The sequence below is a fragment of the Bacillus sp. FSL R5-0712 genome (assembly GCF_038593285.1).
Lineage (GTDB): Bacteria > Bacillota > Bacilli > Bacillales > Bacillaceae > Bacillus > Bacillus safensis.
Window position 1 is genome coordinate 228171 of the sequence record NZ_CP151981.1, and the last position, 57671, is coordinate 285841.

53 protein-coding genes and 1 pseudogene (1 of these 54 only partly in view) are annotated in these 57671 nt (G+C 42.3%); 27 read left to right on the forward strand and 27 right to left on the reverse strand.

Annotated elements, in window-relative coordinates; genetic code table 11:
- The first annotated feature begins 137 nt into the window (after nucleotides 1–137).
- The 4 genes from NSU11_RS01305 (at nucleotide 138) to NSU11_RS01320 (ending at nucleotide 5626) form a co-directional block, all read left to right on the forward strand.
- Nucleotides 138–974: a PRD domain-containing protein gene (locus tag NSU11_RS01305; RefSeq protein WP_024424409.1), complete on the forward strand. Its 837-nt coding sequence runs from the start codon at nucleotides 138–140 to the stop codon at nucleotides 972–974.
- Between the two features lie 235 nt (nucleotides 975–1209).
- Nucleotides 1210–3069, forward strand: a complete 1860-nt coding sequence (locus NSU11_RS01310) for a beta-glucoside-specific PTS transporter subunit IIABC (RefSeq protein ID WP_024424408.1) — start codon at nucleotides 1210–1212, stop codon at nucleotides 3067–3069.
- A 19-nt stretch (nucleotides 3070–3088) separates the two neighbouring features.
- Nucleotides 3089–4510: a glycoside hydrolase family 1 protein gene (locus NSU11_RS01315; RefSeq protein ID WP_073203606.1), complete on the forward strand. Its 1422-nt coding sequence runs from the start codon at nucleotides 3089–3091 to the stop codon at nucleotides 4508–4510.
- 378 nt (nucleotides 4511–4888) lie between these two features.
- Nucleotides 4889–5626 (forward strand): hypothetical protein, encoded by a 738-nt coding sequence (locus tag NSU11_RS01320; protein ID WP_342493754.1) that lies wholly within the window; start codon nucleotides 4889–4891, stop codon nucleotides 5624–5626.
- 15 nt (nucleotides 5627–5641) lie between these two features.
- On the opposite strand, the gene NSU11_RS01325 is transcribed toward NSU11_RS01320, so the two are convergent.
- The gene (locus NSU11_RS01325) at nucleotides 5642–5977 is read right to left on the reverse strand and encodes a hypothetical protein (RefSeq protein WP_024424405.1); all 336 of its coding nucleotides are present in this window, start codon (nucleotides 5975–5977) and stop codon (nucleotides 5642–5644) included.
- Nucleotides 5978–6002: 25 nt separating this feature from the next.
- A pseudogene (locus NSU11_RS01330) lies at nucleotides 6003–6111 on the reverse strand (replication protein); the annotation flags it as partial.
- A 272-nt stretch (nucleotides 6112–6383) separates the two neighbouring features.
- Between NSU11_RS01330 and arr the strand changes: the two are divergent.
- Entirely contained in the window at nucleotides 6384–6800 is a 417-nt protein-coding gene (gene arr, locus NSU11_RS01335) for an NAD(+)--rifampin ADP-ribosyltransferase (protein ID WP_341319866.1), read from the forward strand.
- Between the two features lie 57 nt (nucleotides 6801–6857).
- On the opposite strand, the gene NSU11_RS01340 is transcribed toward arr, so the two are convergent.
- Genes NSU11_RS01340 through NSU11_RS01365 form a run of 6 tightly spaced genes read right to left on the reverse strand, consistent with a single transcriptional unit; the run spans nucleotide 6858 to nucleotide 14345 of the window.
- Nucleotides 6858–8777: a PTS sugar transporter subunit IIA gene (locus tag NSU11_RS01340; RefSeq protein WP_056764932.1), complete on the reverse strand. Its 1920-nt coding sequence runs from the start codon at nucleotides 8775–8777 to the stop codon at nucleotides 6858–6860.
- Complete coding sequence (locus NSU11_RS01345) at nucleotides 8774–9658, reverse strand: ROK family protein (RefSeq protein ID WP_024424403.1); 885 nt, start codon at nucleotides 9656–9658, stop codon at nucleotides 8774–8776. The genes NSU11_RS01340 and NSU11_RS01345 overlap by 4 nt, the downstream gene beginning before the upstream one ends.
- A gap of 56 nt (nucleotides 9659–9714) precedes the next feature.
- A complete protein-coding gene (gene mngB / locus NSU11_RS01350; RefSeq protein ID WP_149126043.1) occupies nucleotides 9715–12378 on the reverse strand; it encodes a mannosylglycerate hydrolase in 2664 nt (887 codons plus the stop codon).
- 28 nt (nucleotides 12379–12406) lie between these two features.
- Nucleotides 12407–13525, reverse strand: a complete 1119-nt coding sequence (locus NSU11_RS01355; RefSeq protein ID WP_024424401.1) for a PTS fructose transporter subunit IIC — start codon at nucleotides 13523–13525, stop codon at nucleotides 12407–12409.
- Between the two features lie 35 nt (nucleotides 13526–13560).
- A complete protein-coding gene (locus NSU11_RS01360; RefSeq protein ID WP_024424400.1) occupies nucleotides 13561–13890 on the reverse strand; it encodes a fructose PTS transporter subunit IIB in 330 nt (109 codons plus the stop codon).
- Nucleotides 13887–14345, reverse strand: coding sequence for a PTS sugar transporter subunit IIA (locus tag NSU11_RS01365; RefSeq protein ID WP_025092516.1), 459 nt, complete (start codon nucleotides 14343–14345; stop codon nucleotides 13887–13889). The genes NSU11_RS01360 and NSU11_RS01365 overlap by 4 nt, the downstream gene beginning before the upstream one ends.
- A gap of 242 nt (nucleotides 14346–14587) precedes the next feature.
- Between NSU11_RS01365 and NSU11_RS01370 the strand changes: the two genes are divergently transcribed.
- Together NSU11_RS01370 and NSU11_RS01375 are read left to right on the forward strand one after the other, a co-directional pair.
- Complete coding sequence (locus NSU11_RS01370) at nucleotides 14588–17254, forward strand: S8 family peptidase (protein WP_171463902.1); 2667 nt, start codon at nucleotides 14588–14590, stop codon at nucleotides 17252–17254.
- Between the two features lie 108 nt (nucleotides 17255–17362).
- Entirely contained in the window at nucleotides 17363–17845 is a 483-nt protein-coding gene (locus NSU11_RS01375; protein WP_171463903.1) for an Ig-like domain-containing protein, read from the forward strand.
- Nucleotides 17846–18314: 469 nt separating this feature from the next.
- Here the strand turns inward: NSU11_RS01375 and NSU11_RS01380 are convergent, their stop codons facing one another.
- The 3 genes from NSU11_RS01380 to mmuM form a co-directional block, all read right to left on the reverse strand.
- Entirely contained in the window at nucleotides 18315–18935 is a 621-nt protein-coding gene (locus tag NSU11_RS01380) for a hypothetical protein (protein WP_171463904.1), read from the reverse strand.
- A gap of 112 nt (nucleotides 18936–19047) precedes the next feature.
- Nucleotides 19048–20451: an S-methylmethionine permease gene (gene mmuP, locus NSU11_RS01385; protein ID WP_024424395.1), complete on the reverse strand. Its 1404-nt coding sequence runs from the start codon at nucleotides 20449–20451 to the stop codon at nucleotides 19048–19050.
- 46 nt (nucleotides 20452–20497) lie between these two features.
- Nucleotides 20498–21436, reverse strand: a complete 939-nt coding sequence (gene mmuM / locus NSU11_RS01390) for a homocysteine S-methyltransferase (RefSeq protein ID WP_342493755.1) — start codon at nucleotides 21434–21436, stop codon at nucleotides 20498–20500.
- Nucleotides 21437–21773: 337 nt separating this feature from the next.
- Here mmuM and NSU11_RS01395 point away from each other — a divergent pair, with 337 nt between their 5' ends.
- The 4 genes from NSU11_RS01395 (at nucleotide 21774) to NSU11_RS01410 (ending at nucleotide 23785) form a co-directional block, all read left to right on the forward strand.
- A complete protein-coding gene (locus NSU11_RS01395) occupies nucleotides 21774–22604 on the forward strand; it encodes a YitT family protein (protein ID WP_024424393.1) in 831 nt (276 codons plus the stop codon).
- 116 nt (nucleotides 22605–22720) lie between these two features.
- Complete coding sequence (locus tag NSU11_RS01400) at nucleotides 22721–23038, forward strand: PadR family transcriptional regulator (RefSeq protein WP_024424392.1); 318 nt, start codon at nucleotides 22721–22723, stop codon at nucleotides 23036–23038.
- Complete coding sequence (locus NSU11_RS01405; RefSeq protein ID WP_024427430.1) at nucleotides 23031–23618, forward strand: DUF1700 domain-containing protein; 588 nt, start codon at nucleotides 23031–23033, stop codon at nucleotides 23616–23618. Before NSU11_RS01400 ends, NSU11_RS01405 begins: the two co-directional genes overlap by 8 nt.
- Nucleotides 23615–23785, forward strand: coding sequence for a hypothetical protein (locus NSU11_RS01410; RefSeq protein ID WP_167364606.1), 171 nt, complete (start codon nucleotides 23615–23617; stop codon nucleotides 23783–23785). The genes NSU11_RS01405 and NSU11_RS01410 overlap by 4 nt, the downstream gene beginning before the upstream one ends.
- Before the next feature lie 574 nt (nucleotides 23786–24359).
- On the opposite strand, the gene NSU11_RS01415 is transcribed toward NSU11_RS01410, so the two are convergent.
- The 3 genes from NSU11_RS01415 to NSU11_RS01425 all read right to left on the reverse strand — a co-directional run bounded on the left by NSU11_RS01415 (nucleotide 24360) and on the right by NSU11_RS01425 (nucleotide 27094).
- Nucleotides 24360–24563, reverse strand: a complete 204-nt coding sequence (locus NSU11_RS01415) for a hypothetical protein (RefSeq protein WP_034283153.1) — start codon at nucleotides 24561–24563, stop codon at nucleotides 24360–24362.
- A 16-nt stretch (nucleotides 24564–24579) separates the two neighbouring features.
- Nucleotides 24580–25272, reverse strand: a complete 693-nt coding sequence (locus NSU11_RS01420; RefSeq protein ID WP_213404971.1) for a hypothetical protein — start codon at nucleotides 25270–25272, stop codon at nucleotides 24580–24582.
- Nucleotides 25273–25876: 604 nt separating this feature from the next.
- A complete protein-coding gene (locus tag NSU11_RS01425; protein ID WP_149126040.1) occupies nucleotides 25877–27094 on the reverse strand; it encodes a multidrug effflux MFS transporter in 1218 nt (405 codons plus the stop codon).
- 213 nt (nucleotides 27095–27307) lie between these two features.
- Between NSU11_RS01425 and NSU11_RS01430 the strand changes: the two genes are divergently transcribed.
- Nucleotides 27308–27844 carry a GNAT family N-acetyltransferase gene (locus NSU11_RS01430; protein ID WP_149126039.1) on the forward strand — a complete coding sequence of 179 codons (537 nt, stop codon included), beginning with the start codon at nucleotides 27308–27310 and terminating at the stop codon, nucleotides 27842–27844.
- Nucleotides 27845–27901: 57 nt separating this feature from the next.
- On the opposite strand, the gene NSU11_RS01435 is transcribed toward NSU11_RS01430, so the two are convergent.
- A complete protein-coding gene (locus tag NSU11_RS01435; protein ID WP_311164998.1) occupies nucleotides 27902–28105 on the reverse strand; it encodes a hypothetical protein in 204 nt (67 codons plus the stop codon).
- Nucleotides 28106–28216: 111 nt separating this feature from the next.
- On the opposite strand from NSU11_RS01435, the gene NSU11_RS01440 reads away from it, so the two are divergent.
- The gene (locus tag NSU11_RS01440) at nucleotides 28217–28756 is read left to right on the forward strand and encodes a DUF402 domain-containing protein (protein ID WP_311164999.1); all 540 of its coding nucleotides are present in this window, start codon (nucleotides 28217–28219) and stop codon (nucleotides 28754–28756) included.
- Nucleotides 28757–28795: 39 nt separating this feature from the next.
- On the opposite strand, the gene NSU11_RS01445 is transcribed toward NSU11_RS01440, so the two are convergent.
- The gene (locus NSU11_RS01445; RefSeq protein ID WP_056764956.1) at nucleotides 28796–30409 is read right to left on the reverse strand and encodes a S8 family peptidase; all 1614 of its coding nucleotides are present in this window, start codon (nucleotides 30407–30409) and stop codon (nucleotides 28796–28798) included.
- A 187-nt stretch (nucleotides 30410–30596) separates the two neighbouring features.
- On the opposite strand from NSU11_RS01445, the gene NSU11_RS01450 reads away from it, so the two are divergent.
- From NSU11_RS01450 to NSU11_RS01465, 4 genes are all read left to right on the forward strand, one after another.
- Nucleotides 30597–32078: an amidase gene (locus NSU11_RS01450; protein ID WP_024427425.1), complete on the forward strand. Its 1482-nt coding sequence runs from the start codon at nucleotides 30597–30599 to the stop codon at nucleotides 32076–32078.
- 37 nt (nucleotides 32079–32115) lie between these two features.
- Entirely contained in the window at nucleotides 32116–32688 is a 573-nt protein-coding gene (locus tag NSU11_RS01455; protein ID WP_024424384.1) for a TetR/AcrR family transcriptional regulator, read from the forward strand.
- Nucleotides 32689–32768: 80 nt separating this feature from the next.
- Nucleotides 32769–33791 (forward strand): quercetin 2,3-dioxygenase, encoded by a 1023-nt coding sequence (locus NSU11_RS01460; RefSeq protein WP_342493756.1) that lies wholly within the window; start codon nucleotides 32769–32771, stop codon nucleotides 33789–33791.
- A gap of 158 nt (nucleotides 33792–33949) precedes the next feature.
- The gene (locus tag NSU11_RS01465) at nucleotides 33950–35083 is read left to right on the forward strand and encodes a zinc-dependent alcohol dehydrogenase (protein WP_024424382.1); all 1134 of its coding nucleotides are present in this window, start codon (nucleotides 33950–33952) and stop codon (nucleotides 35081–35083) included.
- 209 nt (nucleotides 35084–35292) lie between these two features.
- Here the strand turns inward: NSU11_RS01465 and NSU11_RS01470 are convergent, their stop codons facing one another.
- Nucleotides 35293–35730 carry a MarR family transcriptional regulator gene (locus NSU11_RS01470; RefSeq protein WP_012008812.1) on the reverse strand — a complete coding sequence of 146 codons (438 nt, stop codon included), beginning with the start codon at nucleotides 35728–35730 and terminating at the stop codon, nucleotides 35293–35295.
- Between the two features lie 262 nt (nucleotides 35731–35992).
- On the opposite strand from NSU11_RS01470, the gene NSU11_RS01475 reads away from it, so the two are divergent.
- The 4 genes from NSU11_RS01475 to NSU11_RS01490 all read left to right on the forward strand — a co-directional run bounded on the left by NSU11_RS01475 (nucleotide 35993) and on the right by NSU11_RS01490 (nucleotide 40586).
- Complete coding sequence (locus NSU11_RS01475) at nucleotides 35993–37501, forward strand: AMP-binding protein (RefSeq protein WP_024424381.1); 1509 nt, start codon at nucleotides 35993–35995, stop codon at nucleotides 37499–37501.
- 66 nt (nucleotides 37502–37567) lie between these two features.
- A complete protein-coding gene (locus NSU11_RS01480) occupies nucleotides 37568–38950 on the forward strand; it encodes an amino acid permease (RefSeq protein WP_024424380.1) in 1383 nt (460 codons plus the stop codon).
- A gap of 100 nt (nucleotides 38951–39050) precedes the next feature.
- Nucleotides 39051–39416: a VOC family protein gene (locus NSU11_RS01485; protein ID WP_025092526.1), complete on the forward strand. Its 366-nt coding sequence runs from the start codon at nucleotides 39051–39053 to the stop codon at nucleotides 39414–39416.
- 309 nt (nucleotides 39417–39725) lie between these two features.
- Nucleotides 39726–40586 (forward strand): alpha/beta hydrolase, encoded by an 861-nt coding sequence (locus NSU11_RS01490; RefSeq protein ID WP_024427419.1) that lies wholly within the window; start codon nucleotides 39726–39728, stop codon nucleotides 40584–40586.
- Between the two features lie 39 nt (nucleotides 40587–40625).
- On the opposite strand, the gene NSU11_RS01495 is transcribed toward NSU11_RS01490, so the two are convergent.
- Both NSU11_RS01495 and NSU11_RS01500 read right to left on the reverse strand, forming a co-directional pair.
- Nucleotides 40626–42053: an alanine/glycine:cation symporter family protein gene (locus NSU11_RS01495; protein WP_024427211.1), complete on the reverse strand. Its 1428-nt coding sequence runs from the start codon at nucleotides 42051–42053 to the stop codon at nucleotides 40626–40628.
- Between the two features lie 33 nt (nucleotides 42054–42086).
- Entirely contained in the window at nucleotides 42087–43067 is a 981-nt protein-coding gene (locus tag NSU11_RS01500; RefSeq protein ID WP_024427212.1) for a glutaminase, read from the reverse strand.
- Between the two features lie 517 nt (nucleotides 43068–43584).
- On the opposite strand from NSU11_RS01500, the gene NSU11_RS01505 reads away from it, so the two are divergent.
- The 3 genes from NSU11_RS01505 (at nucleotide 43585) to NSU11_RS01515 (ending at nucleotide 47091) form a co-directional block, all read left to right on the forward strand.
- Entirely contained in the window at nucleotides 43585–44871 is a 1287-nt protein-coding gene (locus NSU11_RS01505; protein ID WP_024424375.1) for a sensor histidine kinase, read from the forward strand.
- A 4-nt stretch (nucleotides 44872–44875) separates the two neighbouring features.
- Nucleotides 44876–45814 (forward strand): response regulator, encoded by a 939-nt coding sequence (locus NSU11_RS01510; RefSeq protein ID WP_025092765.1) that lies wholly within the window; start codon nucleotides 44876–44878, stop codon nucleotides 45812–45814.
- Between the two features lie 191 nt (nucleotides 45815–46005).
- The gene (locus tag NSU11_RS01515) at nucleotides 46006–47091 is read left to right on the forward strand and encodes an SEC-C metal-binding domain-containing protein (protein WP_122631535.1); all 1086 of its coding nucleotides are present in this window, start codon (nucleotides 46006–46008) and stop codon (nucleotides 47089–47091) included.
- Between the two features lie 46 nt (nucleotides 47092–47137).
- Here NSU11_RS01515 and NSU11_RS01520 read toward each other — a convergent pair whose 3' ends face one another.
- The 4 genes from NSU11_RS01520 to NSU11_RS01535 form a co-directional block, all read right to left on the reverse strand.
- Nucleotides 47138–48178, reverse strand: a complete 1041-nt coding sequence (locus NSU11_RS01520) for a DUF4352 domain-containing protein (protein ID WP_024424372.1) — start codon at nucleotides 48176–48178, stop codon at nucleotides 47138–47140.
- A 313-nt stretch (nucleotides 48179–48491) separates the two neighbouring features.
- Nucleotides 48492–49148 carry a response regulator transcription factor gene (locus NSU11_RS01525; protein WP_024424371.1) on the reverse strand — a complete coding sequence of 219 codons (657 nt, stop codon included), beginning with the start codon at nucleotides 49146–49148 and terminating at the stop codon, nucleotides 48492–48494.
- Nucleotides 49145–50359 (reverse strand): sensor histidine kinase, encoded by a 1215-nt coding sequence (locus tag NSU11_RS01530; RefSeq protein WP_311165005.1) that lies wholly within the window; start codon nucleotides 50357–50359, stop codon nucleotides 49145–49147. Before NSU11_RS01530 ends, NSU11_RS01525 begins: the two co-directional genes overlap by 4 nt.
- 18 nt (nucleotides 50360–50377) lie before the next feature.
- Complete coding sequence (locus NSU11_RS01535; RefSeq protein WP_224427073.1) at nucleotides 50378–50842, reverse strand: DUF1453 domain-containing protein; 465 nt, start codon at nucleotides 50840–50842, stop codon at nucleotides 50378–50380.
- 158 nt (nucleotides 50843–51000) lie between these two features.
- Here NSU11_RS01535 and NSU11_RS01540 point away from each other — a divergent pair, with 158 nt between their 5' ends.
- Nucleotides 51001–51930 (forward strand): aldo/keto reductase, encoded by a 930-nt coding sequence (locus NSU11_RS01540; protein ID WP_024424368.1) that lies wholly within the window; start codon nucleotides 51001–51003, stop codon nucleotides 51928–51930.
- Between the two features lie 34 nt (nucleotides 51931–51964).
- Here the strand turns inward: NSU11_RS01540 and NSU11_RS01545 are convergent, their stop codons facing one another.
- The gene (locus NSU11_RS01545; RefSeq protein ID WP_024424367.1) at nucleotides 51965–52930 is read right to left on the reverse strand and encodes a GHKL domain-containing protein; all 966 of its coding nucleotides are present in this window, start codon (nucleotides 52928–52930) and stop codon (nucleotides 51965–51967) included.
- 11 nt (nucleotides 52931–52941) lie between these two features.
- Complete coding sequence (locus tag NSU11_RS01550; RefSeq protein WP_024424366.1) at nucleotides 52942–53643, reverse strand: LytTR family DNA-binding domain-containing protein; 702 nt, start codon at nucleotides 53641–53643, stop codon at nucleotides 52942–52944.
- A gap of 161 nt (nucleotides 53644–53804) precedes the next feature.
- On the opposite strand from NSU11_RS01550, the gene NSU11_RS01555 reads away from it, so the two are divergent.
- A complete protein-coding gene (locus NSU11_RS01555; protein ID WP_024424365.1) occupies nucleotides 53805–54545 on the forward strand; it encodes an ATP-binding cassette domain-containing protein in 741 nt (246 codons plus the stop codon).
- Nucleotides 54545–55720, forward strand: a complete 1176-nt coding sequence (locus NSU11_RS01560; RefSeq protein ID WP_024424364.1) for an ABC transporter permease — start codon at nucleotides 54545–54547, stop codon at nucleotides 55718–55720. Before NSU11_RS01555 ends, NSU11_RS01560 begins: the two co-directional genes overlap by 1 nt.
- A gap of 56 nt (nucleotides 55721–55776) precedes the next feature.
- Here NSU11_RS01560 and NSU11_RS01565 read toward each other — a convergent pair whose 3' ends face one another.
- Together NSU11_RS01565 and NSU11_RS01570 are read right to left on the reverse strand one after the other, a co-directional pair.
- A complete protein-coding gene (locus NSU11_RS01565) occupies nucleotides 55777–56328 on the reverse strand; it encodes a hypothetical protein (RefSeq protein WP_311165006.1) in 552 nt (183 codons plus the stop codon).
- A 535-nt stretch (nucleotides 56329–56863) separates the two neighbouring features.
- A protein-coding gene (locus NSU11_RS01570) for a DUF4352 domain-containing protein (protein WP_024424362.1) crosses the window boundary here: on the reverse strand, nucleotides 56864–57671 show its 3' portion. Its footprint extends 254 nt past the window's final position; 808 of the gene's 1062 nt are visible here — the last part of the coding sequence; the start codon falls outside the window, past its right edge; its stop codon occupies nucleotides 56864–56866.

The following is a 57671-nucleotide window of genomic DNA, read 5'->3' on the forward strand; positions in this document are numbered from 1 at the left end:
GACCAGCAATGAAGAGGTTGACTATTGATGAGAACTATTGCTAAAGTCAGATAAAAATATCAAGTGATTTGACAATTGTGTTAAGATGAGAGCATATTTTGAGTAAAGTTGTTGGTCATAGACGGAGGTGTTTGGAAATGCAGATTCAAAAGGTTCTAAACAATAATGTCATTAGTGTCATAGATGAACATGGAAAAGAAATCGTTGTCATGGGCAGAGGCATCGCTTTCCAGCGACGTCCCGGGGACCCGGTGGACGAATCGTTGATTGATAAAGTCTTCCGCCTGGAGGATCATTCCGTTCACGAGCGGATGAAAATGCTGCTTCAAGAGGTTCCGTATGATGTGGTCAAAGTGACCGAAGAAATGATCCAATATGCACATACAAAGCTGAACCGAAGATTAAATGAAAGTCTGCATGTATCGCTGGCAGACCATATTCATTACGCCATCGAACGGCTGAAGAAAAATCATCTGATTGAGAATTCGCTTATTTGGGAGATTAAACGCTTATACAAAGATGAATTTCTGGTGGCAAAGGACTGTCTTGAGATGATTGAAGAGCGTCTTCATATTGAACTGCCTGAGGATGAAGCGGGCTTTATTGCCATGCATATCATTAACGCAGAGCTCAATGAGGATATGAATACGACGGTCAATATCACAAAGGAAGTCAATGCCATTCTCACCATTGTGAAATATCATCTCAACATGGAATTTGATGAAGACTCGCTTAACTTTTACCGTTTTCTCACGCATTTGCGCTTTTTCGTCCAGCGTCTGATTAACGAAACACTGCTTGTCAGCGAAGATCAGGACTTATATCAGCTGATCAAAGTGAAATATCCGAAAGCATATGATTGCGCAAAGAAAATCGCAGAATATGTCTATCAAACCTATCATCGGGATCTCACATCGGAGGAGATGCTGTATCTATCAATTCATTTGAATCGACTGATCAAACGAGAAAAATAAAGATAGATTTTAAAAGAAAGCGTTGACATGAGAAAAGGTGAGTGGTACTATTTGCTCATAAACATAAAAGAATACGGTTTCACAATGATCGTCTTAGAGGATTGTGACTGTTCGGCAGGCAAAACCTAAACGTTCACTGAAAAAGCGCAACAGCAAGCTGCGACTATTTTTGGTGCCCGTTTAGGTTTTTATTTTGCCCAAAAACGTATTTTTTTGAAAAAAAGGGGGTTTTTGCATGAGTTATCGTCAATTAGCAGAAGACATTATTAAACACATTGGTACAGAGAAAAACGTCCATTCATTGGTGCATTGTGCCACAAGGCTTCGCTTCACACTAAATGACAGATCAAAAGCGGATAAAGCGGCCATTGAAAAATTAAATGGCGTCGTTACCGTTATGGAAAGCGGCGGCCAATTTCAAGTGGTCATTGGCAATACCGTACCAGAGGTATATCGAGAAATTGGAGAGTTTACGAATCTATTAGAGGATTCCACTGCTTCATCTGCAAAATCAGGTGAAGAGAGCACAAGCCTTTTCGGGAAATTCGTCGACATTGTATCGGGGATTTTCACACCACTTCTCGGTGTCATGGCGGGTGCAGGTATTTTAAAAGGTCTATTAGGCATCTGTATCAACGCGAAATGGTTATCTCCTGAAGATACATCGTATCAAATTTTATTTGCAGCATCTGACAGCTTGTTCTACTTCCTGCCATTATTGCTCGCATTCACTTCTGCTAGGAAGTTTAAAGCGAATCCGTTTGTCGCTGTGACGATAGCAGGTGCACTGATTTACCCAACCATTCAAGAATTGTCAAAAGGCGGCGGAGATGTGACATTCTTCGGGATTCCAGTCGTCTTAATGTCTTATACATCTACGGTCATCCCAATCATTTTGGCAGTGTTTGTCATGGGATATATCGAACGTTTCTTTAACAAAGTTATTCATGAAAGTGTCAAAAACTTTATTACTCCACTGATTTTGCTTGTCACGGTTGTTCCGCTGACACTCATCGTATTCGGACCATTTGGTGTGTATGCAGGGAATGGCATTGCAGCTGTTTTGCTGAAAGTATTCTCCTTTAGTCCTACACTTGCAGGTGCTTTAATTGCGATGGCTTGGCAGATTCTTGTCATCTTCGGTATCCATTGGGGACTTGTGCCAGTCATTTTAAATAATATCGCAGTCCATGGGAAAGATCATATCAAGCCGGCCACTGCGCCAGCTGTATTTTCACAAGCCGGTGCTTCAATCGGTGTTATGCTGAAAACAAAGAATAAAAAACTGAAATCACTGGCTGGATCAACAGCAGTTTCTGCTGTGTTTGGGATCACAGAGCCAGCTGTATACGGGGTCACACTTCGTTTGAAAAAACCATTTATTGCAGCCGTTATCTCTGCTGGGGTCGGCGGTGCGATTATCGGTTATTCACAAAGTATTGCAATTGCGTCAGGCCTTCCAAGTTTACTGACACTGCCGATTTTCTACGGTCAAGGATTTACAGGGTTCATCATCGGTATCTCGGTCTCGTTCGTCCTTTCGATCATCCTAACCTATTTGATTGGATTTAAAGATCCAGTAGATGAAGATGAAACGCCGGCAGCCGCTTCTGCACCGGTAATTGAAAACGAACATGGGGTCAAAGCAGCTCATGTGAAAAGTCCTTTAAAGGGCGAGGTCATCAAGCTGGAGGAAGTGCAGGATAAAGCATTCTCATCTGGTGCATTAGGAAAGGGCGCAGCCATCATTCCATCAGAAGGAAAGCTGTTTGCACCAGTATCAGGAGTTGTGACAACGGTGTTCCCAACTGGACATGCGTATGGCCTAACCTCTGAAAGCGGAGCAGAGGTACTCATTCACATCGGACTGGATACCGTACAATTAGGCGGAAAGCATTTTACCCCGAAGGTTGTTCAGGGGCAAACCATCACAGAAGGCGAACTGCTTGCTGAGTTTGACATAGAAGCCATCCAAGCTTCAGGCCTGTCAGTCACAACACCCGTTATTATTACCAATTCAGGTGAGTTTAGCGATATCATTGAAACGGAAGAGAAACAAATCACACCAGGACAATCATTTTTACATCTAGTTTAATCAAAAGGAGGAAGAAATCATGAGATATTCAACACTAGCATCATTTCCAAAAGACTTTTTCTGGGGCGGATCTACTTCCGCCTATCAGGTAGAGGGTGCGTGGAACGAGGATGGCAAGGGGCCTTCTGTCATTGACATGAGAGCAAGTTATCCTGAAGGGACAACGGATTTTAAAGTCGCAAGCGATCACTATCACCGTTATAAAGAGGATGTGAAGATGTTTGCGGAAATGGGCTTGAAGGCTTATCGCTTTTCCATTGCGTGGACACGGATCATTCCAGATGGAGATGGGGAGATCAATCAAAAGGGGATTGAATTCTATCATTCACTCATCGATGAATTGCGCCGCTATGGCATTGAACCAATCGTGACAATGTATCATTTTGATCTGCCTCATGCGCTTCAAGTAAAGGGCGGGTGGTCTAACCGCGGGACAGTGGATGCGTTTGAACGCTATGCAGAGGTGCTATTCAAGGAGTATGGTCAGAAGGTAAAATATTGGCTGACCATTAATGAACAAAACATGATGATCTTACATGGATCAGCGCTAGGTACACTTGATCCAAATTTAGAAAATCCGAAAAAAGAACTGTATCAGCAGAATCATCATATGCTCGTTGCACAGGCAAAAGCCATGACGCTTTGTCATCAAATGCTGCCTGAAGCGAAAATTGGACCAGCGCCAAACATTGCGCTCATTTATCCGGCTTCTCCAAAGCCTGAAGATGTGCTTGCTGCGGCGAATTACAATGCGATCCGCAACTGGCTTTATCTTGATATGGCGGTGTTCGGGCGTTATAACAACCTGGCTTGGGCGTACATGAAAGAAAAAGACATTCTTCCTGTCATCGAAGAGGGAGATATGGATATTTTGAAAAGCGCGAAGCCAGACTTCATTGCCTTTAACTACTACACCTCACAAACGGTTGAAGCGAGTAAAGGAGATGGCAACGACGAATTTGCACGCGGCGGAGATCAGCATTTGAAATCAGGTGAAGATGGCGTCTACAAAGGCGGCAACAACCCATTCTTAAGCAAAAATGCGTTTGGCTGGGAGATTGACCCTGTCGGCTTCCGTTCAACAATGCGGGAGATTTATGACCGCTATCAGCTGCCGCTTATTATCACGGAAAACGGATTGGGTGCATTCGACAAGTTAGAAGAAGATGGATCAATTCAGGATGATTATCGAATTGATTATCTAGAAAAACATATCGAGCAAATCAAATGGGCGATCACAGACGGCGTCGAGGTATTTGGATACTGCCCGTGGTCAGCCATCGACTTAATCAGCACACACCAAGGATGCTCCAAGCGCTACGGGTTCATCTACGTCAATCGCGACGAATTTGACCTAAAAGACCTCAACAGAATTCGCAAAAAGAGCTCTTATTGGTATGAAACCTTGATTCAGCAAAATGGAGACAACATCGGGAAATAACATATGAAAAAGCCAATCACCTTATGAGCGGGTGGTTGGCTTTTTTTCGTTCACTTTATTGGCAAGATCATATTGTTCGAGTTGTTCTAAAAGGATAGTCTGATCTTAACAGCCTAATAAACTGCTTTCTTTGCGTATTTCTTGCCTCCTCGGATGCTGTCCGAACCAGTCGGGGAAATCTTCCCCGAACTTCATAAGTTAACGAATTCTACCACAGAAATTTTCACCAAAACGAAGTTCTAAAAAATAAAAAAATGATTGCGGACACCGCAAACAAAAAAGGAATTTTCTTAAATCTATCTTAAATCCATTGATACACTCATTTTGATTTGATAACCTTTATTTGGGATTTAATACAAAAGGAGGAATGTGAACAAAATGTTCAAAAAAACACTTTTAACCCTAATTACCCTAGCTCTAGTCATATCAATATGGACTCCATTTTCATCGGAAGCATCAGCAGAAACACACTTTATCAATTCACAAGAATTAGAAACGTTAGTAACACCAACAGTTCTACAAAATGAACAAGCTACCAAAGAATTAGACGAACTTGAAATGAAAATGGGAGAATACATAGAAAACCTTCCATTTACAGAAAAAGTATTTGAAAGCATGTCAGAGTCAGAACAAAATAAAGTGATAGACCAATATTTCAACAATGAAGAATTTTTAGCTTTAGAAAACCGAATGAAACAACTTGATTCCAAAAGTAGTCAGAGTGAAATCACAACACAAGCACTACCAATATTCTTCGTACCAATCGCAATGACCGTAGGAAGAGTTGCTTTGTGGGCCATAAGATCAAAAGGCGCAAAAGTTGCACTGAAGTATTTGAAGAACAGAATAAAAGGTTTTGGGAAGAACTATCATATCGATTGGTATGTAAAAAATAGAAAAGGAAAAGTCGAGAGTCTCGTAAAAGTGTTCCATAAAAAAGGAAAAAAGAAAATACGAGTATTTGCAGTTGATAACGGAGTCATACCACTAAAACCAGGATCATCAAACTGGTACTGGCATTTTCATGTAGCTCCAAAAATTCAAATACACCAAGCTCTTAGAGCATCAGTACCAAGTAAACACAAAGCTGTAAAAGGTAGAACAATACTCCACTAAAAAAGAAAAGCCCTTTTATAAGGGCTTTTCTTTTTTAGCATCGTAATCTTTAATAATTTCAATTGGATCAATTGCATCATCATCTTGTACATATTGCTCTACATAAGGAGTCATCAACTTCTCAAACTGATTTTCATCATCTACTAAAGCAATACAAGTTTCATATCCTTCAAAATCAGATGGGTATAAATTTGCAACAGCACTACCAGTTTTTAAAGCCTGATCTATCGCATTTTTTAATTCCAATAAACCCTTCCTGTTTCCTAAAATCAATGCTTCTCTATGATGAGTTTCTTGAGCATATATATTACACATCTCTAAAACATCATCATCATCCACTTGAATAGACATACAAAAATCACCTCCGAAGTAAAATTTAGTTAATTATATAATTATTGATGCCAGCATGCCAAGACCTCAAACGTCTCATTGGCTACTTTATCTTCATCTTCTTCAATCCTGATCAGATCTTCTTCCTAGGCATCAATACGCTATTTCCCAAACTGCCACCAATTTTTTCTTTCCTTTTCATCCTGTTCCGTTGCAGTTTTTCTTATGGACTCTAACAGCTTTTTATCTCTTTCAAGAAGACTGATTTGTATGTATTCTTGCTGTTTTTTCAACTTGCTGGAGCTTACACATCTTACTCTCTACTATTATTATACCCCGAATTTAATGAAATTTATAGACTGTTTCTCGCCCATATCTAGCCGTATACTGTTATACGCAAGTCAAAAACGATGAGGGGTGTGGCTGTATGAATGACAAGCAAAAGGTGTTAGATCCCGGGCCATTTTTTCATGGGACCAAAGTGGAATTGAAGATTGGAGATCTGCTTGAACCGCTGCATTTATCCAATTATCAGGATAAAAAATCGAACCATATTTATTTCACCGGAACACTAAACGCGGCCAAATGGGGTGCTGAATTAGCTAGGTCTGATGCGAAAGAAAGAATTTATATTGTAGAACCGTTAGGCGAGTTTGAAAATGATCCAAATGTGACTGATAAAAGATTTCCCGGCAACCCAACACGTTCTTATCGATCGAAATCTCCGTTGAAAATAGTCGCAGAATTAGGTTCTTGGGAAAGACATTCCGATGAAGAAATCAATCATATGCTGAGCTCCTTAAAAAAATTAAGTGAAGAAGGAAAAAATGTCATCTACGATTAATGATATATATCTAAATAAAAAGGTCGCCTCATGAATTGGGCGGCCTTTTGTTTGATCTTATTGAAACAACGCATCCATCAGCTCATCAAATGTGTTGGCTTGCTTGAGGGCGCGAATGCGGTCTGGATTGTCTAGTAAATCGACGGCCTGTTCAAAGAATTGGTTCATGCAGGCAGCGTCATCCTTATGAATCGCTAATAAAAAGACAAGTGATACTTGGTCTCCCTGCCAGTCAATCGGCTGTTTTAAGTGTGCGATGGCTACAGAGGAGGTGCCTTCATTTGTGATGAGCGGGTGCGGCATTGCAATGCCGCTGCCAAGATAGGTAGACGACATTTGCTCCCGCTCAAGCACCGAGGGCCGAAAAGAAGACGATACTAGCTGATGCGCCTCTAAATGGCTGCATAATATATCTAATACCTCATCCTTGCTGCTTAGATCAGCATTCATGAAAGTCAATCGCTCTTGAAAAAACGCCATCAGCTCTTTTGAGGGTGCCCCGTGTCCATTTAATAAATGAATGACTTCATTTACACGCTGTATATCATGATGTTCAAAAAAGGCGCTGACCTGAATGACTGGTTTCCCCTTTGATGTGAGAGGCACGGTTGTGATGATGACGTCACACGGCAAAGAGGAGCTCATGAGATAATCCTGATAGGAATAGAGCTCAACAATGTCAAGCTCGTGCTGAAAGGCTGCCTTCAATTTAATTTCAAGCAGTCTGGCCGTCCCTAGTCCAGACCCGCACACGATAATCGCTTTCTTTTTTTGCGAGGTGTCGAGCTGACTTCTTTCAAATGAAGCAGCGATATGCAGGGCAACATATGCCGCTTCATCTTCATTTGGCGTCCGTACCAGCTGTAATGCATTCAGCCCGCTGACAGCCAAATCAAACGGGTAAGGATAGGACGTTTTGATCTCATGCAAAAGCGGATTTTGTAATGATACGCCATATTGGATGCGATTTAATAACGGCTTCATATGAAGCATCAAGTCTTGCTGTAGGATGCTGTCATCAGCAAAACGATGACCGCTTATTTTTTCAATGTGCTGTAAAAAGACTGTAACCGCCTGCTGAACTTCCACTGTCGTCTGATGCTGGGCGGCTTCTTTCCACGTTTGATTCGCCAATAGATGCATGACTAAGTAATCTGTTTCATCCTCTGATAAGGTCACACAAAAAGTGTCACTCACCTGCTGTATGATTTTTTGTGCAATTCTCATCAAAACGGGTGATCTTTGTGTGCGGGCGGTACTGGCGGATATCCGCTGGTTTTTTCGTGTTTGCTGAATCGCAATGGCTAAGTGAATGACTAAATTTTTTAAGGCAATATCTTTAATGAGCAATGACTCTTGATGCAGGTTCGTCAACACAATAGATCGAATGGTTTCAAGAGAAATATCAGGAAAATGGAGCTGCTCCCGCTCGGTGATATGAGAGAGTGCAGGCTCTTCCTCAAGAAGTAAGTCTGCATAGCACGTTCTTTTTTGCAGCTCATCTCCTTCAATCTTTAAGCCAAATCCAGGCTTTGATACAAGGGTCATGCCGTAACGGGCTAACAGCTCTCGTCCTTTTTTTAAATCGCTGCTGACCGTCATGCGGCTGATAAACAGTTCTTCAGCCAGCTGGTCAATTTTTAAGTAATCTGATTGAAGCAGCAGCTTTCTCATCATAAATCGTACACGCTCTTCTGGCATGACGGGGACAAGAGAGCGGGCAGGAAGCTTTTGCTGATGAAGCCAAAGTAAGAAAGCATCTTGGTCACTCGTTAAAAGAGTATATCCTTTCCCGCGAATCGTTTTAATCATGGCCCCAGTTTCCTTTAAATACTCATTTGCTTCCTTGATTAAATTGCGGATAGAGCGGTCAGATAAGCGAAAAGAGGCAGTGAGCTCCTCCAGCTTCACGAACCCCTTCGTTTCAAATAGCCGCTGAATCAGCTGATAGGTTCGAGGATCTGCCGTCATCATCATTGCGCGGCTCCTTGCGCCTGTAAGGCATCAGTTCCAAGAGCGATGGCGCCCATTAAACCAGATAATCCATCAAAGGATGGTTTTGTGATAATTTCATGTAAAGGCTTTGGCAGCTGCAAATAGCCGTGAAGCCGTTTGTCTGTTTCATCAAGAATAAGCGGCAGCATAGCGGGCTGTTTCATCACGCCTCCACCTAGAATGATGCGTTCTGGTGAAAGGGTGAGCAGCAGGTTAGCAGTCATTTGCCCGAGATAGTAAGCATGAAGTGACCAGGCTGGATGATCCTCTGGCAGCATTTGTGCCAGTGTATGATAGCGTCCTTCTATGGCAGGACCAGATGCCAGTCCCTCTAAACAGTCATGATGTATAGGGCAGCAGCCTCCGTAAGTGTCATGAGGATGCCGCTGAACAGTGATATGACCCATTTCTGGATGGAGCAATCCGTGAATCAGGCGATGTTCAATATAGGCACCGCCGCCTATTCCAGTCCCAACAGTAATATAGACCAAGGAGGCAGGCTTTTCTGCTTCAGTTGAAAAACGGGCTTCTCCGAGTGCTGCACAGTTCACATCGGTATCAAGCTTCATCGGGATCCCGAGGGCTTGTTTTAAGGTAGAGAGGAAAGGGAATTGGCGCCAGGCTGTTTTGGGTGTGTCTAAAATCGTCCCATAGCTTAGGCTTTGCTCTTTCACATCGACAGGCCCGAATGCCCCAATTCCAATGGCATCGACACGATGCTTTGTAAAGTAATCGATCACTTGCCGGCATGTTTCAACTGGATTCCCTGTTGCAAAGGAAGTCATGTGTTCAATCGTTCCGTCTGTTGTTCCGTAGCCGCAGACAAATTTCGTTCCGCCTGCTTCAATGCCTCCAATTCGCATGATCAATGCCCTCCATTAAAGAGGGGCGGAATCCAATGGATCCCGCCCCTACATGTTCATTTTTTCTTTACAATGTAGGTTTGTACCTGACAAGGTGTAAGCGGTTCAATGTGTAATGATCCATGTTGTGCTTTGAGTATATGTCCTTCAGGTGTTTCTCCTAAATTCGCTGTTTCTCCGTGTTGTAGAGATGAACTATTGATTGAAGCGGCTGTTTGACGCGTTAAATATGGATTGAAGAGACGAATGACAATGCCTGTTCCATGCTCTTCTTTTTTCAGAGCGCTTAGAATGGCTCCATCTGTCTCGATGTCAAGCAGGCTATAAGTAGATTGTAAGTCTTCTTTTTCATCTCGGAAAGAGAAAATTAAACGACCGTTTAAAAAGTCTGCCCGCTCGTAGCATTGAACAGGGGTGGTGTACCGTTTGGCAAGCTGTGCTAAGTGTCCCTCGCTGACTGCGTCCTTGCTATAGTGCATTCCAAATGAGAATGACAGTGCACCTTGCAGCTGAGCGTCAGGTGTATCAACAATTTTTTCCCCAGATGCGCGTCCTGGACGGTAAAGAAGGTTTTCTTTCCCCATTTTTCCGAAGCAGCGGAAGAGCGTATATGCAATCGTTGTATAGCCTTCTCCTGTGATCTGATATTCTCTCACGCAGTCGGTCAACAGAGCGGCACCATATGCTTCATCACGAAGTGCGACAAATGATTGCATCGGTTCAATGGTGATCGGTTTTTCTTCCCAATGTTCATTGTTCCACCATTCTAGCTCTTGCGTCAGCTCTGTTGGGCGTTCGATTGTACCAAACTGTTGATCGCTCAGTGATACGTTTGATGCGATGCCTGTATCAAAAAGAACGCGCAGGCGATGATCTAACGCATGGTTGTCCACATCTACATGAAAACGGATGACAGCATCGTCTTTGTTTAATGCTATCTTCGCTGTGATCGGAAGTGAAGTCGCAGCCAATTGCTTAGAGCGCTCCTCTAGGTCGTAAGGGACAGTGAGCTGAAGCTTGATGGTCAGCTCTTGCTGCAGGCCGCTTTTAGCCACTGAGATGTCTGCTGATGAAAGATCCTTGGATGACACATACAGGTCCTCACGAGGGGGTGAATAGTTGTAGGAATCCCCATCATCTCCGTTGTCTTCAAAGATCATTTGCTCAGAGAATGTCCGGCCAGTTTGTTTATCTGTGATGTCCAGTGATCCGTTGTCATTTGCCGCAATGCGGTAATACATATTTTCAATCACGCGTCCTTCAGTTTGTTCCCATGCCGATTCGCTTGATTCATCGAAGACCATGCTGACCTGTGTATAACCAACTGACGGTAAGTCGAGGGCTTCAATCAGCAGCACAGCTTTCCATACTTGCTTTGGCATGTACACTTCTTTACTTGGGTTAAGAGAAATTTGCTGTGCCAGCACATAATCTGTGACATCGGTTTTGCTTTTCACTGTGTACTGAAGCGTTCTTCCATTAGCATCCTTTAACGTAAATGGACGTTCCGTGATAAAGGTTTCGACTTCAATGACTTCAGAACGCTTTGAAGGCAGGGTATTGAACACGGTGAATGTGATTTCTTGCTCTGTTTGCAGTCGAATAGCGATGAGACGCATGTGCAAGTCCACAAGATTCTCAGCGATTTCCTTTGCCTGTTTGTAGCGGAAGAAGACGTCTTGATTTGTCGTGTCGCTATTACAGCCGCCAATGCTGTCATGTGCTGCATTTTCAAACATGAGGTACCAAATATCTCGAACCGTATCATGCGGATAGTCGTGTCCGAGAGAATAGCTGATCGTTAGGATGGGCTCCATCACATTCACGAGATAGTTTTCAATTTGATTGTTTAAGATTTTTAAATCCGCTCGTGTTGAAAAAATAGATTTATGAATCCGCATATGCTTCGCATGAATGAGCTCTCCGTGTAATGTCTCAAAAGATGTCCGCTCTTTTTTCACGGCTGCAATATAATCTTCTAAACTGCTGATTTCATAGTGATGCTCGTCAAGTTCATTGGCCTTTTCTAATAAATCAGGCAGGTTTTTGCGAATCGGTGCTTGGTCAAAACCATTCGGGAAATAGACATTCTTTGTGGTGGCCTTTGCTTGCAGCGCACCGATTTTTTCAGATAAAAAGGCTTGTAAGTCATCATCCTTCTCAGGGATATTACCACCGTAGTAGTAGCCAAATGGCAGATTCACAGCAAAGACTTCACTGCCGTCAGCACCGCGCCAATTGAATTCAGTATGGTTCGTCATATGGTCAGAAACGCCGCGCCAAAATGCTGTATCGACAATACCGAAGCCGCGATAAATTTGAGGCATTTGTGCGGATTGACCGAAGGAGTCAGGGACATAGCCGACTTTCATCACGTGGCCGAACTGCTGACAGCGTTCAATCCCATATTGCAGGTTCCGCACAATCGATTCACCTGAAATGACGAGCTGGTCGGTTTGGGTATACCATGGGCCGATGATGAGACGTTTCGCTGTGACAAGCTTTTTGATTCGATTCTCATCCTCTGGCCGCCATTTCAGATAATCATCTAATAAGGAAGCCTGGGCATCGAGCATGAAGTAATGGAACCTTTCATCTGTTTCAAGGGTATCTAAGATGTCCATTACGCTTTTCATTAAGTAAATACGGGAGCGGGAGGTGGTGAAATACCATTCCCGGTCCCAGTGAGTATGTGGAATCACATGTACATTGACAGTCATTGATCAACGACACCTTTCTTCGTTCAAATTATCCTTCTAGCACAAGGTCAAAATCGTCTTCTTCTTTCTGCTTCTGATCATGTTCCGGCGTTTTTGGCTCTTTTTTCTCAGAGAAATTCACAAGTAGGTTGGCGCCAATACCGATGACGAGTGCGCCAGTTAGAGCTCCAATTAAATAAGCCCACCAGTTTCCGACTGAGAAGAAGCCGTATAGCCCGCCAATTGGCGGCATGATGTCATGAACTCCTAATAATGCAGCGACCCCGCTTCCAACAGCACATGCGACAACATTGAGCGGAATCAATTTCAAAGGATTGACGAGGGTAAAAGGGATCGCCCCTTCCGTAATACCGATAATGCCCATGACAAGGCCGCCACGTCCGGCTTCTCTAAAGGTTGGGGAGAAGTTGCGTTTTCGAATCAATGTCGCAAGCCCGTATCCAAGCGGTGGAATGACAATCGCAATATTGACGAGAATGGCAGGGAGGTAGACACCTGATAGAAAGAGGGCGTTACCAGCCATCCACGCTGATTTATTCACCGGTCCGCCAAGATCGAAGCCAATCATCGCACCTAAAATGAGAGCGAGTGCGAGTGTGCTTGTTCCATCAGCGACCATACCTTTGATCCATTCAATTAATGCCGTGTTCAAAGCGCCTAATGGGCCGCCCAGAAGAACTGACATAAGAAGTCCGGTTAAGCCAACAGTAATAAGCGGCAGGATGAGCAGAGGGACGAGCCCAGCTGCAGAGCCTTGAATTTGAATTTTTCTTTTCACAAAAAGAGCCACATATCCTGCGAAGAAGCCTGCAATGACGGCACCAATAAAACCAGCATTGGTTGAGCTGGCGAGAGCACCGCCGATAAAACCGGCTGCAAGACCTGATTTATCCGCAATGGAATAGGCGATAAATCCAGCAAGCAGAACGTTCATTAAGCCAATACCTGTCCAGCCGACCTGCTCCATTAAATAGGCACCGTGCAGTATGCCGCCAGCATCCTTATAGGTGTTTAAATCTGAAACACCAAACCCTAACCCGACCAGTTTTGCTAAACCAACGATAAGTGAAGCACCGATGATTACAGGAAGAATATAAGAAATACCGGTCATGAGATGGCCTTCAATGACTTTTAATTTTGCTTTCATTTTCTTTGCTCCTTTCTATATGGCATTGCTCATGTTTATTGAGATTCAGACTTTTTCTTTTCAACAAGTGCTACAGCTTTAGTGATAATTTGCTCGGCATTTTTTAGGGCACGTCCGATTTCGACACGTACAGTGGGAATGCCTGAGAAGCGTTCCGCATCGTTGATATGCTGATTTGAGGCAATGATGCAGAGGTCTGCCTGCTGTGCTTCCTCTGCTGTAATGCCGTTCACCTGTCCCATAATCCCCTGCTGTTCGATTTTGATCTCGTGTCCGAGCTGTTTACCTGCATTTTCTAACGCTTTGGCTGCCATTGGAGTATGAGCTAACCCTGCTGGACATGAAGTGACACCGACAATTTTCATTGTGTAATCCCCTCTTTCAATTGTTGTTCAATGACTTCGTAATAGTAATCAGCTGTTTGACCTGGTTGAATCTTTTCGATAAAAGCAGGTTCCATTAGACTGGTCGCAATACCTGACAGTAATTTCAGATGTGTGACATTTGCTTCTTCTAGTGGAACGAGCAGTGTAAATAAATAGCTTGTGGGCAAATCGTCGAAGCTTCCCCATTCAATGGGTTGTTCAAGTTCTAAAAAAAGAAGTGAAGCCGTTTGTACAGCGGAGCTTTTTGTATGTGGAATGGCAAAGCCTTGCTGAAGTCCTGTTGAGACTTCGTCTTCGCGTGTCAACAAATCTGCTAATAGCCCCGCCTGATTGTTTGTAATCTGAAGGTCTTCAGCTTTCTCGGAAATGTATTGTAAAATCTCATTCTTTGATCGTCCGTTTACTTGTGTGAAAACATGATCTTTTTGGAACAAGCTGATCCCTTCTCTCTTGTTTGTTAAGCGCTTACAATTTGATTGTAATGTACTTTTCAGCATGGTTAAATAGCATCATTTTCCGTTTGAAATGGCAAAAAGTTTATGAAGCTATCCGTCTTGCTGACTGAATATCTCAAATCCTAGCTTAAAACGAGTTTAATTATGTAAAAAACAGATTCTACTATATGTGTTTCTGTGATATTCTTCCAAGGTATCATAAAAGATAAGGGGGTCTTTTCATGTTCAAAAAGCAGGTCAAATCCTGTGTGATCGTACTCATGGCCATCATTCTATGTATGGCAGCATTACCTGGATACGAGGCAGCAGCTGCCAGTCATGGAACAAGTGTCAATGAAGCCATTGGGTTAAAAAATGGTGAAGTCATCTCAGGTACATTACAGAATGAAAAGGAAGAGTCATGGTATGAAATCACGCCATCTGCACAAGAGGTGGCAAAACATACACACATGCAAATTTCTGTGAAAAGTAAACAAGTGCTGTCCGTATCGGTCTATCCAAGCAAGGACAGAGCGATGAAGGATGACACATATTCAAGATATCGCGTGGACACAGCGAGCGGAGAGACAGAGATCAACTTCCCGCATGCATGGTCAGGTCCCTATTATGTCAAAGTGCTCTATTTAGGGTCAGAGGAAGACAGCCGTGATGAGGAAGAGGATGCGGCATATACAATTGGATATAAAGGAGCTAATCTTCCGCCTTCTGAACCTGTTTTTCCTGAAGAAGATGAGCCTGAAATCATCATTATTGAGAAAAAGTACGGGCGTGAAATTCTTCATTCGATTCGTACAATCGAAGATAAACGATTCAATGAAACGGCAGAAGGCCGGAAGCTTTCGCGTCTGCTCCAAAAGACAAAGCCGTTTCTCAAATCGAAGCTCATCAAACATCAAAAAGAGCAGCAAAAGGTATACAACCATCTGCTCACATTAAAAACACTGCTAAGTGACGTAGAGAAAAATGGTGCATTTAGTGGTCATATCGTAACAGAAAAAGAACAACAGGCGATCGGCTCCCTTTTTGATATGCTCAAAGAAGCAAGTCCGGCATATTTAAAAAAGGAATTAGAAGCTGTCAGTCAAAAAATTGGGATCGATCAGCTTGAAGGAAAATCAGTAGGTTATGTATTAGAGAAACAAAAGCTTGTAAAAGAAGAGAAGGTTAAAACGAATAAGATCATTTTTAAATTAAAGGATGGCCAAACACTTCAATCTGCGAAAAAGAAAATGAAAAGCTACGGCATCCAAGAAAACCGTGTGACATCACAGTCAGTTAGTCCTTTATTCAAAGGAATGTATGTCTATGATGTGCCAGCAGGGCAAGAATCAGCTGGAAAGACACTAAAAGCAGGCAAAGCGGTCATCAAAAGCACGGCAAGAAAGCTTTCCAGCATGCCGAATGTTGAATTTGCAGAGCCTGTTCAAACCTATCGTGCGCTAAGCAACGACGCGCAGTATGGTTATCAGTGGCCGCTGAAAAACAGTGCGCAAAACAGCGGAAAAAAAGGCGCTGACGTCAAATTTGAACAAATGAATACACTGATTGGCACAAGCAAAATGAAGCAAACATTAATTGCTGTTGTGGATACAGGTGTAGACAGCCGTTTGACAGATTTAAACGGGACTGTTCGTACAGACTTAGGTGCGAATCTCATTGGACGAAACAAAGATGCGATTGATGACAATGGACACGGTACGCATGTGGCAGGCATCATTGCCGCAAAATCCGATAATCATTACTCAATGGCAGGTCTCAATCAACATACGGGCATCATTCCGGTGAAGGTGCTGGATGCCTATGGCTTTGGCGATACAGAGCATATTGCGCTTGGAATCAAGCATGCAGTGGACAAAGGCGCAAAGGTCATCAACATGAGCCTTGGCGGCTACTACAGCAGAGTGATTGAATATGCCATGAATTATGCTGCTCAAAGAAATGTACTAGTCGTCGTGGCAAGTGGAAATGATGGCGTACCAGAAATGGGCTACCCTGCGACATCAAAATACGCAATGGCGGTTGGTGCAAGCAACCGTATGGATATTGCCGCTGAGTTCTCAAGCTATGGCAAAGGACTGAGCATGTCAGCCCCAGGGTCGGATATTCCGAGCCTCATGCCTGATGGGAATGTCTCATACCTTAGCGGGACATCAATGGCGACACCATATGTAGCAGCAGCAGCAGGGTTACTGCTTTCTAAAAATCCATCCTTAAAGCCAAATCAAGTGAGAAATCTTTTGCAAAGTACAGCAGATGACATCTCATTTAAATCTATTGATGGAAAAGACGACGTTTTCTATGATGAAAACGAGGAGCCAATTGTCGATCCGAAAATCCCAGGAATTGATTGGATGACAGGACATGGTAGACTGAATGCATTTGCTGCATTAAGTGCTGTCGAATTGAATGCATCAGTGAACAAAGTGGAAGATCAGCATCAAAAGGTGACAGGTAAAGCAAAAGCCGGTGCTGCTATTGCTGTGTATAGAGGCAAAACGCTGCTTGGAAAAGGTACAGCAGGCAAAAAAGGAACCTTTAGTGTGAAGATTAAGCATCAGAACAAAAACAAGGTCCTTCACATTAAAATGTCAAAAGGAAAGGCCGCTACGACGCTCAAAACCGTCGTGAAAAAAGGCAAAGCACCAGCTAAGCCGAAAGTTAGCAAAGTAACAGTCAAAAGTAAAGCCGTCAAAGGGACTGCGGGTGCAGGCTTGACCATTAAAGTGAAAAACAAATCAAAGAAAGTCATCAAAACAGTCAAAACCAATAGCAAGGGTGCATTTACTGCCCAAATAAAACCACAGAAAGCCAAAACGGTTTTATATGTGACCGCATCAGATGTGAGAAAAAGAGAAAGCAAAGCGGTAAAAGTGGTTGTGAAAAAATAAAAAAAGGACTTCCCTTTCTAAAAAAAGGGAAGTTTTTTTGTTTTTAACTGGAAAAATACCAATTAATGTCGATAGTAAAATAGTAGGAAAAAAAAGGAGGATTTATCGATGAAAAAAATCATGTTTGCTTTCGTTCTATCATTGCTTCTCGTATTCCCAAGCTTTGCACATGCTGAAGAAACAGGTGCAGTACCAGCATCCGTACAAGTAACAAGTGTCACAGCAGCCGATAGTGGAATAGTGAATTACGGCTATGGCAGTAAATATCGCGTGGGTTCTTATTATCCAGCTACGTTTAAAGGGACACTAAAAGATGCAAGCGGAAACCTCATGCCTAATCAGCCGATCAAGCTTTATTTTGAAGCAGCCATCAAATCATATGCTCAAACAGCGACAGGCTCAACAGATGAGAATGGACAGTTTTCACTGACGTTTCAAGTTCCTGCAGGTGCAGGCTACCAATCATACAATAATGCAGGCTGGTCAACACATTACTACGATATCGTTCCAGTGACGTTCACGTCAAACGACATCAAACTATCTTCAAATGTCACAAGTGTGTACCATTTGGCATATACATCACGTTACTAATCTCATAGAAAAAAAGGATGTCATCAGGTGACATCCTTCAGCGTGTAGACAAACCCTCGCATTCTGTGTCAGGTCTGCGCTCCGGTACTCACGAATGTCAAATTCGCTCCGTTCCAGTGCTCGTCCTTCCTAGACTGCAAAGGTTTTCTATCACGCTGAAAAAAAAACAAAGGGCTAAAATGAAAATCATTTTAGCCCTTTGTTTTTGTTAGCAAACCTGCTGGGCGGCAACCGAAAGAGTCGATAAACAAACACTCATCAGCCGTTATTCCCAGATTCGATCGAGCGTTTAACTTTTAATCTTGAGTTTTGATGGATAAGAACTTTCACACTTGAACTTTGATCCTTGAACGTTCAGCTTTGAGCTTTTATCAAGGATCATCCTAAGATGATCATCAGATGAGGAGGGAATGACCTTTCCCTCGGAGGTGTTTAGTTCTATCGATTTTCGGCTCACTAACAAAATCAATTAATCGATCTGTATTTTCGTTAGTGTATTGCTTTCAGACAAGGAAAAATCAACTTCCATTTGAAAATCTTCAATTTCTTTCGAAAGCTGTTCAATTTTCACTCGAAGGCGAAGCGGATCGATGATCACCGCCTCATTTTCAGCTAGAAAAGACTTCACAATCTCTTGGTTAGCAGCCGCTTGTGTCTTTCCATCTTTTCCAAACAAGGTCTCTAAATGCTGATCAAGTCTCTTTTTCACATCTTCATTCGTTTGTTCAGCTTTGTCGACCAGCTCTTTGTACACCTGTTTCATTTTCCGTAAATAACGAATATCGTAGTCTATCGACGTCTTACGTTCAATCGCTTCTGCCACCGTCATACGGACACCCGCCACATCAATCATTGTGGTCGCATTCGATACAACGATGGCCGATTTGATGGCATTTCGGCGTTTGATTAAAGCTTGAATCGATTGATCATCAGCCTTCGCCTTTTTTTCAACTTCTTCTTGATTCTGAAATCCGTGCTGTATATGTTTCCCGATCATCAATCCACCAAGTACGGCGTCATCAACAATTCGGTTGATCCTTTTATCTAACATTTTCAGTTCACTTAATGCTCTTGTAATGGTCATTTCCATATTCACGACAACTCCCTTGGTTCATCCTGAAAATCATAGATTCCTATCATATACCAAAGTGTGCTTCTTTTACTAGCGATATCCTTTTTTGTCAATGAAAAAAACCTGATTTTTATACACCAGGTTTTTCTCGTTTTTTCTGAATCCAAGCTGTCACGTAATAGGCAGCATAGCAGAGCGCAATGAAAGGAATGCCGCAGATGAGGGCAATCCGCTGATTTGGATCAAAGGCAATGCCGATGACAGATGCAAGACATAGGAGGAAGGCTGCAATCGGAACTACTGGATAGAGCGGTGTTCGAAAGGATAAATCATGAAGCTGTCCGCCTTCCTGTAAAAATCTTTTCCGAAACATAAACTGTGAGGCAGCAATCCCCATCCATACAACCACAACAGCCAGTCCAGAGATTGATACAAGGACAAGGTATACTGTTTCTGGTGCGATCACGCTCGATAGCAAAGAAAGAATACCACCGATCATACTTAAAATGAGTGCATTCAAAGGAATGCCTTTTGACGTCAGCTTCGCCAGTTTTTTAGGAAGTGTCCGTTCCTCAGAAAGCGACCAAAGCATACGAGATGATGCGTATAATCCTGAGTTTGCGGCAGATAAGATCGCGGTCAGGATGACAAAATTCATGAAATCTGCGGCATAAGGAATCCCGATACGGTCAAATACCACGACAAATGGGCTTTTGATCACCCCGGCTTCTTCTACTGGAATCAAGCCAGCCAACACAACGATCGTTCCAACGAAAAACAGGACGAGACGCAGGACGGTTGTGCGAATTGCTCTTGGAATGGTCTCGTCAGGATTGACGCTTTCACCCGCAGCAATCCCAATCAACTCTGTACCTGAAAAAGCAAAATTGACAGCAAGCATCGTCATTAAAATCGGTAAAAAGCCGTTTGGGAAAAGTCCGCCTTCGCCAGTGAAGTTAGAAAAGAACGGAGCGGCCTCACCGCCTTTTAATGGGATCAAACCAAACATTGCAGCTCCGCCAAGAATAATAAAGAGAATAATAGCCATCACTTTAATACTGGAAAACCAAAACTCTGATTCTGCAAAAAACTTGACTGTAAATGCATTCAGTAAAAAGATGAGAAGAGCAAAAATGCCACTCCACATCCAAACCGAAGTGTCTGGAAACCAGCGCTGCATTAATAGTCCTGCCGCTGTAAATTCCGAACCGAGTGCCACTGTCCACGTCAGCCAGTATAGCCAAGCGACCGTATAGCCTGTACCAGGTCCAATATATTTTGTTGCATACGTATGAAAAGCCCCTGTGACCGGCATTGCGACAGACAGCTCGCCTAAACAAAGCATCACGAGGTAGACAATTAAAGCCCCGACAAGATAGGCAAGAATGGTCCCCGCAGGTCCGGCCTGATTGATGGTATACCCAGAGCTTAAAAAGAGCCCTGTTCCAATGACGCCGCCAAGAGAAAGCATGAACAGGTGCCGGCTCGTCATTTTTCGTTGATATTGTTGTGACTGATCTTTTGCTTGTTCCATGTCTTCCCGCCCTTTTGCTTAAAAGTATGTGTGATGATTCATGATGCTATGATGTGGTTCTTTTTAAGATGTCATTGATATCTTCTGGAGTCGTGCGGCAGCAGCCGCCGATGATATGCGCGCCGTCTTTGTACCATTGATGCGCACATTCCCCAAAAGTAAGATGAGACGTATCTCCGCTCCATACCTTTTCTTCAGGATCATATATTTCACCTGAGTTTGGATAAACCACAATCGGTTTGCTCGTTCCCTTTTTCATCTCTTGAATAAGAGAAGTAATAAATTGCGGCGGCGTACAGTTCACGCCGACGGCAGCGATTTGTTCATAAGGCTCAAGCGCCTGTACACATTCTCGTATGGAATCACCTTCACTAATGTGCAGGCCATCCTTTGCGCTGAATGTGATCCAAGCAGATGTCCCGCTGAATTCATCTTGCAGCAGCTTTGCAATGGCAGTTGCTTCAATCAGACAAGGAATCGTTTCGCAGGCAAGAATATCTGCACCCGCTTCTACTAATGCCTGAATTCTTGGCCTGTGAAAATCAATGAGAGCCTGCTCTGAGAGTCCGTAATTTCCTTTATATTCTGAACCATCAGACAAATAAGCGCCGAATGGCCCCACAGATCCAGCGACAAATGGTTTTGTCCGTCCTTCACGACGCGCTTCATCCTGCCAAAAAAGATCGCGTGCCTCTTTCGCTAAAGTGACAGAGCATTTCATGAGTTCAATCGCTTCTTCTTTTGTATAGCCTTTTTCAGCAAAGCCTTCAATCGTTGTTTGGTAGCTGGCGGTTGTTGCGCAGTCAGCACCTGCTTGGAAGTAGTCCAAGTGTACTTGCTGAATCAATTGTGGCTGTTCAATAAGTATTTTGGCTGACCATAAACGATCGTTTAAGTTACAGCCCTTTCGTTCAAGCTCTGTTGCTAATGCACCGTCTAAAATCAAAGGTGCGTGAGCCTGTAAACGGCTTTGAATAGGATTCATGGAATCAAACAGCCTCCTTTTTAGATCGGAAATGATGGATATGATATGAGGCAGTAGTTTAAATGACTAAAGTGTTTTTGTCAAGGAGAGGAAAAAGCATCGTAGGGCGGAAAAACCCAGAAAACATGCGGGTTTTGATGCATAAAAATGCAGTCAAAATAATAGAAAACCAAGTCATTGACAGCCTCTAAAAAGAGATATATATTATGGAAAGATTGATTTCAGAAAGCTTCATCAAAAGGCACGCCGTCTTTTGATTTTTATGTTGTCCAACGACTGTCTTCTTTCGTGCAGAAAGAGGGTTTTTTATATGCTTAAAAAAGGAGGAAAGAAGAAATTGAAAAAATGTGTAAAAGATATAGCGATGATTCTAGTTGGTTCTTTTTTATTTGCCGCAGCAGTGAACATGTTTGTCATTCCGCTTGAATTTGGTGAAGGCGGTGTCACGGGGCTGTCCATCATTTTTTATTATTTGTTTGAAATAGCACCGTGGCTGACGAACCTTGTGTTGAATGCGATCTTATTACTTGTGGGATATAAATACTTGGACAAAAAGACCACGATTTATACGGTGGTTGCCGTTGCAAGTAACTCCCTATTTTTACACCTGACCACAACATGGGTCGTGAATGTACACGAATTGATCATTGGAGCGATTTTTGCAGGAATTATCATCGGAATTGGGATTGGTCTTGTGCTCAGAGCCGGTGGAACAACGGCGGGTTCTGCCATTCTCGGAAGAATTGCCAACAAGTATTTAGACTGGAACGTGAGCTATGCCATCTTGTTCTTTGATCTGATCGTTGTATTTGCTTCCTATTTTATTATTGGTGCGGAAAAATTAATGTTTACCATTGTGATGCTGTACGTGGCGACAAAGGTGATGGACTTTGTGATAGAAGGACTTAACACGAAAAAGGCAGTGACGATTATTTCTTCATGCAAAGATGATATTGCGGAAGAAATCAATCACACCCTGGACCGAGGCGTAACGATTTTAAACGGACGCGGTCATTATTCAAAGGAATCGAAGGAAATTCTGTACGCGGTCATTCAAAAGCAGGAGCTCATGCGCCTTAAGAAAATTATTAAGAAAATAGATCGAGACGCATTCGTTGTTGTCCATGACGTACGCGATGTGTTCGGAGAAGGATTTGTAAATATATAAAAATGAAAAGTAGACAAAGAGCTAAAAGACCCTAAAACGGGTCTTTTTTTATTCTCTATACCTCTTGTCACACAATACTATGTAATGTATAGTATAAAGAGTTAGGAGTTGTAAACATGAATGCACAATTAAAAAAAGGATTACTGGAATTTTGTGTACTGGCGGTATTAAAGAAAGGCGATTCCTATGGTTATCAAATCATTAAAGATATGTCCCATTGTATTGAGATTTCAGAATCGACATTGTATCCGATTTTAAAGCGTTTAGAGCAAAACAATTATGTGGAGACCTATTCCCAGGAACATAACAGTCGATTAAGAAAATACTACCGCATGACAGAAAGCGGGCGGGAGCATATGGCGCAGTTTTTAGAGGAATGGGATCAGGTGATGGCGATTTACGACTTTATTTCTGGAGGACAGGGCAATGAATAAAAAAGAATTTTTGAGCAGCCTAAAGAAGCATCTGCATCTTCTAGGCGACAAAGATAGTGATCGGTTTATCGAATACTACGATGAAATGATTGAGGATTATCAGGAAGATGGCTACAGTGAACAGGAAGCGGTTCATCAAGTCGGGCAGCCTGCTATGATCGCTGAAGGAATTATGAAGGAACAAGGAATCAAAACCGTTCAGGTGCCGACGTTTGGAGAAAAAGCCACAAGACTCTCCATTCTCATTTTAGGTTTTCCGTTATGGGGCAGTATTCTAGCAACAGTCTTCCTGCTGATTCTTTCTGTGTATATGGTGATTTGGTGCATTCCACTCGTGACAGGTGCATTGACGCTTACTGGTCTGCTCGGCGGTTTTTGGAGTATCATTGGTTCTCCATTTATTTTTCAGGACGGTTTGCATGTGGTGGTGACGCAGGTTGGTGTTGGTATTCTTCTATTAGGTGTCGGATTATTAAGCGGCATAGCCACGGCGTATTTGACTAAGCTATTTGTGCAAATGACTATTCAAACCACTAAGGCATTCATGGGAATGTTTAAAAAGAAGGTCGTGAGAGTATGAACGTGAATGATTTAAAAAAGCAATGCATCAAATGGGGGATCATCTTCACCGTTGCCGGAGGAATTGTCATGACAATTGGTTTTGGACTATCAGGCTTTGATTTAGATGCATATCACAACAATGACCAGAGCAACGTGTTCCGCACCATCAATTGGAGCAAGCCATAATAAATGAAAAACCCGATTATGCGGGTCTCAGCGTGTAGACAAACTCTGGCAAGATTGCCAATACATTTAAGGTGAACAAATCTGTGTTCATGATGGATCTTGTAAAGTGAAATTATAGAATATGAAGACAACAAAAAAGAGCTTGCATAAGCTCTTTTTTATTTTGCCTTCTTAATAATTTTATTTTTTTTAGAAAGTGCAACAAGTGCTGCTGCCTGTTTTTTGGTCATGGATTTTTCGGTTTGTTTGGCCATTGTCTTCAATCCTCTCTTCAGATGTTTCTTGTTACTCATCCTTTCCAAATATTCTTTGTTCTTGGACAAATGCTTTAATATGACCATTTGACCCGGTGACCCTGATATAAGAAAGCAAAAAACTTTAAAAGAGAAGGGGGAGGTAGGATAATGTGTTACCGTTGAATGATCCCTCTGGTGTCTTTTTTATTGTAAAAATGTTATTGAAATACAGGTCCCTGTACAATACCTGAATTCAATTGAAACTAAACAGCCAGTCATCGAAAGATTTTCGACAACTGGCTGTTTTTATAAAGGTATATTTATCCCTTAGAGAGGATTTACTTTTTATCACTTAAGTGATTCAAACGTTTTCGAAGAACTAGGGATGAGACAGTGAAAACTGTGAATGCGCCAGCTGAACCAGCAGCAAACATCAGCACAAAGTTTTCGTTTGGGTCTTTGAATAACAAAGAGACCGAGAGAACTAAAGCCGCACCACTAATTCCTAATCCTAATATTGACATCGCTAATAATTTATTCATAGAAACACCCTCAGACTCACAATTTGAAACAAGCAACTACTGCACCCATCCCACCAGCTCCAAGAACTGCATATGCGCCAATACATGCTGCACATATTGGAGCAGTAACCGGCGTTGGAGCTGCACATGAACCAGCACAACCAACCGCAATTAAATAAGCCGCACCACTACCAATTCCAAGCACTGATGCAATGCAAGCTGCTTTTGCTTTTACGCCCTGTGTTTGAATTTCAGGAGGATTTTCTGCAAGTAATTCTTCATCTGACATATAAGATAGCTCGGTATCAACTGACTTTACAAGAGAACCATCCACATAAGTCTCAACCTTGAAATTACCCTTGTCATTCTTTGTCACCAACATTTCATTTGCCTGTAAGACGGTATGATCCTCATCAATGAAAAGAGTGATATTACTAGGAAGGCTATAATCTCCATTTATAGGAACTGTAACAGCTGTAACGCCACCACCCACTTTATAAACACTGGATTTTTTCAATCCGTATGTATCTACAGGTGCTATAGCTTTAACTTCCCCGTTCTCTATAGCATCAAGCGCTATATTGACCATTTCAGCGGCAGCATCTCCCTTGATTGGAACAATTGAAGAATCACCTTCTTTCGCAGAAACCCCTGCAGTTGAAGAAAAACTAAAACAAATCAGGGAAAAAATCAATATTAATTGCAAGAATGATTTTTTTTTCTTAGACATAAAAATTTCCTCCTATTTAATATTTTTGTTGCATTTAACTATTTATATGTAAATATTACATTTACCTTCCTTATTTGGTATTTTTGCAAAAATGAGTAATAACACCTAATTATTGTCCGTACAATCGACATTATTAATAGTTTTTGCTTTTAAGAGAATAATTCTAAATCACTAGTAAAAGGTGTAGAGGTCACAAAAATGATTCAGAAGAGTTGTGGAAAGAGAAAAGAGCGCTGTAAAAAAAGACATGTTTATGAAGTACTTAGACATGTTAGGGTGTATCGATAAATACCATGATATTTCTTTAAAGAGAAGTAAAAGGAGACTTTTAAACTTCACAGCTGCAAAATGGAGATCAAAACTCGCTATATTCTTTCTTCAGACGCAATTTTAAATTGCGACCTAAATTAGAGAGATAGCTATTGATTTGTCAGTAGAAACTCAGTATCCGTATATGATATATGGTGTTTCGCATTCTTTGTCAGTTCTGCGCTCCGATGCTTGTCCTTCCTAGGGCTGCAAAGGTTTTCTATCACACTGAAAAAAAGACAAAGAGCTAAAATCAAGATCATTTTAGCCCTTTGTCAACAGTCTTTAAACCCGCTTATGCGGGTCTTTTTTTCGCCCGGGCCACAAAGAAGAAATAACAGCAAAGTGCGCCTAGATCACAAAGCATGATGATCAGACCCATTGGAAAGGCTGTTTGGCTTCCGGCTAGTCCGACAAGAGGTGTCATGCAAGCGCCTAGCAGCATTTGCGCAACACCGATCAGTGCAGCTGCACTTCCTGCATGCGCTCCGTGATGCTGCATCGCAAGAGACGGCGCAGAGGTGCCGACAATTCCAACACTTGAGACAACAAAAAACAGCGGAATCAGAATGCCGTACAATCCTGCATCAATCGAGATCATCAAAAATAAAGTGACTCCGCCTAATGCAGCTGTCAGCAATCCAATGCGAAGGACTTTCTCTTCGCCGATTTTCGCAGCGACTCGGGCAAATACTTGTCCAGCCGTGATGATTCCAAGACTATTTACCGCAAAGGCCGCACTAAATCCTTGTGGAGAAAGGTTGAAAATTTCCTGAAGCACAAACGGTGAACCAGAAATATAGGCAAACATCGCTGCGAATACAAGACCTTGTGAGAGAGCATATCCAACAAAGAGACGATCACTGGCTAAAATTTTCATCGCGCCTGCAATCTGTTGAAAGCCCCCCGTCTGTCTACGCTCTGCGGGTAAGCTTTCTTGCAGTGAAAAAATCGATCTCAGCAGCATCAATGCCCCGAGAATTCCGAGTAGGACAAATACACCCTGCCATGTCGTGAAGCGTAAAATCTGTCCGCCTGCAATAGGCGCGGCTGCCGGAGCAACCCCATTGACTAACATCAGCAGTGCAAAGAATTTCGTCATTTCTGATCCTTCATAATGATCTCGGACAATGGCTCGTGCAATGACAATGCCAGCTGAACCAGCAAGTCCTTGAATCAATCTAAGAAGAATGAACGTCCAAATCGATGTGACCACTGTACAAAGAAGGGATGCCGCAATAAAGATGATCAACCCAACCATCAGCGGCTTTCTTCTGCCGATCGTATCGCTGATCGGACCTGCAATCAGCTGGCCAAGCGCCAGTCCGATGAGACAAGCCATCAGACTTAATTGAGACAACGCCGTGCTCGCCTCAAAATCACGAGCAATATGAGGCAAAGCAGGTAAATACATATCCATTGCCAGCGGAGCAAGGGCTGTTAAAGATCCGAGCAATGCGGCTAGGAGAAATCGACTTTTTTTCGATTCTTGGGGATAAGATAAAGAACTCATATGATGACAACACTCCTCGTATACTTCCTCAACACAGCATAATGAATCAAGCGTTCCTTTTCAATGAAAAATTTTCAAAGATGATTCCGTGCAAAATGATTGATCTTTCGAATGAGACTCTTTACATTGAATGAGTAGAGAAAAGAGTAAGGTGATCGCATGCAGTGATTGTATGATGCGTATACCCACTAATAGAGAGCAGGAGGTGCTGACATGAAGCAGCAAGAGCTGATCATTCGTCAAGCAGTCAAAGAAGATCATGAGGCCATCACACGCGTGCTGATCAAATCCTATGCACAGTATGAACCTCAATTTACAGAGGAAGGCTGGCAAAATTATTCTGCCGCGCTTGCAGCAGCTGTAGATAATCCGAACATGGAGCTGATGCTTGTGGCGGAACTTGACGGCAAGATCGTGGGGACGCTTCAAATGTTCCGGTCATCAGAGCAAGCGTATGACAAACCTGAAATGGGCATTACATCAGCCATCGTCCGGTTTTTAGGAGTAGATCCCGATGTGAGGGGAAAAGGGATTGCTGAGTCATTGTTGCGTAAAAGTATTGAACTGACGCAATCATGGGGCGAAAATGTCCTGTATCTTCATACATCTGATAAAATGCAGGCTGCCATTCGCCTATATGAAAGAATGGGCTTTGAGCGTGCGCTTGATAAAGAATTTGTGAACCAAAATGGGACACATGTCAAGAGCTATCAATATGTGATCAAGAAAGAACAGCCGGCAGGTTCATAGTATAACGTGTAATCAAGGAAGAGCTTACCTCCATGGACAGCTCTTCCTTTTTTCAATTTACGCCCACAGTGCCAGCGCCCAATAGGATACCACCCACGAGATGAAACCTAACATGACAAAGAATTTTAACATGCGCTCGTAAGGAGACAGCTTTCGTTCTTTCTTCGTTTTCACCAGCTGCCAATAAAGGACATAGCCGCAAATCATGAGGATGATTTGTCCAATTTGTGTAAAGTTTTCAAGAATCGTGATTCCGTTCATTTATTTCACCTCATCATAGGTCTTCCATAAGTAAATGAGGCGATCCTTTATTTCTTCAGAAAAAATCGGTGTATACTGGAAAGAAACGAGATGTTTAGAGGGAGTTGTGACATGTTGTTTTCGCTGCATGCGGATCGTTGGGATAAAGTCATCGAGAGAAAAATCAAATACGATCAAAAAGTTGTGGAACATACCTGTCAGCTGTTAGACGCACAGGGACAGCAGGCTGTGCTGTTTCACAAGATTGAAGAACCGTTTACGATGAGGGCAGGTGAGGGTGCTCTAACCATTCCAAAAGGGAGCTATACGACCGCCTATTATTGGAAGGATCGTCCTTATAACATATATTTCTGGAGAGATGATCAAGGGAAGGAACTAGGATCTTATTTTAATATTGTGGGAGATACACAGTTCAACGGCCAGCTGGTCATGTTTGAAGACCTCATTATTGATCTTCTCGTTCTTCCGAATGGTGATGTCTTTGTGCTGGATGAAGATGAATTGCCGGAGAGTTTAGCGGATTTTGAACACGGTACAGTGCGGCGGGCATTAGAGAGCGTGACGGCTTCGTTAGAAAGCATTCTCGGTCAAGTGAGGGCAGATGCCGAAGGGAAATATCATCACAGCTTGTTTGAGCCAATGTTGAAATAGAAAAAAACGATTCCTCGCTGAAAGGAATCGTTTTTTCTGTTAAACCTTAATACGGTTTAATCGTTTTTGTAAATTGGTTTTTGTTTTGGAGGCTTTTAGCTGTTTGACAGCGCTTTGAGCCGCTGCTTTTGTTTTCTTTGTTCGTTTGGCTTCCGCTTTTTTGACCTTTTGTTTAGCGTCCGTCACTTTCTTTTGATAAGCGACTTGTTTTTTGACCTTGTCGAGCCGGTTTTGCAGGCTTGTTTTTTCTTTGCCTTTATTTAGTTTTTTGATGGCCGTTTGAGCACTTTTTATAGCGCCCTGTGTTTTGTTTTTTTCGGCTGTTTTGACCTTTGCACGTGCCGAGCGGATATCAATGGCTGCTTGGACTTTCTTCACCCGTTCTGTGAGTGCTGTTTTTTGCTTGCTTGCAGTGAGCCGGCCAATTCTCGTTTTGGCTTGATTGACATCTGCCTGCTTTTTAGATGTTTCGGCTGTTTTGACAGCACTGGCCGCAGCCTTTAAAAAGGTGGATTGCGGCACATATTGCACGCGGCCATAGCCGAATTGCGGATCCTTCCCTTTTGCGCCAAGATCCACTGTATAGCTGCGCAATAAAGTGCGAAGCTGTGCATTTGTTTTCTTCGGATGAAGCTGCTTTAACAGGGCCAGCATTCCTGTGACATGCGGTGCAGCTTGTGATGTCCCCGTTGCATACCAATATTCATTTTTTAAATAAGTGCTGATAACGTTCTCGCCAGGGGCAGAAAATTCAATCCCTTTTCCTGTATTCGAGATAGACGCGAGTTTATCTTTGGAAGTTGTTGCAGAAACGGCAATGACACTATTGTAAGCAGCAGGGTAGCTAATATAATTCTTTTTCCCATCATTTCCGCTTGCAGCAACCACGAGCAGGCCCTTTTTATAGGCTTCATCTACTGCTGAACGCAAGATGGGGATATTGTCTTCAAAGCCTAAACTTAAATTAATAATGTCCATCTTGTTGGTAATCGCCCAATCGATGCCTCGAAGCAGACTATACAGGTCGCCTTCTCCCTTTTTATCTAACACTTTCACAGCATACAGCTTCACACCGGAAGCGACGCCGACTGTTCCATAATCGTTATTAAGCGCACCAATCGTGCCGGCGACATGTGTGCCATGTCCTTCATCATCTTTATAAGAGGATGTGTAGTTCACGAATGATTTACCGCCGGATACCTTTAAATCCTCGTGTGGGAAAATACCAGTATCTAAAACGGCTACTTTTACATTTTTACCAGTGACGCCTTCTTTTATTGCTTGCTTTATATTTAGTTTTTGCAGATTGTAAGATTTTTGTACCAATGCATCTTGATTAGTAGCAGCGGCTGTTTTCTTCACAGTAGAAGCCGCGAGTTTGACCTTTACGTTTTTTGAGACGTAAGCGATGTTTGGGTCTTTTTTGAGTGAGGTGACCGCTTGTTCATCTGCTGTCACAGCGACAGCGGGAAGATGTATGTACTGTGCGTTTACTTTCTCACTTTCCTCAATAGCTGTTTGTTTTCCTTTTTGATTTTTATAGACGATGATGACATCTGTTTCTTTTGGCGGTGCAGCTGCCTGCGAATGGAAGGGCAAAGCAGTTGTCAACGCAAGAAGAAACGCAATGACGATAAGTAATTTCTTTTTCAATGCGTGGCTCCTCTCATCCGATGACCTCGGTCTTTTTTTCTCTATTATATCGGAGAAAGCAGAGGGATGGGATAGTAGAATTGTCGTCTTGTTCAGAAAGTTATTTTTACAAGTAACCTGAAATTGAAATTCATAGAATTCTAGTAGACAATAGAGACATCATGATAAGAGAAAGAAGGACATGCTGATGAACGTAAAAGAGTATATGACGTATGATGCGACTGGCTTGGCAGCACTTGTGCGAAATAAGCAGGTAACGCCCGAGGAGCTTATGCAGGCGGCATTTGATAGATTGAATGAGGTCAATCCAGAACTAAACGCTGTGATACGGACGAGACAAGAACAAGTTTTAAAAGACATCAAGGAGTTACATGAGTATCAGCCATTTGCGGGCGTTCCGTTTGTGCTGAAAAATATATCACAAGGGATAAAAAATGAACCGCTGACAGCAGGAGCTTTGCTGTTAAAGGATGTAAAAGCAAATTCGGATTCGCACTTTGTTGATCGGTTGAAGCAGGCTGGTTTTCTCATGATCGGACATACAAATACACCGGAATTCGGTTTAAGAAATGTGACGGAGCCTGCGTTACATGGTCCAACGAGAAATCCTTGGAATACGGACTATTCTCCGGGCGGCTCAAGCGGCGGGACAGCAGCAGCTGTTGCAAGCGGCATTGTACCTGCTGGCGGAGCAAGTGATGGCGGTGGTTCCATCCGGATTCCAGCATCCTTTACCGGTTTGTTCGGCCTTAAGCCTACGCGGGGAAGAACGCCGGTAGGCCCAGGCGCAGGAAGGCAGTGGCAAGGGGCTTCCATTGACTTTACACTCACAAAAACAGTGCGGGACAGTGCAGCCCTTCTTGATCTTCTTCAAGTCATTCAGCCTGAAGCTGCTTTCCAAACCCCATTATACGATGGCAGTTACCAAGAGGATCTGGTGAAACGTACATCTTCTATGCGAATTGCTTACAGCGTAGAATCTCCAGTTGGTACGAAGGTCAGTGAGGAGGCGAAGCAGGCGGTTCAGCAAACAGTGAAATGGCTGAGTGAGCAAGGCCATCAAGTAGAAGAAGCCAAGCCGGAAATTGATGGGATTCATCTCATGCAGCAATATTACGTGATGAACAGCGGAGAAATGTCTGCGTTATTCACTTCCTTGGCTCGTTCGTTAGGGCGTCCAGTAAAGCCGGAGGAAACGGACATCGTGGCATGGGTGCTGGCGGAGGCTGGCAAGAATGTGACCGCTGCTGCTTATACAGAAAGTCTTGATGCGTGGGATCGGGCTGCTGCACAAATGGCGTCATTTCATCAAACCTACGATCTCTATGTGACACCAGCTACTGCCTATTCAGCTCCAAAGGTAGGTGAGCTTATGCATTCAGATCAGGAAACAGCCGCACTTTTACGTGTGTCATCTCTTTCCATGCAAGCACAGCAAGATCTTATTTATGACATGTTCCTTAAGAGCTTGACCTACACCCCATTTACACAGCTTGCCAACTTAACAGGTCAGCCATCAATGAGTGTTCCTGTTCATCTGACTAGCGCGGGCTTGCCTTTAGGGGTACAAGTGACAGCACCTAAAGGAAAAGAGGACTGGCTGCTCAGGCTTGCGGCAGAAATGGAGACATCTTCGATTTGGAAAGGAACTAGTCAATTAAATCGATAACGCATGATAAGCGACTTTGGTCTATGGAGGGAAAAGAGTGTCACACGTGAGTACGAAGGATAAAATCATTCAAACGGCAGCACTTCTTTTACGTAAACAGGGATACCATGCGACAGGATTGAATCAAATTATCAGAGAGAGCGGCACACCTAAAGGCTCTCTTTATTATTACTTTCCAAATGGAAAAGAAGAGCTGGCCATTGCATCTGTTGAATACATTAGTCAAAAGGTCATCAATCAAATTGAAGAAGGCTTTGCCTATTCGGATGACCCATATATCGCCATCGATCGTTTTATGACAAAGATCATTCGAGGATTTATGGAGAAAGAAAGTGAAAGAGGGATTCCAATTGTCTTGCTTGCGGCAGAGTCCAAGCCTGAAAACGCGCAGCTTCATGCTGCATGCAAACAAGAAATGATCCGCTGGCAGGAGCTTGTAAAAGAAAAGCTAATGAACAGCGGGTATGAAGAAAACAAAGCGGATGAGCTGGCTTCTCTCCTTCACTCAATGGTCATCGGGGGTTTATCGATGACCACTGCACTCAAACAAACGACCCCTTTAGAACACGTAAAAAGTTACCTTAGACACTTATTTATGCGAGAAGAGTAAAATCTCTCGCATATTGTCTATCTATTATATCAATTGGTCTATATAATATAGATAGTCAATTTGTCATGAGGAGTGATGGGATGTCGGAGCAACCGCAATCGATGAAGCAATCCGAAGGTACCTCTTTTTATACCGTGTCTGGTTCCGGAAAGCTGTATGGGCTGGAGAATCAGCTTGTTCATATGCTGGCAGAAGCAAATCAAACGAATCAGCTGTTTGAGCTTGCCTTAATCACAGGTGGGAAAGGAGCATATTTCCCGCTGCACTGTCATGAGCACTTATTTGAAACCATTTTTGTGCTGGAAGGAAAGCTTGAAGTGATGCTGGACGGTAAAAAATACATGGTCACAGCCTTTGATTATATTCATATCCCGCCCAAAACGATTCATGGCTACAGAATGCATAGTCATAAAACAAGATTTATTTCATATACGCTGGGCGGAAAAATGACAGATGTCTATCAGCAAATTGGGAAAAGGCTTTTTCAGAATGAATGGTCTATGACTCATCATGCTTTCGATGCAGCCAGTTTTCAGCAGGCTGAAAAAGAAAGCGATATCATCCTGATGCATGGAATCAGAGAACTGTCTAATACAACGAGGCCCTCCGTTTTATTTCATAGTCAGCTCCCTCACGAGGTACAGCCTTATGTATTAGAGGCTGGTGAAGGGAAGCAATACATCATTGATGGTCAGATTCATGAGCTGATTGCAACAGTAGAAACAACAGGAGGCGGATTCAGTTATTTTGTGGTTGAAGGAGCGAAGGAGAAATATTTCCCGCCGCATTATCATCAAGTTCATACAGAAGCAATCTATTGTGTTGAAGGGAAGATGAACCTTCATTTGAACGGAGAGGATATTTGCTTGATGCCGGGTGACTTTGCCTATATCCCGCCGGATACGATCCACTCTTATGAATTTGTGTCTCATTCAAATAAAATGTTGGTTTTGCTGCTTCCAGGAGAAATTGAGCAGGTGTATGAGCAGTTTGAAGAATCTCCAAGCCCAAGTATATGCCCCTATTTTATTCAAGAAGGGAATTTCATGTTCAATCGGGAGACTTCAACTCAATATGATTTGTTTTTTGTCGAAAAGGAATAAGTGTGTAACGCGTTACACGACATCATGAGTCTGTCGAAACAATCGACAGGCTTTTTTTGTTTTTTGCCTCCTCCACATAAATTTCTCATTTGATGAATGAACCATTCATTCAAGGTGAAGCTATGTAAAGATGACTTGAGCTAAAGGAGGAAATCCATGTGAGAGCTGTTACTTATCAAGGGAAAAATAGCATTGCAGTGAAGAAAGTAGATGCACCGTCGATTCAAGATCGGGAAGATGTGATCATACGTATTACATCAACAGCAATTTGTGGATCAGATTTACATTTGTATCAGGGGAATTTCCCCCTTCCAATCGGCTATGTGATTGGGCATGAACCAATGGGGATTGTGGAGGAAGTTGGCCCGGATGTCACAGCCGTAAAAAAGGGAGACCGTGTCGTCATTCCATTTACAGTTGCATGTGGTAAATGCCAATATTGCGATCATCACTTAGAAAGCCAATGTGACAACTCAAACCCGCACTACGATTCGGGTGGACTTTTTGGCTATAGTGAGAAATATGGGAATTACCCCGGAGGACAGGCAGAGTATTTACGCGTACCTTTTGGCAACTATACACCGTTTAAGATTCCAGAGGATTGTGAGCTGGAGGATGAACAATTGCTGTTCTTATCAGATGTCCTGCCAACCGCCTATTGGAGTGTAGAGCACGCAGGTGTGAAAAAAGGCGATACGGTCATTGTGCTAGGCTGCGGACCTGTTGGGTTAATGGCGCAGCAATTTGCTTGGCAAAAAGGAGCAGAACGTGTGATTGCCGTCGATTACATTGATTACCGCCTGCGGCATGCAAAACGAATGAGCGGCGTTGAAGTCTTTGACTTTACAGAAGATCCCGACATGGGAGAAACGTTAAAGGAGCTTACCAAGGGCGGGGCCGATGTTGTGATTGATTGTGTGGGAATGGACGGGAAGAAGTCGCCGCTTGAAAAAATTGAGCAAAAGCTCAAACTCCAAGGCGGAACGATTGGACCCATTCAAATTGCCACAAAAGCCGTTCGCAAATGTGGAACAGTGCAGATGACGGGTGTGTACGGCGGCCTGTACAACATGTTTCCATTAGGCGCTTTTTTCGCAAGAAACGTCACCCTGAAAATGGGCCAAGCCCCGGCGAGAGGATACATGTCAAAGCTCTATCAAAAAGTGACAAGCGGTGAAATTGATCCTAGAGCCATTATCACTCACAAATTACCATTAGATGAAGCTGCACATGCGTACCACATCTTCAATGACAAACAGGATGATTGTATAAAGGTCGTTTTAAAGCCATAAAAAGAAGGCTTAGGAGTATTCCTAAGCCTCAGCGTGTAGACAAACCCTCGCATTCGGTGTCAGGTCTGCGTGCCGGTGCTCACGAATGTTTAATTCGCTCCGCTCCAGTACTCGTCCTTCCTAGGGCTGCAAAGGTTTTCTATGACGCTGAAAAGAAGACAAAGGGCTATTAGCCCTTTGTCGAAAATTTAAAGGCTTAGGAGTAATTCCTAAGCCTTTAATGTGTGCTCGTCCATCATTTTTTCGATTAATTCAAAAAATGTTTTTTTATCTTCCTCTGAAAGGTGGTTGAACAATTGATTCACAAGCAGCTGGCGATTGTCGATCATTTGTTTAGCAATTTGTTCACCCGATTCAGAGAGTTCAATCCACACTGTACGGCGGTCATTATTATTTCGAGAGCGGATGATCAGCCCTTCGTCTTCTAAGTGATTGAGAGCGGTTGTTGTTGCAGAGGGAGATAATGAAACTTCCTGCAGAATATTTTTCACAGTACATGATTGATGGCGGTAGATGATACGTAAAATAAACCCTTTAACATTCGTCACGTTTTTCGGAATATTTTCTTCATCTATTTGTTTCGTCGCCTTTAAATACTTCGTCAGTGCATGGTCTAACAAACTTGCCTCTAGCTCGAAATGTTGCATTCTCCATACCTCTTTTCCTATTGCATTCGCATTTTCCGATCAATTACTAGGTCTATCTTATCATAATAATCATCATGATTTAAACCAAAATGGAAGACGGCTATAAAATTACCTATATTATCAATTAATATAAAGAACAATTCCAAAATGAAATGATTTTACTTTCAGCTGTTTTTATTTTAGAATGTGAATGAGATAAAATCTGCCAACCCAATTCGCTGGAAATTGGCTATTGGAAATCAAACGTTTGGAGATGAAGATATTGAATACTTTACAGGCATTACTAAACGACAGAATGGAACGCTCTTCACAAATTGAGGCGGTAACTGGCGGAGGGGTGTCTTATACATTTGAAGAATATGCAAAACGCATCGACCAGCTTGCTCATTACTTAAATCAAAAAGGAATTCGAAAAGGTGACCGCGTTTGCTTTATTTGTCAAAACCATCATCACTTTTCAACGATTATGCTGGCAGCTATTAAAGCAGGTGCAGTCGCAGTTCCGCTTAGCTGGCAGCTTACTTCTTTTGAGCTGGAAGGTATTTTGAAAAAAGCAGAGCCAAAGGCTTTATTTTTTGACCGAGAATTCCGTGATGTGATTGCTGCGGTGAATGTGTCTTTAGACAACTGCCTCATGGTGGAATCTGGTGTGAATGCGAAAACAACGCAGCTGTTTGAAGACATATTGGCTTCAAACGATGGCAGCGATCTTGCGGAAGAGGTATCAGAAGAGGATCTAGCAATGATCTTATTTACCTCTGGGACAACGGGGAATCCAAAAGGCTGTATGGTCGGACATGGACGAATCTATGAATTTTTAACAAGACGCGGGAATCGAGGATTTGACTTGAAAGGAAAGCGGTACTTGGCGAGTCACCCTCTCTATCATATGAGTTCAATTAATCATCTGATCGCTGCTGCCATTGAAGGGTATACACTTGTTTTCTTACATGATGCAACACCGAAGCGCATTTTAGAAACGATCGAAAAAGAAAGAATTACGTTCATGATGGCTTTCCCATCAGCTTATACGTACATGCTGGAAGAAATGAAGCGCGGTTCGTATGACCTTTCATCCTTTGAAATTGCGATTTCTGGCGGTACGAAGGTGCCGGTCCGTTTGATTAAGGACTACAAAGAAGCAGGCATTCAGATGATGCATGGCTACGGAAGCACGGAAGCATGGGTTGTCAGTGCGTGGCATCCTGCGATGGGCGAGGATAAAATGGGCTCTGCTGGTAAAGTGGATCCAGATGTAGAAGTAAAAATCGTTCATCCTGAGACTGAGGAAACACTGCCAGCTGGAGAAATTGGCGAAGTTGTCATGAGAAGCCCATTTTATTTCTTAGGCTATTATCATCAGCCTGACGCTACTGCGAAGGTACTCAAAGATGGCTGGTTCCATATGGGAGATGCAGGCTATCTAGATGAAGATGGTTTTCTATTTATCACAGGCAGATACAAAGATGTGATTTTATACGGCGGAGACAATATCTATCCTGACCAAGTAGAAGAAGTCATTGAACAAATACCAGGTGTGATTGAATCAGCTGTCATCGGGGTGCCAGACGAATTATATGGTGAAGTGCCAAGTGCGTATATCGTAAAAGACGAATCCGCCGATTTCTGCGAAGAAGATGTGGTGAACTATTGTCAGGAACGTTTGGCAGATTACAAAGTGCCATCCATTCATTTCATCAGTGATCTGCCAAAAAACAAGCTTGGTAAAATTATGAAGAAAGATTTACGTGAATTGGTTGTGAATGCTTAGTACCTATTCTGCTATAATGAAATTTGAATGATTTTTTGTTTTTCTAACGTTTTGGAGGGAAAGGGTTTGCGACATATTCTTCGTAAGAAACACGTTCACGATTTGTTGGAACAGAGCAGACAGCAAAAGGTAAAGAAAACACTGGGCGGGCTAGATCTCACGCTTCTTGGTATAGGGGCAGTGATTGGCACAGGGGTTATGGTGTTAACTGGTATAACAGCGGCTAAGGATGCAGGACCGGCTGTTATTTTCTCCTTTGCGATTGCAGCCATTGTGTGCAGTTTGGCAGCACTTTGTTATGCAGAAATGGCTTCAGCGCTTCCTGTATTCGGCAGTGCGTACATTTATTCATATACGACCATGGGCGAGCTTGTAGGCCATTTGATGGGCTGGACCTTATTGTCTGTTTATATGCTGACTGCTTCAGCTGTCGCCAGCGGCTGGTCGAGTTATTTCAACAGCTTGCTTGAGGGATTTGGAATTTCGATTCCGCATCAATTCTTAGCGGGGCCGGAGCAAGGCGGATATATGAATCTGCCGGCGATTATCATTGCTCTACTGATTGCGTGGATCTTATCTAGAGGAACGAAGGAAAGTAAAAAATTTAATAATATCATGGTGTTTGTGAAACTCGGTATTATTGTTCTTTTCATTGTAGTAGGCGGCTTTTATGTACAGCCATCCAATTGGCAGCCGTTTATGCCGTTTGGCGCAGAAGGTGTCATTGCCGGTGCTGCTGCTGTATTTTTTGCCTTTTTAGGGTTTGATGCAATTTCTGCTTCAGCAGAAGAGGTGAAAAATCCGCAGCGGAACCTGCCAATTGGGATCATAGGTTCATTACTTATTTGTACGATCATTTACATTGTCGTTTGTTTGGTCATGACAGGCATGGTGCACTATACACAGCTGAATGTCACAGAGGCTATGTCATATGTCCTGCAAAGTGTACATCAAAATAGCGTGGCTGGTATTATTTCTGTTGGTGCGGTCATTGGATTGATGGCTGTGATTTTCGCCAATAATTATGCAGCAACTCGAATTGCCTATGCGATGGGCCGAGACGGACTTTTGCCTAAAGTGTTTTCAAAAACAAACAAAAGCGATACGCCTGTTGCTAGCATATGGATGATTGGCGGAATGACAGCTGTTATTTCAGGCTTTATTGATTTGAAGGATCTGTCCAACTTAGCGAATATCGGTGCGTTATTAACGTTTGCCATGGTCAGTTTATCTGTGCTTATTTTGAGAAAAACACATCAGCAGCTTGAGAGGGGCTTCAGGGTTCCTTTTGTGCCGGTTTTGCCGATTATATCAATGGGCTGCTGCTTGTTCCTTATGCTCAATTTACCAGGCCGGACATGGCTTTACTTTGGGGTTTGGCTGTTAATCGGTGTCGTCATGTACGCAGCGTATTCAAACAAACATAGTGAATTAGCGAAATCTTCATGAGAAAAAGGTGCAAATCCGTTGACGATTTGTGCCTTTTTTCATACGATTTGGGATAAGCTATAAAAGAGATAATGGACGGAACAAGAGGAGGATGAGGGATATGATTAGTGTTAGTCCTTATATTGTTGTAGAAGATGTGAAAGAATCTCTTCAATATTATCAAGGGATTTTTGGTGGGGATATTCAGATCTTAAATGAACATCAAGACCGTGTCCTGCATGCTGAATTGCATCTTGGGGAATCACTGCTTCATTTTTCAGATACATTTGGACGCACGCCAAAGCCAGAGAATCTCAGATTGATCATGCAGTTTGACAATGAAGAAGAACTAAAGGCTGTCTATGAAGCGCTGGAAGCTGATGGAGATGTACTGGTCGAATTACAGGATACCTTCTTTGGCGCACTTCACGGACAAGTACAGGACCGGAAAAATGGGTTGATCTGGGTTCTGAATTATATGAAATAGACGAAGACCTTCACGAGTGTGAAGTTTCAGCGTGTAGACAAACCCTCGCATTCGGTGTCAGGTCTGCGCTCCGGTGCTCACGAATGTCAAATTCGCTCCGCTCCGATGCTCGTCCTTCCTAGACTTCAAAGGTTTTCTATCACGCTGAAAGGAAGACAAAGGGCTAAAATCAAGATCATTTTAGCCCTTTGTCAACAATCTGTACCTTCACGAGTGTGAAGGTTTTTTTGTGAGTGTTTTTATTTTCTGAAAAATGGAAAATATGCTATGTTGGAAGAATAAAAGGACAAGGAGAAGGGTGGCAAAGGAATGGAACAAATTGAGTTTCAATCAATCCAAACAAATGGTGTAACACTTCATACAGCAATGGCTGGACCAGAAAATGGCCCGCTGCTTGTGCTGCTCCACGGGTTTCCTGAGTTTTGGTACGGCTGGAAAAATCAAATCATCCCCTTGGCTGAGGCAGGCTATCGTGTTGTTGTTCCTGATCAAAGAGGCTACCATCTAAGTGACAAGCCAGAAGGAGTCGAATCCTACGTATTAGATAAACTGAGAGATGATATTGTGGGTTTGATTAAGACGCTGAGCCCGAACCAAAAGGCGATTGTCGGCGGACATGACTGGGGCGGAGCTGTTGCTTGGCATTTGGCTTCAACCCGTTCTCAATATGTCGAGAAATTAATCATTGTCAATATGCCGCATCCGCGGGTGATGATGAAGGTTCTTCCTTTTTATCCGCCGCAGTGGAAGAAAAGCTCCTATATCGCTTTTTTTCAGCTTCCGAATGCTCCAGAGGCAGCACTTCAAGAAAATCATTTTCAAAAGCTGGATGAAGCCATTGGGCTGACGGCAAGACCACATTTGTTCACGAAGGAAGATGTCTCAAGCTACAAGCTCGCTTGGACACAGCCAGGCGCCTTGACCTCAATGCTGAATTGGTATCGAGCCATCAAAAAAGGCGGCTTTGAAAAGCCAATTTCCAAACGAATTCTCGTTCCTGTTCGCATGATCTGGGGGATGGAGGACAAATTTTTAAGCAGAAAGCTGGCGAAGGAAACGATAAAGATCTGTCCAAATGGCCAGCTGATCTTTGTCGATGATGCCTCTCATTGGATCAATCATGAGAAACCAGAGGTTGTCAACAAACTCATACTTGAATTTTTGACATAAAGAAAAAAGCTCTGATCAGTTGACCAGAGCTTTTTTGATTTATCCGATTTGATTCTTTTTCAATGCAGCAGGTTCGTCGTCCCAGCATTCAATTTTCTCATTGTTTGGAACGGCATTTTTATAGAAAACAGGATCTTTGCCTTCTTTTTTCTGTCTCGTGTAGTCCTTCAGTGCTGCGAAGGCGACCTTAGACAGCATGGTAATGGCGATGAGGTTGACGATGACCATGAGTCCCATGAAGAGATCGGCTAGACCCCAAACGAGAGGAACAGTGGCAACCGCACCGAACAGAACCATTCCAATAACGGCAATTCGATAGATGTTAAGCCAAATTTTGTTCGCTCCAAGGAATTCAATGTTCGTTTCCCCATAGTAATAGTTACCGATCAATGTACTAAACGCGAATAGGAAAATCATGATGGCAAGGAAGCCAGAGGCCCATGGTCCAATATGCTGACTAAGAGAAGCCTGTGTTAATTCAATTCCTTGCAGGTTTGTTGTTTTATACGCATCAGAAAACAGAACAAGGAAGGCTGTGCTTGTACAAATAATTAACGTATCTGTTAACACGCCGAATGCTTGGATTAATCCTTGTTTAACAGGGTGGCTTGTGACAGCCGTTGCTGCTGCGTTAGGTGCACTACCCATACCGGCTTCATTTGAGAAGAGACCGCGTTTAATCCCTTGTAATAAGGCACCGCCTAGCGTACCGCCAGCAAACTGTTCAAACCCGAAGGCGTGTTTCACAATCGTGCTGATGACACCAGGAAGTTCCGTGATATTTGTGACAATAACAAAGAACGCAATTCCGATGTAAGCAACCGCAAGCACAACGACAATGTATTCAGAAGCCTTTGCGATCGCTTGGATTCCTTTGAAAATGATCGCTGCAAAAATGACAGCCATCACAATACCGACGGTTAAACGGTCTAAACCGAAGGAGTTTTTAAAAGCGACAGTGATCGTATTTGATTGAACCGCATTAAAGACGATTCCAAAAGAAATCGTAATCAGGATCGCAAATAAAATCCCCATCCAGCGCTTGTTTAACCCTTTTTCCATGTAATAAGCAGGTCCACCGCGGAAACCTGTTTTGTCTTTTACTTTATATACTTGAGCTAGTGTACTTTCAACGAAACTTGAAGCAGATCCGATAATGGCTACGATCCACATCCAAAAGATGGCACCAGGGCCGCCAATGGCAATAGCGATAGCAATCCCTGTAATATTCCCTGTCCCTACGCGTGCTGCCATACTGATGGCAAATGCTTGGAACGGTGATATTCCCTCTTTTTCTTTTCTTCCTTCCTTCAGGACACGCAGCATTTCTTTGATCATTCTCACTTGCAGGAAGCGTGTTCTATATGTGAAGTACACCCCAACACCAAGTAACAGAGCAATCACAATATAAGTCCAAATAAAATCATTTGTATGTGTTAAATAAGATAGCAAAGCTTTTTCGTTCATAACATCACCTCTTCGAATTCATCACTGTTCTTTTTAAAAAATACTGAGATCCCACTCTTTGGCGAGCTTTTTCAGCATCATGACACCGGTAATACTATTTCCGCAATCGTCAATGGCGGGACCGTAAATGCCAATTCCACAGCCTGTCTGAAACGGGAACTCTCTTCTTGCGCTTGGCGGAACGCAAGCCATAATTCCTCCAGACACACCACTTTTGGCTGGAACGCCTACAAAAGCAGCAAAATTCCCAGACGCATTATACATGCCGCATGTCAGCATCAATGCCTTTGTTAGTCTGGCGATATCCTTTGGGATGACTTGGACTTGTTTAAAGGGATGGTAGCCATCACTTGATATAATCAGTCCAATCAAGGCGATGTCCTCTGTTGTGACCTCGATGGAACATTGCTTTAAATACACTTCTAACGTGTCCTCGACATCCGATTCTAAATAATTGGTTTCCTTTAAATAATAAGCAAGTGCCCGATTTCGATGTGCAGTTGCCCATTCTGATTGATAAACCTCTTCATTAACAGAAGGACGCTTACCTATTAAGTTTTCGATTAAATCGAAAATATATGCTAGCTTTTCTGTAGAAGTCTTTCCGGGAAGGATGGAGGATACGGTAATAGCTCCAGCATTAATCATTGGATTAAAGGGCTTCCCTGGTTTATGCATCTCAAGACGGTAGATGGAATTAAATGCATCACCAGTTGGCTCTACATCTACCCGATCCAAGACGTAAGGTACGCCTCTTCCTAAACAGGCAGCTATAAAGCTGATGACTTTTGAGATACTTTGCAGGGTAAAGGGAACGTCCCAATCACCATATCGTACAGATGATCCATCTGGGCCTATCACGCTGATACCAAGTTGAGAGGAATTCACTTTTCCAAGTGCTGGAATGTAGCCAGCATTCTGCCCGTTTGTGTAATACGGACGTATTTCTTCTGCCCATTGATCAACAGAAGACTGGCATGCGTGTTGTGTATTTTTAGAAATTGCTGTTTTCATACGATTCCTCCAATCAAAAATCAAAAAGTACCCTATTGAATTGGCGGATGACAAAAAATGCGATCAAATAGGCACGAAAACATGTTACACATCTTCAAAGAACTTGTCATGCGCTGCTTGCACCACTCCTTTACACCTAAATATATGTACAAATGAAGGCATTGTCGGCGGAAAAACAAAAAGGGTTTTTAGTGAAAATTCAGAAAACGCTTACATATAGTTTCACTAAAATTGTTCATTCAATTTATCTTGGAAACTACACAATCTGACGTAAATCTACAGAAAAACTTACAAATAAAAATCAGTCTGTCGATAATTGTCTAAACAATTCCTATTATTGTCGTCAATGATCAAAACAGTGAATAGCTGAAAGGTCACCTTGCTGCCCCGGAGAATAGTCATAAAAAAGGATTTTGAGGATAAAAGGAACAGTGAAAATTATTTTTTTGTACATTGTGGAGAAAAGAGTCTCCTTGTATACTGTGGCTATGCAAACAGGGGAAGGGATGTCAGTCATTTGAGTTTAAATCAGCTTGTCAAAAAGGACGCATTCATTTTAATTTTTATGATGGTCATTGTGCCGCTTGCAGGAGAGCTGAAGTTTTATCCTGTGAATGAGACGTTTCGCATCAGCTTTGGCGCACCTGCGTTTTTCTTTTGCTTATTACTCTTAAGAAAATCTAAACCGCTATTGCCGGGATTTTTAACTGGCGCAGCCATTGTGCTTTTTCGGGTAGGCTTAGATTTAATTCAGCAGAATGCTGATCTGGCTTCATCATTTTATCAGCAATTCCCAAGCTTCTTTTTCTATTTCACTTATGCTTTCCTGTTTTTTGCCGTCCGTACGGGACGCTTTAAACAGCGCTCTATTTTCATTGGGATCATCGGCCTGATGATCGAATTAGTTGCTGATTTTGTCGAGCTGTTTGTACAATTTCTAGTGTTTGATACAACGATGACCTTATCAAAGCTGAGCGATATGTTCCTCATTGCGTTTGCTCACAGCTTTGTGGTGATCAGTTTTTTTAATATGATGAAGCTGTATGAGGCTCAATCAAGAGAAAAGCAGATCATGAAACAAAATGAGCATATGATGATGGTCATTTCGAATTTATATGAAGAAACGGTGCATTTAAAGAAAACGTTAAAACATACAGAGCATATTACACAAGAATCATACCGGCTTTACCGTCTGCTGCATGAACACGAAGCAGGGAAAAAAGTGAGTCAGGAGCTGTTAAAGCTCGCAGGAGAAATTCATGAAGTGAAAAAGGACAATCAGCGTATTTATGCTGGGCTTTCAAAGCTGATTTCGAAGGAAAATATGCAAGACTATATGAAGGCGGAAGAGCTCGTCCAAATTGTCATCCGGATTCAAGAGAAGTATGCTTTATCTCTTGGGAAAAACATTTCCTTTACATCTGATATAAGGGGCATTCATCTGCATGATTATCATGTGTTTATTTTCTTATCGCTGATTAATAATTTAATGGCCAATGCAGTCGAAGCAATAAAAGATACCGGGATGATCTCACTCGAATTGAAAGGAAGTCATGATAAAATAGAGATTCGGATTGAAGATGACGGACCAGGGATTCCTAAAAAAATGAGAGAGATTGTGTTTGATCCAGGGTATACCTCCAAATTTGATGCATTTGGAACACCGTCTACAGGGATTGGCTTATCCTATGTGAGAGAGTTGGTTCAAGAGCTTGGCGGTCATATTCAAATCGAACCAAAAGAAACAAAAGGTGCAGCTTTTCTGCTTGTACTTCCTATACAAAATTTAATACAGAGAGGGTGAGTGTATGCGATTCTTCATTGCAGATGATGATCGTGCAATACGCTCGATTTTAGGTCAAATCATAGAGGATGAGGATTTGGGAGAGGTCGTAGATGAAGCGGGTGACGGAGTTGGATTAGAGGCACATTCCCTGAACCTCAAGAAAGTAGACATCCTTTTGATTGATCTTTTAATGCCTGCTAGAGATGGCATTCAAACCATCCGCCATATCCACCCTGAATTCAAAGGCAAGGTCATTATGATTTCCCAAGTAGAGGCGAAAGAGATGATGGCAGAAGCCTATGAACTAGGGATTGAATATTATATCCATAAGCCTGTCAATCGTATTGAGATCGTCAGTGTGATTCGAAAAGTCATGGAGCGTATCAAGCTGGAAAAATCGATTTACGATATACAAGCCTCTCTTCGCCACGTGCTGCCATTAGAGCCTGTCATTTCTCAAGGCGCGGGCGCTGGGGCGAAGAGAAGAACGATGAAAGAGGCGGGGGAATTCCTCTTATCTGAGCTGGGAATTGTCGGCGAGAGCGGCTCTAAGGATTTACTGGAGATACTCATCTACTTACATGAAACACAGTCAGCCAATTCTCATGAGGTCAATTTCCCGCCGCTAAAGCAGCTGTTTATCAAAACAGCAGAAAGAAAACTGGATCATGGTGCAACCGATGTAGAGGTGATGCGGGAAGTGAAAGCGGCGGAGCAGCGGATTAGACGAGCTATTCATCATTCCTTGAATCATTTTGCCTCACTAGGATTAACAGATTTCTCAAATCCTAAGTTTGAGCACTACGCGTCGAAGTTTTTCGATTTTACCGATGTCAGTCAAAGAATGAAAGAAATGCAGAAGACATCTTCTCCCTCAGGGTCGACTGGCAGAGTCAATACGAAGAAATTCGTTCAAATCTTTTATTTTGAGGCAAAGCAGTTATTCGAAGGGATGAGCTGAGGAAAATCTGTTGGTATGATTGGAGAAAATAAACAGAGAAAGTCTGTCTTTCCTATGATCTATCGTGATCTTCAGGTGTTTTTATGATTTAACTGATCATTCAGATTTTTCTTTTTTCTTGAAAATAAAACCCTCCTGTGCAATCGTTTGTTAAAATAGTGAGGTTAGACTAGAATGTCGGAGGTTTTATTTTGGGAAAAATTAAACGAAATGCGCTCTGCCCATGCGGAAGCGGAAAAAAATATAAACATTGCTGTGGTCAAAAATCAGGCGGAGAACAAACGTCTGAGCTTGTGTTTAAGGAAGCTGTTCAAGTTCAAAAGGATTTAATGAATTATGCTTTTTCTAAGCATCAGAGAGCGATCAATCAATTCATTAATGAGTTTTCTTTCCTTGCAGATATGGATAAAGAAACGCAACAAATCTCAGTTTTCCATTTGAGTGTATGGGGCATCTTCTTCCGTCCATTAACTGATCAGAAAGAGACCATTTTCGAAGAGTTCCTGACAAAGAAAGCAGAAGATATTACCCGTCCGAAAACAAGACAAGTGGTCCAATCTTGGACAGACATGGAGCCATCTTTGCTTTTATTAAATGAAAAAACGGACGAGTCTCTTTATTTTGAGAATATGATAACAGCGGAGAAGGTTGAAGTAGATGTAAAACCTGATCAAACGGTACTGCCTGAAAAGGGAAGTCTCGTGCTTGGTTTTCCTGTTCAATTTGAAGAAAAGGCAGAGTTTTTCATTCAATATACGATGTTTGCGAAAGAGTTTACAGATACTCTTCTTCTTCAAGTTCGCCAGCTTGTTGACGCATATGAAGCAAATGGAGGCGCGCGCAGCACATTTATGAGAGAATCATTCCCTGATGTGCTGAAGTGTATGTTTGCGAAGCAAGAAGTAGAAGAATCAGAAACACCTGCTCAAACAGAAGGCGATGCAGGTCTATCAGCAGATCGTATGGACTGGGCAAGTGACGTCCAGCTGGAAACTGCTAAGCTGATTGAAGACGGAATGAAGGAGCACGGTGACCAAAGCCTGACAGATGGTGCTTTAACGGTTTGGAAAGCCTACTGTGATCAGAAATCACCTGTGATCCGTAAAGCAGCGTCATTTGCTGCGGGAATCGAATACTATATTCATTCACTTGCAAGCGATGCTCCGCTTTCTCAAGCACAAGTAGCGAAGAAGTATGGCATTAGTGCGTCGACTGTATCGAGCCGTTTTAAAGATATCGAAAAAGCGGTGAAAGAAGAGCAAGAGGCGACAGTATAATATAAAAAAGACGCGGCTCCTTCAGAGGCCAGCGTCTTTTTTTAGATTATCTCGTTTTAATAAAACCACTCATGTACTGCTCTGTATTATAATCATTGAGGTCAATTTTCCATTGACCATCCCCATTACGTTTCATTTTCACTTCATATTCAGCTGGGCTGGAAACGGGAGGAAGTTTTTCGAATTCAGATGCGTACATGTTTAAGCTTTTTTTATACAATTCTTCTTTAGAACGGATTTTCCCGTTGTAAAACTCGTCTCTTTGCTTGTCTAGCTTGTCTTTTAAGTTAGAAGCATCAATGCCTGTGACTTGAGCGACAACCTTTGCTTCGTCATCAGAGATGGTTTTCACACTTGTTTCTACTTTCGCTTTATCCTTCATGGTGTTTTGAATGCGTTTGTACATCGACAGAATCTCTCGGTCACTCACTTCATTTCCGTATATTCCTGCACTTCTTTTGAAGTCTTTTACAAACATCTCATGGTATTTATTGACGACATCCGATTGGTTGTCACCCGTTAAATCTGCGAATTCATCGTTCTTTTTATCAAAAACAATAATATCGGTATAAGCGGATAACGCTTTTGCTGGGTTATCCAGCTTTTTTGCTGAATCGAGTATTTTGTTTCCATCTAGGTCGATTTGGATGGAATCACTGTTTTTCTTGATGCTGTCCTGATAGACGAACTGATATTTCTTCCCTTTGTCTACTAGGAAATAAAGAGCTCCTGAAAGTGACTTGCCTTTGTTCAATGAACCAAGGTCAAGACGGTCTTTGCTGCCGTAGAATTTTAAATCAGATACTTTGGCGTCGTCCTGATAAAGGGAGAAGTCAGAGTTATATAATGAAAGGGCTTTGTCACCTTTGTTTGTGATCGTCAGATTGACTTTTAGTACCAATTCATTGTCTCTCAGGGTAGTTGTTGAGTCTTCTGGTAACGTATATTCGTAGCTATTGACTTTTACCTCTGCTGTTTTTGTTGACTTTTGATCAGCGTCGGTTGATTTGGCTGAGCCCTGGCAGGCTGCAGAGATGATCATCACGAATGAAATCATGAGGAGTGCACTTATTTTTTTAAGATTCACAGTTGAAGCTCCTTTGCTTTTCTTTCGTCATTTCATTCCCGCTATCTGACTAAGAAAAAAGAAACAGATAGATTGGTATATTCGGGTGTTAAAGGGGAAAATATCCTAATGACGATTTGCACTATTCATTCTATCGAAATTCATTCATGATGAGGAATAGGTTTTAGTCCCTATTTTTGATAGTTTTTAACACAATCACCTATAAAATAAGGAATTAAATAAGCACAATATACTAGTTAATAAGTATTGATTTGTAGATTTATTTTAGGTTTTAAATGTTTTTTGTATAAAAATCTTGAAGTGAAGGTAGTTTTTATTTCACGAGGCGGTGCCGGATGGCGAAGACGACAGCCTGTGTACGGTCTTGTGCATTGAGCTTTTGTAAAATACGGTGCACATGCGTTTTTACCGTACTTTTGCTGATAAATAATTGATCAGCAATGTCTTCATTCTTTAAGCCATAGGCCATTTGCTGTAATACATCGCGTTCACGTTCTGTGAATGATTCGTGAAGCAGATGAGTGTGATGTGTATCATTTGCCTGCTGAAGAGCTCGTGCCATCATGTGCTCAGAGGCTGCCGTTCGAAATACAGATTCACCAGCAAAGGCGGTACGGATGGCCTCAATTAATTCCTCAGGCATTGTATCCTTCAGCAAATAACCGACTGCCCCTGCACGAATTCCGTCAAAGACGTATTCTTCCGTATCAAAGGTCGTGAGAATCACAACTTTTACATCTGGATGCTTTTTTAAAATGTGTTCTGTTGCTGTGATGCCATCCATTCCAGGCATTTGTACATCCATTAGCAGTACGTCTGGTGTGTTGATCGAGCAAAGCTCAACCGCCTCCTGACCGTCTGACGCCTCCCATATGACGTCAATATCCTCTTGAGCGCTTGCAATATAACGAAATCCTTGGCGGATCAGCGGCTGATCATCAATAATGCCAATCTTAATAGGGTGTGTCATGTCTCGGAGTCCTCCTTGATAGGAATTTGAACATGGATACAAAAGCCGTGCGGCTCGCGTATGGCCGTCTTGAGGGAACCGCCTGCTGCGTCACACCGTGCCTTCATGCCTGACAGTCCAAAGCCAAATGAAATATCTTTTTCACTGGTCAAATATCCATCGTCTTCAATGTTCATCATCAGCTCATGCTGGTCGTTAGATAGTGTAATGGTCATCGCGGTCGCCTTGGCATGGCGAAGTGTATTGGTGATGGCTTCTTGTAAAATGCGGTAAAGCAGTTCAGATACGGAGAGCGGCCATTTTTTATACGTAAGCTGCTCTGTATGAAAGTGAATGTCAAGCTCACCCGATATCTCTCCTTGCTTGATGAGGCTGCGAAGTCCGGCAAGTCCGAGACCTGCATCATCTGACGCCATATGATGAACCACAGAACGAACTTCGGTGAGACAATTTTTAGAAATATGGATCAGCTCCTGAAACGTCTGCGTCATCTGCTCTGGTTCTTCCTGCTTTAAACGGTAGGGCAAAGACTGCAGCTGGACAATCATCGAGGTTAATTGGTGACCGATACTGTCATGCAGGTCACGTGCAATTCTGCTTCGCTCCTCCAGCACTGCAAATTGGAGTGACTGAACGGTCGCTTCTTCAAGCTCCATATGCGCCTTTTTCAATTGTTCATGGGCTTCTGATAATTCCTTGTGAACCAATTGCAGTTCTCCGAAGTGTTCTTCCTTTAATTCCTGTTCACGCCGACGCATTCTAGAAATCAAAACAAGTGTATACACAAGCAGCTGGAATAGCGGGAGAGTGATCACCATGTTCCAAGAAAAATCGTTTATATAATAGCTGATCCCACTGGTGAAAAAGATGATAGCAAATAGATAGGGATGATGCGCCTCTGAAAAACGAAAAGCGATAAAGCCGATCATAAAAAAGGTCAGTCCAATACTGTCTTGAATCTGACCTGTCACCAGCCACAAGAGATGTGTCAGAATCCACATCAAGAGGAGCATAGAAAATTGCTTTTTAGGTGACAGCTTGTTTTTTGGAAAAAGACAAAGGAGAAACACCAAATAGACGAAGGTGCGAAACACCAATTCGCCTAATGAAAGGGGCTCATACATTTGAATATACATATAGGTCAAAACAAGGCCTAATACGAATTTCCGCCTTATTTGACCTAAAAGCTTGAGTGGCTGCTGAAGGTTCATATCAAAAACTCCTGTCTGTCAGTTAATAGCAGCAGATGCCTTGATGTTCATATATCTTTTTAAAAGAATAAAACGTAAGCCGATCATACTGCCGATTGGAAGGAATGTCAGGCCATTTGCGAAAATGATCAGGGAATGACCGCCATCCTGTACAATTGAACCTACTGTCATCCGGATAAGGATGATTCCGATGAAAAAAAGTGTTCCATAAAGTGAGCTGGCGGCGGTGATACGCCCCGACTGTTGATCATATGTTACTTTGTATAGTTTACCTCTCCATAGCCCGATTGCAAAACCTGCGAGTGCAAAGACAATCATTGCAAGCAGGCTCATCGCCGTGATTTCAATATGCTGGGTAAAGGAATAAGAGAGTGTGCCTAATAAAATGAGCGGTCCTATGAGAAGCCTGATGGGGCGGATTTCTTTTTCCTTGCCTGTTCTTAAAAGCAGAATAATCATAATGATGACAATTTGAATGGTCATGACAAGATCTCCTTTTCGTTTTAGTCTATCTTCATCATACGCATCTTTTATTTTCGCGGCGTCCACCTGCAGGTTGATTTTAGAGAGCGGTATACTTGAATGTTGGAAATGATTCGTGGGAAAATAAGGATGATTATGTAGATAAGGGAGATGAGCTTTTGAAAAAGGTAACGCTTGGACGAACTGATTTGCAGGTAAATCCGATAGGGCTTGGTACGAATGCAGTAGGCGGGCATAATTTATTCCCGAATCTTAGTGAGGATGCTGGACGGGAGCTTGTGGAGACGGCTCTTGATCAAGGTGTCAATTTCTTAGATTCTGCTTTTATTTATGGGCTGGGCCGTTCAGAGGAATTAATCGGTGAGATCATTGCCAAAAGAGGCGGCAGAGAAAAGCTTGTCCTTGCGACAAAAGGAGCTCATAAGGAAGTAAACGGGCAAATTGAACTTGATAACAGCCGTGATTTCTTAAGAGAGCAGGTTGAAAATAGCCTGAAACGACTGCAAACTGATTATATTGACTTGTACTATATGCATTTCCCGGATGGACGCACGCCGCTCGAAGAAGTAGCAGGCACATTAAAGGAATTGAAGGATGAAGGGAAAATCAGGGCAATCGGTGCATCAAACCTTGATTTTGAACAGCTTCAAGCCTTTAACCGAGATGGCTACTTAGACGTGCTTCAATCGGAGTATTCTCTGCTGAAACGTCAGGCAGAGCAGGATCTTCTTCCATACTGCGTCGAGCATGGTATTTCATTTATTCCTTATTTCCCATTGGCATCAGGCTTGTTGACTGGGAAATTTACAAAAGATGCGACATTTGATGATATTCGAGCAAAGGACCCGCTTTTCCAAGGCGATGCATTCCTTTCAAATCTCGAAAAAGTAGACAAGCTGAAGGCCATTGCTCAATCAAAGAATGCAGAAACGGCACACGTCGCACTCGCTTGGCTCTTAGCGCAGGATGGCATTGATGCGATTATTCCAGGGGCAAAACGAGCAGACCAAGTGCTGCAAAACCTAAAAACAAACGATGTTCAATTAACAGAAGAGGAAATCAATCAAATCGATAAGATCTTCTCTTAACACTAAAAAAAGGTGCAGCTATGCACCTTTTTTTTTATGACATGGTGAGAGGGATTTTGATGACGAGCCGCAAATTTGGAGAACGGTAAGTGAAATCAAGTGTACCGTCTGCCTTTTCTACAAGCTGTTGAATGATATACGTCCCCATGCCTTGATGATCGCCGCCTTTTGTCGAGCGGCCAAAAGTTTTGAACAAATGATCTAGCACATGTTTTTCCATACCTTTTGTGCTGTTTTCACAATGGATTAAAAATAGCCCGCTCCGAATAGAGGTCGTGACCGAAATGCTTCCCTCTTTTCCGGCTTGCTTCGCTTCAATTGCTGCATCTAGAGCATTATCAAGCAGGTTGCCAGTAAAACTAACCTGATCCGCCTTTGAAAAAGGAAGCGATGAAAAGGGTGCTTGAAGGTCTAGTGAAAGTGCAATGTCCTCTTTCTCAGCCCGCTCCAAAAAGGAATGTAGAGTTGAGGCTAAATATGCATTTTCTCCTTTAATCCATGGGAAATGTTTGACGTATTGCTGAATCAAATCTTTGATCTCATGCTCGTCGTTCGACGCGGAAAAGGCATTTAAATGTCTGGCTGTTTCATGATGTTTACTGCGCAGTTCAAGAAGTAATTCATTGGTTCTTGATTCTGCGTTTATGAGCTCTTGAAGCCGTCCATTTAACTGTTTCTCTGTCTGCATCACCTTCAATGAGAGGATATCGACTGTCACCATCATGATGAGCGCCAAAAGACAGCTCAGCTCATTCGGTTGCGTTAGAAAGAGCAAAAGGCCTGTGCAGGTAATGAGTATAAAAGCGCCTAATATCACATCACCACTCGTATGAGGCAAAAATCTTTTGTACATGAAAAATGTATAAACACACACCGCGCAAAAGGTAAGAAGCCACAACACAATGGATGAAAGCGGCAGAAAGGCTTCAGCAGCTGCATGAAACGCAAGACCTAACCATATGAGAGCATAAATGCGAAATCCAAGATAGAAAGCGTTCACGTTTGTTCTCCTTAAAAATAGTATTTCTTAAAGAATTCTAATTGCTGCTTGGTCATCATGGCTTTTTTATCTGTACCTTCAAAAGACACGATATACGAATTTTTAGCATATGCCGAGAAATTCTTAATGTAATGAATATTGATAATAAACGATCGGTGGGAGCGGATAAAATCTTTTTCAGCCAGATCGCCCTTTAGCTCATTTAGTGTCTGATAGGTCTGGATATCTCCTGTTGTTGTCACGATAGTTGTTGACCGGCCTGTTCGCTCAACAAAAATAACATCCTTTTTCTGGAGCACATGAATATCTGACTGCTGCTTAATGAGAAGCCGTCCATGAATGCTCTTCTCCTGCTTGGTGGACATATAACGCTCTAAGCATTTGGCAATTCGATCAGCTTGGTAGGGCTTCATAATATAATCATGTACATTCAAATCAAATGCATGGACCGCATATCCACTGTTTCCTGTCACAAAGACCACATCGACATTCAGTGCGTGAGAGTGAATGAGGTCCGCTAATTCATAGCCGGACATTCCAGGCATTTCAATGTCAGCGAACAACAGATCAATGTCTCCTTTTTTGACCTTCTCATATGCATCCTCTGCTGACTGCGTGACAAAGATGATGTCCACAGCCTCCATCCTGCCTACAATGGCGTGCAGCTTTTCTAAATCTACTCGGTAATCGTCGACGAGACCTACTTTTATCATAAAAATCACCTATGACCATTCTTATTATTTGTCTATTTTACCATTTGTTTTTTTGAAATAGATCATTTCAAGACAGAAAAAGGACGTTTCGCGACATTTTTATATCAGGCAAGCGTTATTTTTTCTATCATAGACTTAGAAAGTTGAAAGGGGCGAACCACATGATTACTCTCAGCGATTGCAGCTGCTGGTTTAAAGATAAGAAAAAAGTCGTAAAAGCGATGAAGCACATGACGTTCTCCGTGAAGGAAGGGGAAGTCGTTGGCATTCTAGGAGAAAATGGTGCAGGAAAAACAACATTATTGCGCGCCGTAGCCACATTATTAGAGCCTACACACGGAACAGTCACTGTCGCAGGCTTTGATACAGTGAAAGAAGCAACAGAAGTGAAAAAGCGAATTGGTGTCTTGTTTGGCGGAGAGACGGGGCTTTACGATCGTTTGACGGCAAGAGAAAACCTTGAATACTTTGGCAAATTATATGGCTTAGATCAGCATGAAATCAAAGCAAGAATAGAGGATTTGGCAAAGCGTTTTGGGATGAGACAATACATGGATCGCAAGGTGAAAGGATTCTCAAGAGGAATGAAACAAAAGGTGGCGATTGCCAGAACCTTGATTCATGATCCTGACATTATCTTATTTGATGAGCCGACAACAGGCTTGGATATTACATCAAGTAATATTTTCAGAGATTTTATTCATCAGCTCAAGCAGCAAAATAAAACGATCCTCTTTTCAAGCCACATCATGGAAGAAGTCAGCCAGCTTTGTGACAGTGTGATGATGATTCATCAAGGAGAGCTTGTGTATAAAGGCACACTTCCAGAATTATATACACAGGAACAAAGTGAAGACTTGAACTATATCTTTATGTCGAAGCTCGCTAGGGGGATTTCATAATGTGGAAAACCGTCTTTTTAAAAGAAATGACAGATGCGCTACGGGATCGAAAAACGTTGCTCTTAACCGTACTGATTCCTCTTTTGACCATGCTTGGGCTGGTGTTCTTTTATGAAAGCATGATTGCAGATCCAGGGGATAAAGCCTATACAGTCGCCATCAATGAACAGCTTCCAGCCGAAATGAACCAAATGATCAAAGAGGTCAAAAACCTAAACCTTGAAACATTTGATGATCCGCAGCAGGCCGTCAAGGATGGGGAGGCAAATGCTTACCTAGAAATGCCGAAAGAGGCTGGCGATATGCTCAAGCATCAAAAGCCATTCGCCATTAAAATTCATGGATATACGACAGATGATGATTCGGTAATCACCGTTCAAATGCTGCAATCATTGCTGGAGCAGTATCAAAACCAGGTGGTCGAGAAGCGCTTAGCAGCGGATCAAATCGATACGTCCGTTATTCATCCGTTTGAAGTGCAGTCCGTTGATGTAGAAGAAGGTGATGAAGGGGAAAACGGAGTGACCGCTATGCTGTTGTCGATTCTCCTTCCAATGATTTTGGTGACCTCCGTGATCTCAGGTGCTTTGCCGGCAGCGCTTGATATTGTAGCGGGTGAAAAAGACCGAAAATCCATTGAAGCGTTGTTTCTGACGCCGGCCAGCAGACTCCAGATTCTCATCGGAAAATGGCTCGCTGTCTCTATGTTCGGTATTTTAAGTGGGATTGTGGCGATCGGGATGCTGCTTCTATCTACTTTGCTCTTTACAGAAAAGCTGAAGCAAGCTCTGAACTTTGGTGATCAAATGTGGAGCATTATCGGCGTTATGTTTGCGGCGTTAATCATCTTCTCCTTCATGGTATCCATGATTGAATTGCTGCTCAGTGTGATGTCGGGTTCAGTCAAAGAAGCGCAATCGTACATGTCCATGATCATTACGCTAGGTGTGCTCCCAATGTTCTTTACCATGAGAGCAGGTGCTACGCAGCTAGATACGTATTACTTTGCCATCCCATTCCTCAATATTCATGCGCTGTGTAAGCAATTGATGTTTGGTATCATCGATCCAATGTCCATCGCCCTGACACTCGGCTCCTCAGCCTTGGCAGTCGTCATCCTGTTTGTCATCGTCAGAAGCTTGTTTATGAAAGAGAAATGGATGCTTGCGAAATAAAGAAACGCCCTCTTTGATAGAGGGCGTTTTCAAGTGAATGCCGATCATCGTATTTTTCAGTTTAAGAAACCGAATTGATCCAAGTTCTCTAAATAAAATTGAAAATACTCGTCATGAATACCATCAGGATATTCTTCTAACCCATTTTCGATAAGTGCACCTTCAATTAAAGCATTTATATACCTATTAAGCTTTTCGCAACTATCTCTTACGGTAAATTCTGAAACATATAATCCATCTTTACTTTCTAAAATGATATCAATTCTTCTACCTTCTTGTTCATCAAGCAATAAGTGATTATACTCCCATTCTTTTACTCTTTTAGGGTTTAACGGATGAAGACGATTATGAAGTACTTGTTCACGATGATCCTTTTTTTCCTCATTCGAAAACAATTGAATCAATATACTCGGATCATCAATGACAAAACATTTAAATATCTTAGTATATTCAAAGTGATCATCATTTACTAAATCTAAAATCTTTGTTTTTGAAAATTCTCTAGCTTGAAATTTAGACGTTATCATCTCAACGACTCGTTCTTTAGTAAAAATCAATTGATCTTTTTTATATAAATATTGTTTATATAGCTTTTCGTAATTGAACATTATTCACCTCTATTAACTATTTAACAGGACCTCCGTAGAAAGCATGAGCTTTTGAAGTTCTTTATGGGGATGCCAGTAATAATAATACCCTTTCTTGATTTTATTCTAGCAATTGCTTGTGACTTATTTATTCCTTTTCCAATATATACTCCGCCTCGGATAATAGCTTCATAATGGTTATACTTTTTATTCCTGTGCTTGCTGGCTTCTGTAGCAATTACATAACCAGCTCCTGCAACAACAATCACCGCACCAGTATGAAATAAAGAATGAGGAGTACCTTTTTTACTTCGAGTTTACACTATATCTTTAACTCAAATAAGCAGAAAAAAATCTTAAGTACAAAAAAGAATAATCAGGATTGAATATCTCATAGTGATCAAGCTAAAGAAATGGAACACTGATTATAGAAAGAAATGTTGTCAAGGGTAAGATAACTTGACTATATTCTGGTTTTTGATGATAGAGGGGGTTCACGATCACCAAACCAGGTGATAAATCATAACAAAAAACCCCCGGAATCGGGGGTTTTCCTTTAGTTCTTGATGAATTTCTCAACTAATGAGCTTGTTTTGTAGTCGTTCAAATCAAGTTTCCATTGGTCGATATCATTTTTCTTCATGTTGACTTCTACTGTTTCTTCAGAAGATGATGGTCCTAATTTTTTAAACTCATCTGGGTAAATTGATAGTAAGTATTTTTGCGCTTCATCATAAGAAGCTGAACGGTTTTTGCTGTAGAACTCAGTCGCTTTCTCTTTCAAACGATCGACAAGCGGACTTGCATCGATTGGTGTCAGAGTCACAGTCACGACAGCTTTATCACCACTGATGGATTTTGTTTTTGTTGAAACTTTTGATTTTTCAGCTAATGTTTCTTTCACAGCTTTCAGTAGCTTATCAAGGTTTTCGTCCTTCGCTGAGCTAGAAGAAATACCTGATGAAGTGATGTAACCTTGTTTGAATGATTTATCAAATTCGTTCACAACAGTTGATTTGTTATCACCTGTTAGTTTTTCGAAATCATCGTTTTTCTTACCAAAAATCATCACATCAATATAAGAAGAAAGAGCTTTTGCAGATGCTTGTAGTGTATCTGCTTTTTTCATTAAGTCTTTTCCTTTAATATCGAATTCTAATGTCTTGTCATCTTTTTTCGATCCGCTTCCTGGCTCTGTGTAAACAAGCTGATAGTCTTTGTCTTTGTCAACAACAAAGAAAAGACCGCCTTTAGTCACTTTGTCTGCATTTAAAGAGCTTGAAGATAATACTTCGTTATAGTCATCTGGAGAGATTGTAGATACCTGTGCGTCATCTTGGTAAAGCGTGAAGTTGCTTTTATCA

Bases quoted from the DNA above. Each gene is read 5' to 3' on its own strand.
- NSU11_RS01305 (WP_024424409.1), top strand. From the start codon at position 138: ATGCAGATTCAAAAGGTTCTAAACAATAATGTCATTAGTGTCATAGAT.
- NSU11_RS01310 (WP_024424408.1), top strand. From the start codon at position 1,210: ATGAGTTATCGTCAATTAGCAGAAGACATTATTAAACACATTGGTACA.
- NSU11_RS01315 (WP_073203606.1), top strand. From the start codon at position 3,089: ATGAGATATTCAACACTAGCATCATTTCCAAAAGACTTTTTCTGGGGC.
- NSU11_RS01320 (WP_342493754.1), top strand. From the start codon at position 4,889: ATGTTCAAAAAAACACTTTTAACCCTAATTACCCTAGCTCTAGTCATA.
- NSU11_RS01325 (WP_024424405.1), bottom strand. From the start codon at position 5,977: ATGTCTATTCAAGTGGATGATGATGATGTTTTAGAGATGTGTAATATA.
- arr (WP_341319866.1), top strand. From the start codon at position 6,384: ATGAATGACAAGCAAAAGGTGTTAGATCCCGGGCCATTTTTTCATGGG.
- NSU11_RS01340 (WP_056764932.1), bottom strand. From the start codon at position 8,777: ATGATGATGACGGCAGATCCTCGAACCTATCAGCTGATTCAGCGGCTA.
- NSU11_RS01345 (WP_024424403.1), bottom strand. From the start codon at position 9,658: ATGCGAATTGGAGGCATTGAAGCAGGCGGAACGAAATTTGTCTGCGGC.
- mngB (WP_149126043.1), bottom strand. From the start codon at position 12,378: ATGACTGTCAATGTACATGTGATTCCACATACTCACTGGGACCGGGAA.
- NSU11_RS01355 (WP_024424401.1), bottom strand. From the start codon at position 13,525: ATGAAAGCAAAATTAAAAGTCATTGAAGGCCATCTCATGACCGGTATT.
- NSU11_RS01360 (WP_024424400.1), bottom strand. From the start codon at position 13,890: ATGAAAATTGTCGGTGTCACTTCATGTCCAGCAGGGTTAGCTCATACT.
- NSU11_RS01370 (WP_171463902.1), top strand. From the start codon at position 14,588: ATGTTCAAAAAGCAGGTCAAATCCTGTGTGATCGTACTCATGGCCATC.
- NSU11_RS01375 (WP_171463903.1), top strand. From the start codon at position 17,363: ATGAAAAAAATCATGTTTGCTTTCGTTCTATCATTGCTTCTCGTATTC.
- NSU11_RS01380 (WP_171463904.1), bottom strand. From the start codon at position 18,935: ATGGAAATGACCATTACAAGAGCATTAAGTGAACTGAAAATGTTAGAT.
- mmuP (WP_024424395.1), bottom strand. From the start codon at position 20,451: ATGGAACAAGCAAAAGATCAGTCACAACAATATCAACGAAAAATGACG.
- mmuM (WP_342493755.1), bottom strand. From the start codon at position 21,436: ATGAATCCTATTCAAAGCCGTTTACAGGCTCACGCACCTTTGATTTTA.
- NSU11_RS01400 (WP_024424392.1), top strand. From the start codon at position 22,721: ATGAATGCACAATTAAAAAAAGGATTACTGGAATTTTGTGTACTGGCG.
- NSU11_RS01405 (WP_024427430.1), top strand. From the start codon at position 23,031: ATGAATAAAAAAGAATTTTTGAGCAGCCTAAAGAAGCATCTGCATCTT.
- NSU11_RS01410 (WP_167364606.1), top strand. From the start codon at position 23,615: ATGAACGTGAATGATTTAAAAAAGCAATGCATCAAATGGGGGATCATC.
- NSU11_RS01415 (WP_034283153.1), bottom strand. From the start codon at position 24,563: ATGAATAAATTATTAGCGATGTCAATATTAGGATTAGGAATTAGTGGT.
- NSU11_RS01420 (WP_213404971.1), bottom strand. From the start codon at position 25,272: ATGTCTAAGAAAAAAAAATCATTCTTGCAATTAATATTGATTTTTTCC.
- NSU11_RS01425 (WP_149126040.1), bottom strand. From the start codon at position 27,094: ATGAGTTCTTTATCTTATCCCCAAGAATCGAAAAAAAGTCGATTTCTC.
- NSU11_RS01430 (WP_149126039.1), top strand. From the start codon at position 27,308: ATGAAGCAGCAAGAGCTGATCATTCGTCAAGCAGTCAAAGAAGATCAT.
- NSU11_RS01435 (WP_311164998.1), bottom strand. From the start codon at position 28,105: ATGAACGGAATCACGATTCTTGAAAACTTTACACAAATTGGACAAATC.
- NSU11_RS01440 (WP_311164999.1), top strand. From the start codon at position 28,217: ATGTTGTTTTCGCTGCATGCGGATCGTTGGGATAAAGTCATCGAGAGA.
- NSU11_RS01450 (WP_024427425.1), top strand. From the start codon at position 30,597: ATGAACGTAAAAGAGTATATGACGTATGATGCGACTGGCTTGGCAGCA.
- NSU11_RS01460 (WP_342493756.1), top strand. From the start codon at position 32,769: ATGTCGGAGCAACCGCAATCGATGAAGCAATCCGAAGGTACCTCTTTT.
- NSU11_RS01470 (WP_012008812.1), bottom strand. From the start codon at position 35,730: ATGCAACATTTCGAGCTAGAGGCAAGTTTGTTAGACCATGCACTGACG.
- NSU11_RS01485 (WP_025092526.1), top strand. From the start codon at position 39,051: ATGATTAGTGTTAGTCCTTATATTGTTGTAGAAGATGTGAAAGAATCT.
- NSU11_RS01490 (WP_024427419.1), top strand. From the start codon at position 39,726: ATGGAACAAATTGAGTTTCAATCAATCCAAACAAATGGTGTAACACTT.
- NSU11_RS01495 (WP_024427211.1), bottom strand. From the start codon at position 42,053: ATGAACGAAAAAGCTTTGCTATCTTATTTAACACATACAAATGATTTT.
- NSU11_RS01500 (WP_024427212.1), bottom strand. From the start codon at position 43,067: ATGAAAACAGCAATTTCTAAAAATACACAACACGCATGCCAGTCTTCT.
- NSU11_RS01510 (WP_025092765.1), top strand. From the start codon at position 44,876: ATGCGATTCTTCATTGCAGATGATGATCGTGCAATACGCTCGATTTTA.
- NSU11_RS01525 (WP_024424371.1), bottom strand. From the start codon at position 49,148: ATGACACACCCTATTAAGATTGGCATTATTGATGATCAGCCGCTGATC.
- NSU11_RS01530 (WP_311165005.1), bottom strand. From the start codon at position 50,359: ATGAACCTTCAGCAGCCACTCAAGCTTTTAGGTCAAATAAGGCGGAAA.
- NSU11_RS01535 (WP_224427073.1), bottom strand. From the start codon at position 50,842: ATGACCATTCAAATTGTCATCATTATGATTATTCTGCTTTTAAGAACA.
- NSU11_RS01550 (WP_024424366.1), bottom strand. From the start codon at position 53,643: ATGATAAAAGTAGGTCTCGTCGACGATTACCGAGTAGATTTAGAAAAG.
- NSU11_RS01555 (WP_024424365.1), top strand. From the start codon at position 53,805: ATGATTACTCTCAGCGATTGCAGCTGCTGGTTTAAAGATAAGAAAAAA.
- NSU11_RS01560 (WP_024424364.1), top strand. From the start codon at position 54,545: ATGTGGAAAACCGTCTTTTTAAAAGAAATGACAGATGCGCTACGGGAT.
- NSU11_RS01565 (WP_311165006.1), bottom strand. From the start codon at position 56,328: ATGTTCAATTACGAAAAGCTATATAAACAATATTTATATAAAAAAGAT.